We start from the raw sequence: 57,671 nt of genomic DNA on the forward strand, positions 1-57,671 counted from the left end.
CGTGAAATGATGAGATTGGTATTATACCTTTCGGAAGCCCGCGTAACCTTTGCAATAGTTTAGAACGAAGATATAGTCTTTTAATACATCCATGCCAATGGAAGCATGGTTATGCCAGGGCGAGTGGATGATGCCCGTACGCAGATGGGTCATCTCCAAGGTGTTGAGCAGGAGTTTTTCTGTAGTCGTTTCAAAGCCCTCAATATCACCATTGAGTCCACGACCAATTACTCTTTCCGAAGAATATACTTTGTAATCATTGAGGTCGGTAGTTTTTAATAAAAGCCCTAAGGTAGAGCCGGTATCAATCATGAGATCGCACACATGCGTTTGATTCTTATCTAATACAACGCGGCAATCAATTATAGGCCGTGCATCGGTTACGCGAATCGGTACGGAGATATAGTCTTCATTAAGACTTGCTGTTATAGCCGGACGAAATGTAATGAGTTGTATACTGGGATTGAGTTCAACTTCAAACTTTGTAAAGATATCATACCCAATCACGCCATGTACATTATTATAGACACTGAAAAGATTTTGATTTGGTATAATGATCACCGGTATATTTTCGCCGAGTACATCGTTGATTGATACTTTGTTTTTTAATGAGAGCGCTCCGTTTACGGCTCTGCCTGATCCCAGTCCGGAGAACTGTACTCTTTTGTCTGGCTCCAGCGTGAATAATTTCTGAAAGCGTTTCCCAAACAACACCAGGTTGCGACAGCCCGTATCGAGTATAAGATTGAGTTGAATTGAGTCATTGATAATGACAGGAAGTATAATAAGCTTATCTATACTTCTGTACCGGAACGATACTTCCTGAATGTGATCGGGTATATAGAAACCCGCGCGGGTAGGAGCGGAGAAGGTTATAGGTAAAGATGAAAACAGCAGCAGCGCTGTGGTCAGAACTTTTAGAAATGCATTCATACGAGGTAGCTTTTAGTATAGGAAAGCTACCCGATAGCGAATCGCTGGGGTACACGCGTAAAGGCGGATTTTCTACAAGCGATTAAAAATCGTTTGCACTGCAATTAGCGAGGGTTACACTATATATCGGTATGCATGTCGGTAATTATAGGGGAAAGCTATACCGCCAGGCGCGTGATTTTTATAGTGCGGACAATAAAAAAGTGCTGAAGTTTTTTTTCTTCAGCACTTTTTTACAGTTAACTGTTGCGTTATCGGACGATTTCTGTCCGCTTATTTTTCAACAGACTTACTTTTTAAGGATTGCGCGAGCTTCACAGCTTCATAAACATTTACTAAACCTCCTGTACTGCTCAATTCGCTGAAAGCAACCTGATCTTGTGTGCCAGGCTTCGTCACTTTCAAGCCATCGAACTTGCGTGTTGACTGACGGATAATATCTTTTACTTGTGTTGCGGTCAACTCGGGGAAATATGAAAAGAGAACTGCAGCAACACCGGCTGTTGCAGGGCTCGCCATACTGGTACCTTGCAGGTCTTCATATGTATTGTTCGGAGTTGTAGAGTATATCTGTACGCCTGGAGAGAAAAGATCAACAGATTTTTTTCCATAGTTCGAGAATGAACCAACAAAGTTAGCATCAGCACCCCATGAAGATGCGCCAATCTCTAACCAGTTTTTCGCTTCACCGCCTTTTATGAATTTACGATTCGGGAAATTTGATTCTACATCTGTATCGTCAGAGTCATTACCCGCAGCATGTACCAGCAATACTCCTTTTGATTCAGCATACTTCACGGCTTTATCTACCAGTTCTTTATTCGGAGAGAAAGCTTTACCGAAGCTCATGTTAATAACCTTCGCGCCATTATCAACAGCATATAGAATGGCATTCGCTATATCTTTATCACGCTCATCACCATTGGGCACAGCGCGTACTGACATAATGCGTACGTTATCTGCTATACCTTTAATGCCGACTGTGTTTTTACGATTCGCAGCAATGATACCTGCCACGTGTGTACCATGGCGGGCATCAGGACCTTCCACATCGTTGTTACCATAATTTTTCTCCGTTAGATTTTTAGGATCATCACCTATAACCGTTCTTGAATCGAACGTAAGGTTATAGCCGTACTCAACGGCCACACGATAATGATCAACGCCTTCCTTCAGTTGGCTAACATAGCCATTCAACTCATCAACGAATTCGGTTACCAGTATATCGCCATCAACATTTTCCAATACTTTCGAAAGTGTTTCTTTTGCAAAGCGTATGGTGTCATTCGTAGCATTTATACTCGGCAGTGTCGATTTAGATACTGGCTTGCCGGTATGGGCCTGCAACAGGCTATCACAAAATCTGATGGTAGCAGAGGCGTTTGTATATAGTTCGTACTGCTGATTGTATTGTTCGTACTGCGTTTTGTTGAATTCAAAATCACGATCATACTTCGCCTGTACTTTTTTCCAGAGCTCGTACTCAGCTTTGTTTTTCTTGGTGATTTTCTTTTCGTCTATATTTTCATATTTCGGTTTCAGACGCGCGTATTCACGTGTTACCTCATAGGTATCTTCGTTTACGTTTCCTTTTTTACCGCCAATAAAATTCCAGCCATTGATGTCATCTATATAACCATTTTTGTCATCGTCAATGCCGTTACCGGGAATCTCATCTTCATTTACCCACATGATATCTTTCAGATCTTCATGCTCAGCATCAATTCCGGAATCGATAACTGCTACTAAAACAGTTTTAGAAGGCTTGTCTTTTAGCAAAGTGTTGTATGTTTTTTCAACACTAAGTCCTTGAATATGATCAGTCTCGGGATCGCGTAAGAACCAATCCGAAGGCGCAGTAATTGTATCTTCTTGTGAAGTTTCTGTCTGGAAAGCATAGCTGCTAAAGCCTAACAGGCTCCCCGCTGCCAACAGCACGAGCCTCAAAGTTTGTTTTATCATAATACGTTGGTTTTCAAATAAACAAGGGTGCAATTTAAATAGTTAAGGTTTAATTAGAATCTCAATTACACAGGTGGTTTGTCGCGTCAAAAAATGCAAAAGCCTTGCCGAACTTACTTCCGTGACGGATGGGGAAAGAGCCGTAGGTGTGGCAAAAATAGTAAGAGCATCTTTGATATAGAATTAATCGAGGGGCTTATGGTGTACGTCTTTATCTCAATAATGATTTTTTTCGGATTCTTTTTCTGGCAAGCAAGCAAGTTTGCAAGCAAAAATGCTGAGTAATCCTTGATGAGGAAAATTTTCTTCATGCTCGCATTTTTTTAAAAAGAATTGGTGTTGATGCCTGGAATACGTGCGCTTGATTTTATTATTTCCAATCGCGCACAAGCCTTCCAAGTGTTTTAATTCCTTCCTCTATCTTTTCGTCCCACGGAGCGCCATAGCTCAAACGAAAACAATTTTCAAATCTACCTTGTGTTGAAAAAATTTGTCCCGGTGCAATGCCGATGTTATGCTTCAACGCGCGCTTGTGAAGTTTAAAAGCATTTATTTTTTTATTCATCTCGATCCATAACGTGAAGCCACCTTGTGGTCGTGTAACACGCGTATCATCCGGAAAATATTCTGATACCGCCTGAAGGTAACGAAGCGATTGTGTATGCAGTGCTTTACGCAAATGACGCAAGTGTAATTCATAACGTCCATTGCTTAAAAAATTGGCAACCGCTGCCTGTGTTAATGTATTAGTAGATACCGAGTGCATACGCTTCAGCCGAATCACACGCTCTTTAAATTTACCGGGTATAGTCCAGCCAATGCGATAACCTGGTGCCAGCGATTTTGAAAATGATGCGCAATGAAGTACCAATCCTTTTTTATCAAACGACTTGCAGGTCTTGGGGCGTGTCTTACCAAAATATAGCTCACCATATATATCATCTTCAATCAATGGTATCTCTTTCTTGGCTAGCATGTCCACGAGTTTTTTCTTGAGATCATCAGGCATGCAGCTCCCCAACGGGTTGTTGAAGTTATTTACAAACAAGCAAGCCTTTATATCAAAGCGAGGTATAGCTTGCTCCAGGTAATCAATGTCGATGCCCAACAGAGGGTCTGTTGGAATCTCTACAACTTTCAATCCATGGCTTTCCATCACCTGGAAGATCGCATAGTATGTCGGTGTTTCAATAGCCACCGTATCGCCAGGTTTTGTAACCGCCTTCATGCAAAGTGAAAGCGCTTCAACAGCGCCTGCCGTAACCACTATATCATCTTCACTGGGTGTACCTCCCCAGTTGAAAGCTTGCCGCGCAATTTGCTTTCGCAGATCAGCATTGCCCTGCACATTTTCATAATTGAGACAACTCGTAGGCGATTCACGTATAGCCTGCAGTGCTGCCTTGTTTAATTTAGCTGTAGGCAATAATTTAATAGAAGGTGTTGCCAGTGAAAAATTAGTTATACCCTTCGCATTCAGATCACGGTATACACTATTGATCATATCATCAACACTCACCGGCACAGCATCATCTGAAGGTTCGCATACCTGGGGTATATCTAGTGTATGCTCACGCGAATATTTTACATAGTATCCCGATTGAGGTCTGGCCTCTATCAAACCCTTACTCTCTAAAAAATAATACGCCTGAAATGCAGTGCTCAAACTTATACCCTGCTCTTTACTGAGTGCTCGTACCGACAGAAGTTTATCACCAACTTTTAAAAGTTTCTTTTCAATAAGCGACTCAATACGTTCGGCTACTTCCGTGTATTTGTGTTCCGTCTTTACATCCAGCATATCTTTCATGGTAGCACTTAAATAAGTTTTTGATACTTTATATTCTTCAGTATACACAGAAAAAACTTTTGCAGTTTGTCTGCGTTAATCTTCAAAATCTCCATGAAGACAATTTCAACTGATCTGGTCAAAAGTAGTAAAATTGAAACTGTTTATTTCATGTGCAAAACAATAAATATTTACATTTGAAACCCTTGACTATCCATATCATTTGAAGCAACTCCATAACGCAATCGAAAATTGTTTTGTACTTCATGGCGATGAAACCAGGTTTATTTCCTTCCTAAAACAATTTCTATTGTTTGGCTATCTACAGGCTATATCCTGTATATTCCCGGTATTGATTTTTATTTCGCTCGCACTTTCGTCTGCGTTGCATATAGGAATTCCGCGCTATGATCTTTTGTTGATCGTCTGTATTATTGCTCAGGTGATCATGTATAAAACCGGACTCGAAACACGTGATGAAGTATATGTGATCACACTTTTCCATTTACTGGGGCTGATCATGGAATTGCATAAAGTGAATCGCGGTTCATGGTCGTATCCGGATGAGGCATACACCAAAATCATGGGTGTGCCTTTATATGCAGGCTTTATGTATGCGAGTGTGGGGAGCTATATCTGCCAGGCATGGCGAAACCTCAAGCTTGACACAGTGCATTGGCCGAAAGATATATTTGCTATCGGTATAGGCGCAGCCATTTATCTGAACTTCTTTACGAATGCCTTCATCATAGACTTACGGCTATATATAACACTGGTGTTGGTCGTGATCTTTTGGAAAACAAAATTTTCATTCAAGCTTCATCAGAAGACATACTATATATCGGCTTTACTTTCATTTTTGATCATTGGCTTTTTTATATGGCTTGCAGAAAATATTGCCACTTTTTTCGGTGCGTGGAAATACGCTTATCAGCACAGGGGCTGGCAAATGGTAACGTGGCATAAAATTACTTCGTGGAGTTTATTAGTGATTGTAAGTATTATTATCGTAGGACAATTAAAGCGCCTGAAGGAAAGTCGAACCACGATAAGTTCTTCTTCCTCAGAGATCCCGCAAATGTAGTATCTGTCCCCAAGCAGTGTGAGACAGAAATGAGTTTATACTTTTCACGTTGCGGAGGCCGACCAACTAACGGATTGAGACGATGAGCAGCCAAAAGGGTCAATCTCAACTTCTGTAAGATGTGTTAACTTGCATTATCGAAATCGGCTCGTGACGATTTCTGTTTACGTATAGTTATGAGATACCCTACCGCTCGAAACCTTTTCTTTATAACGTTCCTTATTCTCTTCATAACTATATCGGGTTGTGATGACACTAAAACATTTAGCGTACAAACAGAAACCATAAAGGTAGAATCGCTCGACCAGATTGTGCTGGTAGCGGATGTCCTGGTGAAACCATTACTCTATACGCATGTTTCAGGACTTGAAAAACTCCCGGTTCGCAAAGCAAAAGCAAAATTTATATCAGCAGTGTTGCCATCCATCCTGGTAGCCAAGCACGAAATCGAACAACGCAGACAAAAGATAGTAGCCTTGCGGGGAAAAACGCGGTGGTCTGAAAAGGACAGTGCCCTATATATAGACCTGCGGAACCGCTATCGTGCTAAAGATATAGATGACCTGATCGTGCGTACAGGAACGTTACCTACAAGTCTCGTTCTCGCTCAAGCAGCTGTTGAAAGTGGTTGGGGCAAGTCGAGATTTTTCCTTCAGGCGAATAATCTTTTTGGAGTTTGGTCTTTCAATACAAATGAATCGCGCGTGGTGGCCAGACGTACGCGAAAAAATAAAAGGATATATGTTCGCGCCTATCCCGATATGTCCAAATCCATAATAGATTATTTTGAGATTCTGGCACGTTCACGCACCTATAAAAGTTTACGCGAAGCACGCGCGCAGACAGAAGATCCACTTCAGTTGTTGCCACATTTGAAAAACTATTCCGAGCGAAGAACAGCCTATACCAATCAGTTGAAGAAGATCATTCTGCGCAACAACCTCAAGCAGTTTGATGCATATACCATTGATCCACAGTATTTGGTTGAAGATTAAGTTATGTCGCGTTTATATATTCTATTTTTTCTTCTATCGGTTTTTTCATGCACTGGCAAGTCGGCATCTGTAGAGGATAGTGCTATACTGACTCAAGGTGATAAAGAAGTTGTTTGCTTTATATATCATCGTTTTGGTGATTCACGATATCCAACCACCAACACACCGGTAAAAGATTTTGAAGCACACCTGGCATATCTCGCCGATAATAATTTTCAGATACTAACTTTTTCTGAGGCTATAGATTATTTGCAATCTGATAAGCCAGCACGGAAAACTGCCGTTATTACCATTGATGATGCCTATAAAACTTTTTACGATCGCGGCCTTCCTTTACTCAAGAGATATAGCATGCCTGCTACATTATTTATCAACACCAAAACAGTTGGTGGTGGTGATTATATGAGTTGGGCGCAGTTGCAAGAAGCCTTAAAAAATAAAGTAGAGATTGGAAATCATACGCACTCCCACGACTTCTTTTTGAATGAGGCTGCCGCTACACGATATAAAACTTTTAAGGATGAGATCGAATTAAGCCAATCAATCATAGAAGAAAAACTGGGCAGCAAACCAATCATATTTTCATATCCTTATGGAGAATTTGATGGAAAGATGAAAGCCATCGTAAAAGAGTCAGGATTTAAAGCGGCAGCAGCGCAGAATTCAGGAGTCATGTATGCAGGGATGGATCTTTTTCAATGCCCTCGCTTTCCCATGTCAGAAGCATATTCTGAGAAAAGTAAATTTGTAGAGAAAGCAAAGATGAAAGCGCTACACGTGGTGAGCAGCAAGCCTGATAATTTCATTTTGCCTGCTGATAATCCGCCCGTCCTGACGTTGACATTTGATGGGACGGATTTGCGGATTGATCAGCTCCAGTGTTTTGTACAAGGTGGCGAATGCTCACTTAAAACTATAGATAAGCAGAAAGTTACCGTTACACTGCAAGCCACAAAGCGCATTGGTAAGAAACGCAGAACGTTGTACACTATAACTGTTCCCGATAAGCAAGGTATATGGCATTGGTATAGTCATGTATGGATAAATACAGCAGTAGAATGATCTATCGGTAAGCATGCTTTAAAGCACATAATATTTCCCCGCGCAACGCAAGCAGGAATAGTTGTATTGGACATCGCAACGTGTTGCATCGCAAGTGGTTTACTGTCAAAATATATTCGGATATATTCCTATCTTTTTGAACCTTTTTACGTTCAACTAAGTGTGTTCGGGATAAGAACAAACCAGTGGAAAATAAAAGTAAAAAACTGGTTTCTTATTAACGCTATCCCGGATATACACATCCATATGTAACGATCACATCCGTTGTTGTTCAGTAAATAGCCAAAAACAAGAGGCTCAAACATTCTTCTTTACATTCTTTCAAGTATATATTCAAACAAATAATATGATAAGACTAACACTTGCAGTCGGATTTCTGGCTGTGTTCGGCATAGTAGGCTACGCTGTAGTACTGCTCCTGACAAACTATTTTTCTAACCATAATAAACCTAACAACAAACCAAACAACAATTAAACATGAACCCTTTAATCTCAAAAAAAACCATCGTCATTGGAGTAGTAGCAATCCTCGGTATGGTTTTGTTTCTGACCATTAATCCATTTTCGTGGAATGATGCTGGTAACAGAACTGTAGTGGAAAGAACAACCGGAGAACAGATCGTACAGTTTGCGCCCGGAATTTTCTATGCAGGATTTTTTGCCAAGGAAAAAGAATGGCCTAACCAGATCTCGGTTACGTACCAGGACGAAAATCCTAAACTCGAAATCGAGGACAACGGAATTGAAGTCGGTCAGATTATGATCCGCTTTAGCGATGCCACTACTGCGAATGTGAAAGGTATAACACAGTTTATATTACCTTCTGATGAGAAGGAGATGATATTGATTCATAACACACACAGAACGCCACAGTCACTGGTGGTAAAAAGATTGGCTCCCTATACCAAAGAGTGTTTGCAGTCATCCGCTCAGTTAATGAGTAGCGAGAAACACTACGGTGGGGGTAGAGCACAAATGGCGCAGGACTTTATGGATCAGTTGAAGGATGGTGTATATCTTTTGAAGACGGAAGAAAATGTAGTATATGATTCACTGGAGAAAGAAAAGAAGAGAGTATACCAGACTGAAATTCAATACGACAAAAAGACTGCAGCACCGAAACGTAAATTGTCTTCTATAAAGGAATACGGTATTACGGTAGCAGATGCAGCGATAACCGATGTTGACTATGAAGATAAAGTCGATCAGAAGTTAACAAAGATTATTGATGCGGTAACGAAGTCATCTATATCTAAACAGGAATTGATGACCGCACAACAACAGACTTTAACAGCGAAAGCTAAAGGTGAGCAGGCCTTGGTTGAAATAGAGTATCAACAGAAGCAAGAGCAAACCAAACAGGTTGTTGAAGCTGAAACAAAAGTAAAAGTTGCCGAGCAAGACAAGATGCAGCAGAAGATCGCGTATGAGGGTGCTATATTAGAAGCCAAGAAAATAAAAGAGTTGGCAGATGCACAAGCATATGCTCGCGCTAAAATCATGCAAGCTGACGGTGCCTTGGAAATGAAATTGAAAGCCCAGGTAGAAGTACAGAAAGTTTGGGCAGATGCATTTAGTAAATATACTGGTGCTATTGTTCCACAATTCCAAACAGGAGGTTCGACTACTACCAATGGTGCATTGAACTTCATGGACATCATGACTGCTAAGACAGCGAAAGACTTCGCGCTGGACCTGAAGAACAAAAACTAAAAATTAGTTAGGTCTTATATTGAGAAGAGAGCGGAATATACTTCCGCTCTTTTTTTGTTTTATGATTCTGCGGAAGATATAGGCTAAAGTTGTTCACGTTATTATTTTCCTGTCACCACTCATTTGTCCCTACATAGCGCAGTTAAACGTTTGCGCCCCAACACAGATGCGTGGTACAGTTATATATGAATGCATGGCATTTGTGAACTTGTCTGCGCTTTCCCCGCTGTATCATCCGAGATCTTGAATCAGTTTTAAACTGATATGGTCAAAATAAACAAAACTGAAACTGTTTTTTTTACGTAATAACTTCAAGATTTGAGTTCTGTTTCACACACTATAACAAAACACGCCCTTGAAAAGAGAATTACTATTTGCGTACATCGCTTTGGTTGCGATTTGTATCATCTGGGGAACAACGTACCTCGTGATGCGAATGGCTGTTGTCGAGTTTCCTCCGTTCTTGTTTGTATCGGTTCGCCAGATTATTGCCGGATTGATCCTTGCAGGTTTCATGCTTACCATCGGTAAGATAAAATTACCCGGAAAGGCTTATATCATTCGCCAGGCGATTGCAGGATTCTTTATGATCACACTTGGCAACGGGTTGGTTGCATGGGCTGAAGTACATATACCCAGTGGTGTTGCTGCGGTTATCTGCTCATTGATGCCGGTCACGGTTATTATGATCAACCTTTCTATCAATAGAGAAGAACGTCCTACCGTTCCGATTATGCTCGGTGTAGCGATTGGTATGATTGGTATCATTCTCATCTTCAGTGAACACATCAGTGAATTTACAAGGATTGAATATATACTCGGTATCGTGATGACATTTGTTGCCGTATTGAGCTGGGCCAGCGCCAGTATATGGTTGAAGAAGCATAGCGAGAATTCAAATCCATTTCTAAACGCAGGACTTCAAATGTTCTTCGGTGGTGTATGGATGATTCCCTTGTCTTTAATGTTCGATGACTTGAGTGAAGCGCATTGGACACCTGCTATTATATATCCATTAATATACCTGATCGTAATGGGGTCCATTGTTGCGTATGCATGTTACTCCTATGTACTGCGCAAATTGCCTATGACAATCGTGTCCCTTTATGCTTACGTGAACCCTTTAGTGGCCGTGGTATTGGGATGGTTTGTACTTGGTGAAAAGCTTAACCTGAAGATATGGATGGCCATTCTTCTCACGGTGGCAGGTATATATATTGTCAACCGAGGCTACCAGCTCCGTGATGCATGGAAGGCTCAATTCAGCAGGTAGCAATGCAATCCATTTTATTTCAAACTACTGACTGGAGTGCTGTTCCCGTTACACAGCATAGCGGAGAACAAGGTATAGCTTTGTGGCGAACGAAGCAGCTTGGAGGTTTACGCATCAGGCTCGTGGAGTATTCTGCTAACTACCGGGCTGATCATTGGTGTAAGGCAGGTCACATTGTGTATTGTATCGAAGGTGAAATGATTTCAGAGCTGGCGGATGGCAGAACCTATACGCTATCAAAGGGAATGACATACGAGGTTTCTGATAATGTAAGTATACATCGTTCGTACTCCAAAGACGGTGTGAAGCTTCTGATCATTGACGGAGATTTTTTAAAACATGAATATAATAGAGTAGATAATCCATGGAGAATGTAACTGCTAAAGTTGTAACGTACCGACCGGAGCATCAGCCGTGGTTTGAAAAATTTAACCGCACCTGGATCGAACGATATTTTTGGATGGAGCCAATCGATTTTGAAGTGTTGCAGCATCCGGATAAGTATATCATTGAGAAAGGTGGTACCATACTAATGGTATATGCCGGTGATACAGTTGCAGGCACTGCAGCGTTGAAATATGTATCTCCTGGTATTTATGAGTTCACCAAAATGGCAGTGGACGAAAAATTTCAGGGATTGAAACTAGGCAGGTTGCTGGCAGAAACTTCGATCGCAGAAGCCAAAGCGCTGGGCGCCGTTAAAATTATACTATACTCACACACGAGTCTTACAACAGCCATTGGGTTGTATCGGAAATTAGGATTTATAGAGGTACCTGTGGATGGCCCCTATAAAAGGAGTGATATAAAAATGGAATTGGCATTATGAAATCGGATATCAGAATAAGAAGAGCAACCGTTGCTGACAAGACTACACTTTGTGCGCTGGGGAAAAAAACGTTTCATGAAACGTTTGATCCCTACAACACGCCTGAGGATATGGAGTCGTATGTAAGCGTAGCATTTACTGACGAACAATTAGAAAGTGAGTTGAAGGAAAAAGATACCGTTTTCTTTCTGGCTGAAGATGGAGCTATACCAGCAGGCTATATTAAACTTCGAAAGGGAAAAAAGCAGGAGGCATTGCCCGACGAACAAATTGAGCTTCATCGTATTTATGTAGACAAGGAATATTTCGGACAAGGTGTGGGTGAAGCTTTGTTTCAGGCTGGTCTTGAATATGCGAAGCAGGCTGACTGTAAGGTAATATGGCTGGGAGTATGGGAGGAAAATGAGCGGGCAATAGCGTTTTATAGAAAAAAAGGATTTGAAAAATTCAGTTCACATGTATTCCTGCTCGGTACTGATCCACAGACGGATTGGTTAATGAAGAAATATATATAGTATATATAACTATGCATTTTAGAATTGCCACCATACAAGATCTGCCTACAATTGTTGCGATCTATAACACTACGGTAGCCGGCAGAATGGTAACAGCTGACACGGAGCCTGTTTCTGTAGAGAGCAGAGTGAAGTGGTTTGATGCACATGCTACAGCCGACCGGCCATTGTGGATGGTAGAGGATGAAGACTCCGCTATAGTAGGCTGGGTAAGCATTCAGTCATTTTATGGACGACCAGCGTATCATGGTACAACGGAAATATCAATTTACCTCGATCCGGAATATCGCGGTAAAGGGTTAGGGAAAAAGATTTTGCAGCAGGCTATAGATGAGTGCCGGACACTCGGGATTAAAACACTGCTCGGTTTCATCTTTGCGCACAATGAGCCTAGTCTGAAGTTATTCAGACACGCAGGGTTTACCGATTGGGCATTGTTCCCGGATATAGCGGTGTTGGATGGTGTGGAACGAAGCCTTATAATTTTAGGAAAACGTATCGCGCAGTAAATATGAAAAAGCTCGCATGGTTTGAACGGCAATTTACATTTGGGCTTCCTGCTGGTATGCTCCCGTTTTACCTGGAGCGACTCAGTGGAACCGCTATTCGTATAGAGGCTAAAGTAAAAGATATAACCGAAGCTATACTTTCGGAAAGACGAAACGAAAAGTGGAGTATAAAACAGAATATAGGACACCTCGCGGAAGTCGATGAGGTTGCCAATCATCGGATAGATCAGATGTTGCAGGGCGTGCCTGTGATGCTGCCTGCCGTATTTGAGCCCAAAGACTATAATCAGCAACCTGTACAGGAAGTGCTTGAATACTTTCGTGAAAACAGGCTGAAGAACCTGGCGAAGTATAAAAGTATTCGTGAGGAAGATCTTGCTAAGTCATCGCTTCATCCGCGATTACAATTGCAGATGAACCCGGTTGATCTCGCATTCTTTGATGCTGAGCATGATGATCACCACCTGGTAATGATAGAAGAAATACTTACTGCCAGTACCCGGTAACCGGATTTCCAGGCAGCATACGTATATATAGCACGTGCTTAACAGGAATTTTGATTTGTATTTCCAACACCCTAATCCATACAATCAATGTCAAAGAAAATTACCATCGTAGCATTCGACAAGTTTACCGATGTAGATGTATACCTTGCATGGGATCTATTCAATCGAGTTAAGCTGATTGATGACTCCTGGTTGGTAAAAATAGTAGGCACTGAAAAAACACATACCTCGGTTACAGGTCTTCCGCTACATATACACGGTACGATTGAAGAATGCGCCACTGCTGATGTTGTATTTTTTTCAAGCGGTCCTGGCACACGGAAATTAATGCGTGATACAGATTACTTGAGTCGCTTTAACCTTGATCCAACGAGACAATTAATTTGCTCTATGTGTTCAGGTTCGTTAATTCTTGCGGGCTTGGGATTACTAAATGATATCACTGCCACCACTTATCCAACAGCGATTGAAGAATTAAAATCGTTTGGTGTTACGGTAGAGGAGAAACCACTAGTGATACATGGCAATATCGCTACCGCTGCAGGTTGCCTGGCGGCTATCGACCTTGTGGGATGGGCCATCGAACGCACGTTAAATACACTTGCAAAAGACGAAGTACTTGCCTCCGTTCAACCCGTAGGCAAAGGCCTGGAGTGTATATATTAATGTAACTCTATACATATATTTTATCGATCGCATATATCGAGGGATAAATTTCTCTAGACATCATATTCTCATATTAACGGATAATTTCATAGAAACTATGCTCACACAAGTTCTCAAAACAGTATTCAACAGAGATCTTTTAAAATTGAAACAGGAGATCGCGTCTTATAAACATGAACCTAACCTTTGGAAAATAGAAAAGAATATAGCCAACCCGGCCGGAAATCTCTGTCTCCATTTAGTAGGTAATCTCAATACCTATATAGGTGCAACCTTGGGTAACACAGGCTATATCCGCCATCGTGATTTGGAATTTTCATCACGAGATGTTCCACAGGAGGAATTGATTCGGAAGGTTGAGGAAACTATACAGGTGGTTGACCGTGTGCTCTCTACATTAACCGAATCACAACTTAATGAAGAGTACCCGTTACTGGTATTGGCCGAGAAAACTTCAACCGGTTTTTTTCTGGTGCATTTAGCAACGCACCTTACATATCACCTTGGACAGGTAAACTACCATCGCAGGTTGCTTGACAGCAATTGAAATACTATTCAATCTTAATACAAAAGAGATGTATACCCCAAAGCAATTCAAGAACGATAATGATGCAGAGATAAAGGAATTTGTCAGACACAATGGTTTTGGAATTCTGGTTAGTCAGAAGGAAGGAGCCATGTTGGCAACGCATATACCTTTGGAATTGTCGGAAGACGGCACGAAGCTGTCCGGGCATATATCCCGTGGTAATCCACAATGGAAAAGTTTTACAACGGATGATGTGCTGGTGATCTTCAACGGGCCACACACTTATATATCATCTTCCTGGTATAATCACGCGAATGTGCCCACCTGGAATTATATAGCGGTTCACGCATACGGCAAAATCAACATCATAGAAGACGAGGAACTGTTTAATTCATTGGCGAACCTGATGAACAAGTACGAAAAGAACTCACAGCATCCTGTTACAGTAGAAAAGCTCACACCTGAATATATAAAACGTGCCATGCAGGGAGTCGTTGGCTTTGAGGTCACCATAACAAAACTGGAAGCAACGTATAAGCTATCACAAAATCGTGATCACGAAAGCTATAATTCCATTGTTCACGAATTAGAGAAACGTAAAGATGAGAACTCCGAGCAAATCGCCCAGGCGATGGTAAAGAACCACGCTTCACTTTTCAACACTTAATATCCCAACAACCATGCATCCGCTTTTAGAAAACGATAAACAAGATCTGCGCCAAATACTGAGTAATACAGTGACGCTGGCAGAAGAATATTTAGCGCAGCAGGAGTCACTGCCGCCAGGTCGTTTTATCAAAGATATACCGCTGGAAGATATACCCGAGCGTGGCGAAAGTGCACTCCATGCACTGGAATATTTCAAGCAACACTACGCACCCTATATAACCAACAGTGCCGGTCCGCGGTATTTTGGTTTTGTTACCGGAGGGTCAACGCCTGCAGCGGTAGCCGGAGATTGGCTGGTAAGCGCTTACGATCAGAACGCTTGTGGCAGTAACGACTCCATAGCACCACAGGTAGAGCGCCAGACTATACATTTTTTTAAACAGCTTTTTGGATTAGACGATATATACTTCGGAAGCTTTGTAACCGGAGCAACGGTGTCCAACCAGGTAGGTCTCGCGTTGGGCCGTCAGTGGGTTGGTGAGCAATATGGCAAAGATTTTAGTGCTGAGGGAAGCTATAACGTTTTACCAGTGAAGGTGGTGAGCGCTACACCGCACTCGAGTATTCTGAAGTCCATGGCTATATTAGGCATGGGCAGAAATACGCTTGTTAAAATTGACACCTTGCCTGATCGTGAAGCTATAGATATAGTGGCATTGGAAAAATATCTGCAGACCGTAAATGAGCCGGTAATTGTTGTTGCCAATGCGGGCACTGTAAATACGGTAGACTTTGATGATCTGGAAGCTATTGGCAAACTGAAAGCGAAATATCCTTTCTGGTTACATATAGATGCAGCCTTTGGTGGATTCGCTGTACTGTCAAAAAAATACACTCATCTCGTACAAGGTATAAATCATGGCGACAGCATCACTATTGATGCTCATAAATGGCTGAATGTTCCCTACGATGCAGCGATGCAGTTTACGCGTCACAAGCGTATTCAATTAAAAGTATTCCAAAACAGTGCTGCGTACCTGGGTGATCCTGAGCAAAGTCCGGATTACTTTCACTATACACCTGAGAACTCGCGCAGATGGCGAGCACTTCCTTCCTGGTTTACACTGAAGGCTTATGGAAGAGAAGGTCATCGCGAAATTGTAGAACGTAATTGCGACACGGCATATAGTCTTGGTGAGAAGATCAAGCAATCATCTGAGTTCAGGTTGCTGGCTCCCGTTCGTATGAATGTAGTTTGCTTTACGTTGAATCAGGAGGGAGTGACCTTTGATGGTATACGCGCATATCTGAGCGCAATCCGTGATGATGGCCGGGCATTCTTTACCCCAACGCTTTATAAAGGCGTGCCTGCCATCCGTGCTGCTATTTCAAACTGGCAAACAACGGAGGCCGATATTCAACTCGCATTTGATGTGCTCACAGAAGTGTATCAAACACAAAAGCACACTTTGATACCTGCGTAAACATGTATCAGCAAAAACATAAATATGAAACTGCGATCTTTACAAAATTAAGTTTGCTCTTTTACAGGAATACAAAAGATTTAGGGCTTGCGATAGAAAATATACCCGCAGGCAGGGATATGTCAGCAATAATTAGGAAATTTCACCCTGTAACTCTTTAATATCATGACAACTTTAACGACTTCAATCCCAGTGCAGCGTATTGCGAAATCGAGAATCAAAGAAGTTGATTTCAATAACCTGGAATTCGGAAAATACATTGCTGACCACATGGTGGTCGCAGATTTTAAAGATGGTAAATGGCATGAGCCTGCAATTTTCCCATATGGTGATATGCTCATGAGTCCCGCGATGCTTTCACTTCATTATGGTCAGGCAGTATTCGAAGGGATGAAAGCCTTCTTCATGAATGATGGTAACATCAATATATTTCGTCCGCAGAAACACCATGCACGTTTCAACAGATCACTCGATCGTATGTGTATGCCGCAGATCAGCGAGGAAGCTTTTATTCAGTCACTACGCGCGTTGATTGAACTCGATAAAGATTGGATCCCTACCAGCGAAGGATCTTCATTCTATATTCGTCCATTCATGTTTGCTTACGAAGCAAGACTCGGTGTTAAAGTTGCCGATCATTTCAAATTTATAATTATCAATAGTCCTGTAGCTGCATACCAGGCTAAACCATACCGCCTGAAAGTAGAAGATACATACGTACGTACTGCTGAAGGAGGTACTGGCTTTGCTAAATGTGCGGGTAATTATGGCGGAGCATTTTATCCTACACAGATTGCACGTGAGGAGGGCTTCGATCAAATTCTTTGGACGGATCACAAAGAGCATAAGTATATAGATGAGGTTGGTATGATGAACGTGATGTTCGTGATCAACGGAAAACTCGTCACACCTAAATTGACAACAGCCATTCTCGATGGTATTACGCGTGACACAATTTTAACGCTTGCAAAAGATATGGGCGTTACGGTTGAAGAACGTAAAGTAAGCATCGATGAAATTGAAGCTGGCTTGAAAGATGGCTCTGTAACAGAAGCTTTCGGAACAGGTACCGCTGCCGTTGTGGCGCCGATTGCCGTAATCAAAATCAAAGGAAATGATTTAATTATACCAGAGGCCGGACCAGACAGCTTCCAGCTTCGCGTGAAGAAAAAATTAAATGATATCCGTATGGGTGTTGAACCCGACAAGCACGGATGGAATTATATCATTCACGTTTAAACCTTGCCTTACTGGACCATGTATTAAACATTTCCGGAAGAGCTTGTGGTGAGGTTGAAATATATACTTGCTAAATATAGTTAAAAATAAAATTAAGAATTGCCTAAACCTCATCCAGATACTTTCCTTTCAGGGAAGTTGCACGGATGAGGTTTCTTTTTGAAACTGATTTTATGTTCGCATCCAAAAAAAGAGCTGTCCTTTTTAAAGGCAAAGATTATCCGGTAGAAGTTCAGGAATTTAAAAAGCCACGACTGGTAAAAGATCAAGTGCTGATTCGCATGCATTATGCTGCGCTCAATCATCGCGATCTGTGGGTGATCAAAGAACAAGCACAGCATTTTCCGGATGGAATTGTATTGGGTTCGGATGGTTGTGGTGTAATTGAAGATGTAGGAGAGGATGCAGATCCAATGTTGGTAGGATTGGAAGTTGTGATCAATCCAAGTTTGGACTGGGGTGATAATCCGATCGTGCAAGGTGACAGGTTTAGAATTCTCGGTTTCCCGGATAACGGAACCTTCAGTGATTACCTGGCGATCTCGAAGAAATATATATTTGAAAAGCCGGAGCATCTCACCTTCGAAGAATCAGCTGCCGTACCGTTGTCTGGTCTTACTGCTTACCGCGCATTGTTCTCGAAAGCAAGATTGCGCTCTAAAGAAAAAGTATTGATCACAGGGATAGGAGGAGGAGCAGCGTTGTGGGCATTGCAATTTGCTGTTGCCTATCAGGCGCGGGTATATGTAACGTCCGGTTCAGACGAAAAAATAGAAAAGGCAAAGAGGCTTGGAGCGCTTGGTGGTTTTAACTATAAAGATCCGGAGTGGGCAACCAAGGCACAGAAGGAAACCGGAGGCTTCGATATTATTATTGACAGTGCAGGTGGTGATCAATTCAATAAACTCATTGAGCTTGCCTTGCCCGGTGGAAGAATTGTAAACTTCGGTCGCACGGCCGGCAACATTACCGAAGTAGCCACGCGATTGCTCTATTGGAAGCAACTTTCTGTTCTTGGTACAACCATGGGAACACGAGATGAATTCTTATCGATGCTGGATTTTATTGAAGGCAGGAAAATCAAACCTGTTATCGACCAGGTATATTCCATCGACCAGGTAAATGAAGCTTTCCAACGAATGGAAAACAGCGATCAGTTTGGCAAGATTGTATTAAAAATCGCCCGGTAATTTTATGGATATCGTGAAACAGCAAACCATCGATGGGTTTATATTCAGCTCCGATCGTACACGTATAGATATACCGTATGTTCATAAGGTTGCTTCAACGCAACTATACTGGGCAAAAGGAATTCCGCTTGAGACAGTAGAACGATCTATCGAAAACTCGTTATGCTTTGGAGTATATATAGCGGATCAGCAAATAGGTTTCGCTCGATTGGTGACAGATTATGCAACGTTTGGTTATCTGGCGGATGTTTTCATTGATGAACAGTATCGAGGAAAAGGCCTATCGAAACAACTGATGAAATTTATCTTTGACATAAAAGAGTTGCAGACCTTCAGACGTATGATATTGGTTACGCGCGATGCACACTCACTTTACGAGCGCTATGGGTTTACTCTACTAAAAACGCCCGAAACCTATATGGAATTGCATCGCCCGAATGTATATAGTTAGTTCAATTCAAACCCCATTACCATGCTCTCCATTCAGTACCACGACAACCGTACTATTTCTGCTGGTCAGTTTATAGATGTGCTAAAGCGATCTACACTTGCCGAACGAAGACCCGTAGACGATTTAGATCGTATCAACCTTATGTTGAAGCACGGTAATATACTCATCACAGCCTGGGATGGCGACAAACTCATTGGTATTTCAAGAGCGCTCAGCGATTTCTCATTTTGTTGTTATCTGTCCGATCTCGCAGTTGATGAAGCGTATCAGAAACAAGGTATAGGGAAAGAGTTAATAAAAAGAACGCATGATGTATCGGGTGCGAATACAACGCTCATCCTGTTGGCTGCTCCCAAGGCTGTAAATTACTATCCCAGAATTGGCATGGAGCGAAATACAGAATGCTTCATCATTCCCAGAGCACGCTGATCCTTATCTATAAATATATACTTCCATGGAAAAATTCTCTATCACTGATAAAACTGAAATCACACGTTTACCAAAGCGTGGCGTATACGATAAGGAAACTGTATATAGCATCCTTGATGAGGCGATGTTCTGTACACTTGCCTATGTACGCGATGGACAGCCGTTTCAAATTCCAACAGGCTTTTGTAGAATAGACAATAAACTATATATACACGGTTCGGTGGGGAGTTTCTACATGCGCGAACTTGCAGAAAAGAAATTACCGGTATGCATCAGTGTAACGTTTATGGATGGATTGGTGCTGGCGCGCTCGGCATTTCATCATTCTGTAAATTATCGTTCAGTGGTTGTTTTTAGTGAGGCTACCAAGGTGGAAGATCAGGGCGAGCTATATACCGTGCTCGAAGTTTTTACCAACAAGCTGCAGCCGGGCCGTTGGGATGATGTACGTAAACCCGATGCAGGTGAGTGGAAGGCTACCATGGTATTATCATTTGATATACAGGAGGCATCTGCCAAGGTTCGAACAGGCGGACCGAAAGATGATGACGATGATTATAATCTGGATATATGGGCTGGTGTAGTGCCTCTAAAAATAGAACGAAAAGAACCTATACCAGATGACGTGCTGAAACCGGGAATAGCGTTCCCTGATTATCTGAAATGAACAATAAATATATATTCGTAAAACCCTCCGGAGTTTCCAGCGATATACATTTCATTCGTTAAAAAAGATCTGCGCTTATCTGTGAAAGTCTGCGGGCAATAAAATACAAAACTGAAATATAGACTATGAGAATAGATCATCTCGCTATCTGGACACACGACCTTGAAAAAATGAGAGCTTTTTACGAAAAGTATTTCAACGTTACTGCCGGTGAGAAATACATCAATCCAAAAAAGAACTTTGAATCTTATTTTTTAAATTTTGAGAACGACTGCCGGTTAGAGATCATGAAGATGCCCAATATTCCGGCAAATGAAAATGATGTTTACAAGCAATTCACCGGACTCATTCACTTTGCTATATCTACCGGAAGCAAAGAACAAGTAGATACACTCACCGAACAACTCCGCGCAGATGGTTATGAAATAGTGGGTGAACCGCGCACAACAGGAGATGGTTATTATGAAAGCGTAGTGCTGGATCCCGAAGGAAATCGCATTGAGATAACTGAGTAGAAAATCAATACGCTGCTTTAAAGGCCTGTGGTACACCGCTGATCACAGATCGTTCAACGCATAGTTAATTTTTTGTATTTTCAACCCGTAAAATTGGATTTCAAATCTTACAGTATCAGCGTATGTCCCAAACCCGCAGAACATTCATCGCCAGCGCAGCTGTATTAACAGCCGGTGTGGCTTCAGGTATGTCATTAACATCTATGGAAACAAAAAGCAAAAAACAACTCGCACACCACGTATTCTTCTGGTTGAAGAACCGTGACTCCAAGGAAGATCTGAATAAGCTTCTGGAAGGTCTTAACACGCTAAGGAAAATTGAAACCGTACGCAGTATATATATAGGCGTACCGGCCAGCACAGAAAAGCGCGATGTAGTCGATAACAGCTATAGTGCTTCTGAACTAATTTTCTTTGACGATGTAGCTGGTCAGGATGTTTACCAAGTGCATCCTATCCACAAAAAGTTTGTAGAGAACTATTCGCATTTGTGGGAGAAGGTTATTGTATACGACGCTATAGATGTATAGTCAGTCACTGGCTTCAGGTTTCAGGATGTTGATCTATACTAGCATCCTGAAACCTCAGCCGGTACTTTATTATTTCTTTCTGATAGTACATCCCACAGGGCGTACTTCCGTTGTTTGAATGCCTTGATTGGCCAGCATAATATCAATTGCATCCTTCAGGTGATGGTGACGAACGTCTGCTTCCACCTGGGCATTGTCGTCAATCGCACCCTTATAGACTACCGAAAATTTTCCACCTTCATTCTTCAGTAAATATACTGCAGGACTTTTCGTGGCGCCCAGTGCAGTCATTAAGGTTTGATCTTTATCGGCTAGGTATGGCAAGGTAATGCCTGCCTGCTGTGCTTTCCGGGTCATGGCATCTGTAGATTCATTGGCATCAACATGTGAATTCACCAACAGCACAGGGACCTTGTCCGCATAGTCACGTGATAATTTATTGATACGCGCACGATAATATTCATCATACGGACAAGCGTTGCTGGTAAAGATGATTACAATACCGGAGCACGAAGGATATGTACCCAATGACACTGTATTTCCATTCAATACATTTACCAATTTAAAATCCTGGACAGGCTGTGCTTTTGCAATAAAACAGGCAACCAGTATGAACCATAGTCCGATGAGTTTTCTCATGACGCGTTACGTTTAGTATATACCACTACAAAGTTTGGATAAACCTTGTAGTATAAAGGTATTATCGTTTCTACATCTTTGACAATAATGCTGCCAAGAATGTTACCCTCAGATTCCCGTGAAAAAGGGCTTATAATCAGGTTTTCTGCCAAGGTAAGATCTTTTTTGCCGTATACTTTTATCAAGGCTTCCTTTGCACACCAGTAGATGCAGAGCTTCGTAATATCCCTGCCGGCATCTTTCAACTCATCGTGTCGAAATACCCGTGGGGCTATACGCAGAAGTTTTTCTTTAGGCTGTTCGAGGTCTATACCGGTTGGAGGTTCGCGATCTACAAGCGCAGTTACATACGGATACGAATGACTTAGCGAAAGCTGGTAGTCATAGGCCTTTGGAAAAGGTTTCCCAAATTCATCTTTCACAATACCTTTAAAGGTTAGCCCGAGTTGCTCAAGTATAGCCTTTACAACGACACGGCCTGCGAGCCACTCCATTCGTTTTTTAGGATTATGCACAGAGGCTGGTATGGGATCAACCGTTCCGATCATCTTCTGCAGTTCATCTTCATCCTCTTCAATTTTCCATAACGCCCTGCCGCGGTCTTTGGTAATCTCTATTTCTTCTAATGCCATTCAGGTATACCTTCTTTACAGTTCGGTGTTTTCGGATTTAAGCATTTTATTTTAAAAACATCCCTGAAAGTTAGAACTTTGCCGTTTAATTCAAGGATGTCGAAGATAGAAGTAATAAAACGTCATACACTCCGGGGGCATAACGACTGTGTCTATACCTTAGCACGTTCGGGCAACGACAATCTTTTTTTCTCGGGAGCAGGTGATGGCATGGTGGTGGCATGGAATTTAAGCGATCCTGAAAACGGTGAGCTGATTGCTAAACTTCCCAACTCAGTATATGCTTTACATCATCATGCCCCAAGTAACTTCCTGTTGGCAGGTCATAACTATGAAGGCATTCATGTACTGGACTGGAAGAATAAAACAGAAGCAGCATCGTTACAATTAACCAAGGCATCGATCTTTGATATACAGTCAAACCACGATGACGTGTTTGTGGCAACGGGTGACGGCACTGTAATAAAAATAGCGCTGTCGTCCATGAGTATATTGACAAAAGATCAGTCCTCTGAAAAAAGTGCGCGCACCATCGCGATCCATCCCACCAATGGAGACATCGTAGTGGGCTATAGCGATCACTATATCCGGGTATTTGATACTAACCTGCAATTGAAGCACGCCTGGCAGGCGCACGCTAACTCTATATTTACCATTCGCTATACTCCGGATGGACATTTTTTGATGAGTGGCTCACGCGATGCAAGGTTAAAAGTTTGGGATGTTAACAACCAGTATATCCAGGCAGCCGAAGTGGTAGCGCACCTATATGCGATAAATCACATCGATTTTAGCCCGGATAACAAACATTTCGTAACTTGTAGCATGGATAAGTCCTTAAAAGTGTGGAAGTTGGATGAGCTCAGGCTGCTCAAGGTCATAGACCGGGCGCGGCATGCAGGACATGGAACTTCCGTGAATAAAGTTTTATGGACCAACTATGAGAATCAACTGGTAAGTGCCAGTGATGATCGCACTATTTCCGTCTGGAATATCATTTTTTAAACTTTTTAGTAATTATGAGAGTAACACCACTAGACATTCGCCAGAAGACGTTCGAGAAGAACTTCCGCGGCTATCAGACAGATGAAGTTAATGCTTTTTTGCTCACGCTGTCGCAGGAATGGGAACGCACCATGGATGAGAACAAGGAGCTTCGTATAAAATTAGAAGCTACTGAACGTGAAGTGACTAAGCTTCGCGAAGTTGAAAGTTCTCTTTACAAAACTTTAAAGACAGCAGAAGATACCGGTGCTAATGTTATTGAGCAGGCACGTTATGCGGCAGACTTGCATTTGAAAGAATCGCAGATGAAAGCAGATGCTATACTGCATGAGGCTAAAACAAAAGCGAGAGATACTATAGAAGAATCTGATCAGCGCGCGAAAGAAATTGTAGAGCAAATGGAAGACCGCCTCAAAATGATGGTGGAGAACTACAAGAAGCTTGAGACAAACCGTGAAGATTTGTTGGCGGACCTGAAGCGTCTTGCCAATGATACTATAGATCGCGTAGAGCGCGCCAGAGTATATACAAAAGATTTCAATCCTGATCAGCATCTTGCTATGGCAAAACGTGAAGCCAAGAAGATTGCTTTTCCAAATCAATACCGCGCGGAAGAAAGACCTGAGCCCAAGCCAGCAGTAGCTGCTATTCAGGAAGAACCTGTTGCGCCAAAAGAACCCGTTGCTTACAAAGAGCCGGTAGCATATAAAGAACCCGTCATCCAAAAAGAAACTCCAAAAGAAGCAGCTAAAGAAACTCCTGTTGAACCTCCGCCTCCAGTATTTGAAGAGGTAATGATATCTGCACCTGCTCCCGTTCCGGCAAAAAAAGTAATGAAATCCTTCTTTGACGAAATTGCATGAGCGGACGTGTAGCGCTCGAAGGTCTTGAGTTTCATGCCTACCATGGTGTATATCCTCATGAACGTGAATCGGGCAATTGGTTTGAAGTAGATATAGCGGTAGATACAGATTTTGCAACGGCTGCCGAGCATGATGATCTGCTCGGCACCGTTAATTATGAAACGCTTTTCCGCATTGTAAAAGAAGAGATGGGTAAACCCTCGAAGCTCCTTGAAACAGTTGCCGGAAAAATCGCAGACGATGTTTTGAAAGCACTACCTGCAGCCAAAGCAGTAGAACTAAAAATCTCAAAACTCAATCCTCCTATCGGAGGCAAATGCAGACGCGCTTCGGTCAGTTTGACGTTGAGACGATAGTATATATCTGAGAGATCATAATTTTTCCTGCGGATTTCATGTCTAAAATGCATTTAAGAATCTGCGTCAATCTGTGAAATCTGCGGATAAAAATGCATTGAATTTTATAGCCTCCTTATCAGGAATTATGATCGCCATATTCATGATATACTATTCTTTTGATCCGGAATTTTTCCTGCAGAACTCGCAGAGTGACGCAGATAATGCAAAATGCAGTCTAACATAAGAATCAACAAAAAATAAAGTCTGCGTTAATCTGTGAAATCTGCGGGATAAAAATGCATTGAATTTTTGTAGCCTCCGTATTCATGATATATTGTTTTTCTGATCCAGAATAGCACTGATAATATTGTAGAGGATTTCGGAGTGCCACTCATTATAGTCTATCCAGATATGAAATTCAGGCTTGTCTCGTTTCGATAGAACAAAGAATCGCCTATAGGATTTGAAGTCCACTTCCTGCCATGTAAAACGTAAGCCGGTTCCGGATACAATAATGCCATCCTGCGTTAGCTTCAGTTTACCTAGTACTAAATCTTTCTTTTGTTCAAAGAACTCTTCCTCGTATCGATCCGCTATATCTTTTAGGAAGTACTCCCAAAGCAAGTCGGCAAGTTCTACATATATAGCACGATAATGTTTCCGAATGCCAAGGTAATTTTTAAAACGAATCGATAGTACTTTATTGTTTATGTCTTTGATTGATATACTATATCTATCGCCCAAATAAAAATGATAAAACCGAATAGGAGTAGTGTCAAACTTAATGTCAGCGATATCCTTCTTGTGTATAAGAGCAGGGGTACGGCTCTTTATATCGTTATTATCAAAAGCAATAGAATCAGGTGTTATAGTAAGTGTTCGTAATCTGTCTAATAACCCTGATTGAAGTAAGTATTGTTTCAAGCAACAGTTTTTTAAAAGTATAGATTAACATCAAATCTGTCCCGGAGCATACGCTATATCTTTGTTCAGCAGCCGGTATGCTGCTTTGAGTCGTGCTTCGCGATTGACAACGCTAGTAAATATATCTTGTTGCGGGAGTTTCTTTTCATATTTTTTCAAAAGTTCTTCCTCAAGCGCTGCGTTGGTCTTTAGTGTTTTATCTTTCAGAATGTGATTGATATCAAATCCTTGTTCTGTTAAAGCTGTAGATATCATGCCAAACCTATGACAGTCGAGCGGATCGCTTTCCGCGCACATTAATGCTATAGTATATCCCTTTGCAACACCTTGCTTCAAGCGGTCAACGCCATTTTTGAAATGCGTGGCGTTTCTTACCTTCTCAAAATCAAGTTGTCCGGCTTCATCCAGTAATTCGGGAGAGGTTTGTCGTGCACCGAACTCTTTATCGAAATGGAGATACTGAATGCTGTTCTCTTTCAGGAAGGAAGCGAGCGCTTTTTTGTTATACTGCGGATTATACCGACTGGCCGCCATGCTCCTGACATCCACCAGGCAATCTATTGAGTATAATTGAAGAAGCTCCAGGAAGTAGGCGCTTGTATGCGTGGAATGTCCTATAGTGTAAAGTATACTTTGTGAATTGCTCATGAACGAATGCCGGTTATCAAATGAATGAAAGCATTACGATGAACAGAATACGTGCGTTGATCAATTTAATTTTTCAACACTGTCGTATATTTCTGACTTCGGATCGAACCATACTCTGATCAATCTCTTTTTGGATTTCTTTCCTGGAGAAAAACGTCTTAATTGAACATTGAGCGGCAAGTAGAATAGATTTTTTGCAAATCGATCTGGTACTTTTGTGTCGATCATGATTTCCACAGGAGTACTCTTGGTGGTGTCAGGAAGAAAAATAACATTATAAAGTTGATGGTTCTCAAAACTTAACGTGTAGGCTATCCTATTTTCCTGTCTCCTCTTTATTTTAGGTTTAACTATTTTGATAGTATCGATGCCGGAAGTAATCTTCAACACGATTATTTTGAAATCCCCGGTATATTCTTTTTCAAGGACAACTTCCCCTGTTAATTTTAATTGCCCCTTGGTTTCCCGGATCTGTGCTTGGGAAATGTAGCATGTGAAAAGAAGTAATAGTATAGAGAGGAGGCATGTTGCTATAGGCAATCTATTGGCAGTATACGTATTGAATTTTTTCTCTCTGACCATATCCGAATATCATTTCAATAAGTCAAATTAGAAAAAAGAAGTTATTGAAGAAAAATAAACTTCACGAAGAATTTTATTTAGAGTTTCTTCGATGACCCGGAACTTGGGGGCTGAGAGTATAAATAGACGGCTGTTGAGACGATGAGGTGTTAAATATCACGATTCACTGTTGGGAACAGATGCCTTGGGATCAACAAACATAAATCCGCGCGTATCCTCGCCTTCATAAAAATCAACCTCTTTACCAATAATATACATGGTATGCTTTTTATCAACGAACACCGGAATGTTTGCGATCGTGTACGCGAGATCGGTTTCTTTTTGTTTGTCGAAGCCGATGATCAGGGAAACGCCCCCGCAGCCACCACCTTTTATGCCGATGCGCAATCCATAGCCGGCAGGGATATTCTTGGTCTGCATAATCTTCAAGATTTCTTCGGCCGCGCGCGTTGAAATAGTTACAGGTTGAATATTGTCAAACATGGAATAGCTGTTCTAAAGCAAACTAAACACCTCTTAACTTTTTAGGGTTCATAGAAGTATGAAACAATCGCGAAATAACGACTTTGTTGGAAGATAGGAAAATAGAGCTGAGTCAGAAAGTCCGAAAGGGTGAAGACAAAAGATTGAAGTAAACACAATGATTGTAAAGTTCTTCATCCATCTTTTCAGGTTTTCCCAATCCCCGGATTTTTAATCTCTCCTATTTTCAAGCATTTTTAAGATATTTGATTTTTAAACCAACACTTCGCATCAACATCGTATGAACGCCTTTATAGAATTCAGTAAAATTTTAATTCCTGCTTCCGTTGTTTTGTATGCCGCTTACCTGCTGGTGCGCACTTTTGTTCAAAAGGAAATAGAGATAAAAAAACTTGAGGTGCGCGGCAGAAGCATTGAGACCGTTCTTCCAAGTCGTTTGCAGGCCTATGAGCGAATGACGCTTTTTCTGGAACGCATTTCTCCGCAAAATTTACTCGTACGACTGAATGCATCGGGTATGGCCGCACGTGAATTCCATCAACTCTTGTTGAGCGAAATCAGGAATGAATATAATCACAACGCTTCGCAGCAAGTATATATGAGCGAAGAGGTATGGAGCCTTATTAAAAATGCAAAGGAAGACCTGATCGTAACCATCAACGATGCATCCAGTGAAATGCCGGTTGAAGCAACAAGTCTTGATTTGTCTAAGAAAATTTTTGAGAAATCAGTAACAAAAACAGTCGATCCTATAGCACACGCACTCACAGAGCTCAAAAAAGAAATTCAACGAACTTTCTAGGCATACTTTTTTGTTTGTCTGGGAGTAAAAACTTTGCCCAATGGCTAAAAATGTATTCTTTGACATTGCAATAAAAAAGGCATCGGGAGTCCTGGGTAAGAAAGGACGCCTCGTAATGCTCCTATCCAAACTTGCCATGAAACTCCGTACCGTAAACTGGAAGGATATAAAGACGGGTGAAGTAAAAGAAAACTTCTTTACACTGGGGCGTCTCTTGAAAGCGTATGCGTTAGGACACTATCGTGAAATTCCCTGGAAACCATTATTGCTGCTAACAGCGGCTGTTATATACTTTGTAAATCCCATTGATTTTTTACCCGATTGGATTCCAGGCATAGGTCTAACCGATGATATAGGTATACTCATGTCTGTCTTCACATCTTTTAGCAGCGAGATCAATAAATTTATAGCATGGGAGAAATCCCGGATCTTCACCTCATGAAGACAGCGCTTATTGCCGGGAGCACCGGTTTAATTGGTAGTCAGTTGCTCCAACGTTTATTGGAAAGCGATCGCTATACTCAGGTGATTGCCCTTACACGGCAAGATCTTCCCCACCAACATCCCAAACTCACACAACTAAAAATAGATTTTTCAAAACTTGGCGAAAGTCTCGATGACTTTAAAGCCGATGATGTGTTCTGTTGTTTAGGAACCACCATGGCAAAAGCAGGTACAAAAGAGAATTTTTACCAGGTGGATTTTTACTTCCCTTTTCTATTGGCGAAAGCAAGCAAGCAACGTGGTGCTAAACAATATATGCTTGTATCTGCGTTGGGTGCAGACAAGGAATCATCTATATACTATAACCAGGTAAAGGGCGAAATTGAAGAAGCGATCTCGCGCGAAAATTTTCAGGCTGTACATATCTTCAGGCCATCTCTTTTGTTGGGGCCACGATCGGAGCAACGCTCCGGTGAAGATGCAGCAAAAATAATTTATAAGATCTTCGGATTTCTGATCCCTAAGAAATACAAAGCTATAGATTCAGCAAAAGTAGCGGCAGCCATGCTGCACTTTGCTTCGCAGGAACACCCCGGAATTCATATACATGAATCCAAAGACCTTCAGCAATTCTGATGGTATAATTTTCTTATCTTAGGCAGTCAATTTTCAGTCTATATCTTTTGAGAGATATAGGTGCATGACTTTATTTTCGTCAATTAAAAAAATATAAAGAATGCTGGCAGTCATTCAACGTGTTACTTCTTCTTCGGTTACGATCAACAACCAGGTGAAGGCTTCCATTGATAAGGGCCTATTGATACTAGTAGGCATTGAAGATGCCGATACACAAGATGATATAGACTGGCTTTCCTCCAAGATCGTTAACCTGCGCATCTTTAATGATGCTGAAGGTGTAATGAATGTAAGTGTCAAAGAAGACGGTGGTGATATTATTATCGTGAGTCAGTTTACCTTGCACGCCAGTACAAAGAAAGGAAATCGTCCTTCGTATCTAAAAGCATCCAAACCTGATATAGCTATACCTATTTATGAGAAATTTATAAAAGCAGTAGAGCTCGCGTTGGGAAAGCAGGTACAGACCGGAACATTCGGAGCCGATATGAAAGTAAGTTTACTGAATGACGGACCGGTCACCATTGTTATCGATACAAAAAATAAAGTATGAACCGCATCGCTATACTTCAGGGAGATATAACAAAGCAGGATGTCGATGCAATTGTGAATGCTGCCAATAGTAGTTTGTTGGGAGGCGGCGGTGTCGATGGAGCCATTCATCGGGCTGGTGGTTCGCAGATACTTGAAGAGTGTGGGCAGATTCGAAATAAACAAGGCGGATGTAAAACGGGTGAAGCTGTTATCACGAGTGGTGGTCGGCTAAAGGCAAAGTATGTTATCCATACCGTTGGCCCGGTATGGAATGGTGGTAACAAAGATGAAGAGCAGCTGCTTGCCAATGCCTACTGGAATTCGTTACAGTTGGCAGTTGCCAACAATATTGATACCATTGCTTTCCCTAATATCAGCACGGGTATTTATGGCTTCCCGAAAGGGCGTGCCGCTGAAATTGCAATTGATACCGTTCATCGTTTTCTGCAACAGAATGAGTCAATTAAAGAAGTTATCTTTTGTTGCTTTGATGAAGAGAACACCACACTATATAAAAAGCTTTTAAAATAATATGAAGAAGCACTGGATTATAATCATGTTACTGACGGCATCAATAGCTACGAATGCTCAGTATAAATATGGGTTGAAGGTGACCAATCTTCAGGAGTATAAAGCGAGTATAAAACAGAATCCAAAGAAAGAGTTGATCGACCTGGAGAAATTTATTTCTGGTATAGTACTCGATATCCGCTATGCAACAACGAATAATTTTACAGGTGAAAAGATCTATAACATGTCGAAAGCTTATGCGCGTAAACCCGTTGCAGAGGCTGTAAAAAGAGCACAAGCTGAACTACAGAAGCAAGGGCTTGGTATAAAGATCTTCGATGCTTACAGGCCCTATAAAGCAACGGTAAGATTTTATGAAGTCTATAAAGACACCACGTATGTTGCTTCACCCTATAGAGGTTCGCGGCACAATCGCGGCTGTGCTATTGATATGACAATAATAAATCTGAAAACAGGTGAAGAACTAAAGATGCCTACCGGATACGACTCTTTCCAAAAAGAGGCGTGGCCTTCAACGCCTGTTAAAGATCCGGAGGCACGTAAGAACCGTGCACTTATTATAAGCGTCATGGAGAAGCAAGGGTTTAAGGTAAACGGTTCTGAGTGGTGGCACTTCGATTTTATTGGCTGGCGAAATTATGAAGTACTGGATATAGACTTTGAGGAATTGGCAAAGTAGAACGTTGCGCAGTATAGTGGGTGTAAAGTGCGATAGAATTTGTTTTCTATCTTGTGTTAAAATTATTCAGACTGCATCATGACTATCGAAGAAGCCCAGCAACAGGTTGACCAGTGGATCAATACTACCGGAGTGCGTTATTTTAATGAGCTTACTAACATGGCTATTCTTACAGAAGAGGTAGGCGAAGTGGCGCGCATTATGGCGAGACGCTACGGTGAGCAATCCGAGAAGGAATCTGATAAGAATAAAGATCTTGGTGATGAACTGGCAGATGTACTCTGGGTTGTTATATGTTTAGCGAATCAGACAGGCGTCAACCTTACAGAAGCCTTCCATAAAAATCTTGAAAAGAAAACACTCCGCGATAAAGACCGCCATCAACAAAATGAAAAGCTGAAGTAAGGGTAAAGGGCTTGTTAATGGTATAGATGGCCGGATCTCTCCCATGCTATATCTCTTGGCAAGTATCTTTATAAAATGTGTTCGTGTGTACTTGCAGCTCTCGAAAAATAAATTGAGTTTAGCATAGGCCTAATCCTTACTTCGCTATGGCAGAAAATCAACGTTTCCTTGCACTCGATGTTTTCAGGGGCATGACTGTGTGCTTCATGATCATCGTAAATTCTCCAGGCGACTGGACTATTTCTTATGCTCCGCTATTGCATGCGCGATGGCACGGATTTACACCAACAGATTTAGTGTTCCCTTCATTTTTATTTGCCGTTGGCAATGCCATGGCATTTGTAATGTATAAGTATGAATCCCTGGGCGACAATATTTTCTGGCGAAAGACGCTAAAGCGATTCCTGATTATTTTTCTCTTAGGATATTTACTTTACTGGTTCCCGTTTTATGATTTCGAAGCAGGCGCATTTAAACCTATAAGCGGTACACGGATTTTAGGAGTATTGCAGCGAATAGCTTTGTGTTACCTCATCGCCTCCGTAGTACTTCATTACGGCTCAAAAAAGGTAGCCGCTATATTTAGCATCTTTATATTGTTAGGATACTGGTTGTTGCTGTATATATATGGTGATCCGAATGATCCGTATAGTCTTGCAGGGTACGGTGGCAACTCGTTAGACTTTTTTGTGCTCGGTGAAAAGCATTTATACCATGGCGAAGGGATAGCCTTTGATCCCGAAGGTATATTAAGCACGCTGCCAGCGATCGTGAATGTAATCTTTGGTTACCTCGCAGGAGATTTCATTCGCAAGCGTGGCAACTCCTATGAGACTATCGCTAAATTACTCATGACCGGTGCTGTGCTCATTTTAATAGCACTTACGTGGAATATGGTGTTCCCAATCAACAAGAAAATCTGGACAAGTTCTTTTGTGTTGCTAACCGTAGGGCTCGACCTTCTGATCTTACCAATACTGATGTTTGTTATCGAGATAGAAAAGAAACAGAAGTGGACTTATTTCTTTGTCGTATTTGGTAGGAACCCTTTGTTCATTTACCTGCTCTCTGAGTTATTGCTGATTACCCTATATATGATTCCTGCCGGAGATGCCAGTTTGCAACGCTGGTTCTATAAAGATTTCTTTGGAAGCTTTGCCAATCCTGTGAACGCTTCATTCCTGTTTGCATTCTTCTTTATGCTAACATGCTGGGCTGTTGGATATATCTTGGATAAAAAGAAGATATATATCAGGGTTTGATTAATTGCCCAGGACTTAGCAATTTTACAGTTACGTCAGGGAGTAAAATATATACTGTTGATCAGCGAGCGTTCAATATCACTGATCAACAGTATTCACAAATGTTACTGGATTTTTGGGTTGGAGAGTGTCCCACAAACATTCATTTGCGAACGCATCTGGGGCTTTTTAATAGATAAGTATTATACCGCCAGCACGCCATCCTTTAGCACTGGCACCACGGTATATTGATCAGCCGTAAGGCAAAACTGAATGTCTTTGTATATATTTAGTTTGGCTAAGCGCCTTACGTGGCTGGAGTCTTTGAGGAAATCAACCATGTCGTGTTTCGCTTGATTATATAAATGTTGCGCAGCAACAGGTGCATCACAATCCGGTTGGGTATGTTCTTTGAGTAGTTCAACGAGCGCTCCTGCAAACAAAGTGTCTTCAAGGTTTACACGGCCTTTCCATCCTGCACAAACCACCAATACATTGTTCGCATCCGTTAAAAGATAATCTGCAACAGCAGAGAGATTCAGAAACGATCCTATAATAATTTCCTGAGCACCGATTGATTTAGCGATTGCCTGCGTGCCATTCGTAGTAGTGAAGGCGATCTTCTGTCCTTTTAGTTTTTCATCCATATATTCAAATGGAGAATTGCCAAGGTCGAAGCCTTCCACTTTTTTGCCATCACGTTCGCCTGCTGTGAAGTATCCTTTGTCTTTAAGTGCAAGGCAATCTTCCATTTTTGCGAAAGGTGTGATGCTTGCTATACCATGCGCAAAAGCGGTAGTCATGCAAGATGTTGCACGGAGTATATCCACAACGACAACGGTACGGTCGTGAACAGTATATAAATGCATCAACTCTGGACTGAGGCATACATCGATCGTCTTCATAAAACTTTGTATTGTAATGGAGGGGAAACCGGTGAAAGAACACACAGTATACCTGCAGTATGCGAGAATGCAAGGCAGATATACTGTGTTCTAATGAAACTATATCAAAGGCATTTTACTTACTTCTGCTTTTAAAGCGCGGCCACGGATATCGATAAATATTTCGGAGCCAGGGGTTGCAAGTGAAGGAGTCACGTATCCCAAGCCAATACCAATGCCCAGTACAGGCGACATCGTTCCTGATGTTACTTTCCCGATAACATTTCCGGCAGCATCTTTAATGCTATAGTCATGGCGCGGTATACCTTTATCGATCATCTTGAAGCCTACTAATTTTTTGCTAACGCCTTCTTCCTTTTGCTTCTTGATAGCAGCGGAGTTTGTAAACTCTTTTGTGAATTTTGTGATCCAGCCAAGGCCACCTTCAAGTGGAGACGTTGTGTCATCAATATCATTACCATACAGGCAGAATCCCATTTCAAGGCGCAGTGTATCACGCGCACCTAAACCAATCGGTTTGATACCTTCTTCTTTGCCAGCTTCAAAAATATCGTTCCATACTTTTTCAGCGTGTTGCTTATTTACATATATCTCGAAGCCGCCTGCACCGGTATATCCCGTGTTGGAGATCACCACATCTTTTACTCCTGCAAATTCACCAATTGCAAAATGATAATATTTTATAGTGCTAAGATCGACAGCTGTTAGCTTCTGAAGTACACCGGCAGCTTTAGGACCTTGCACAGCAAACAAACAGATGTCATCGGAAATGTTTTTCATCTCCGCACCTTTCGTATTGAATTTGCTGATCCAATTCCAGTCTTTCTCAATGTTGCTGGCGTTTACAACAATCAGGTAATCGTTGTCCTTTATTTTATATACGATAAGATCATCAACAATACCACCGGTTTCATTTGGCAAGCAAGAATACTGTGCCTGGCCATCTGTTAATTTGGATGCATCGTTGGTTGTAACGCGTTGAATTAGATCAAGCGCTTGCGGACCCTTCACCGTAAATTCACCCATGTGCGATACATCGAACACGCCTACGCCCTTGCGTACCGTCATGTGCTCTTCTATATCGGATGAATAACGAACCGGCATATTATATCCGGCAAAGGGAACCATCTTGCCTCCCAGTTTTGCATGAAGGTCGTTAAGGGGAATGTACTTTAAATCCATAATGCTCGTTTAGGTGCGCGAATGTAGCGCTATCTATAATTCGTTACAAACCGTTATTTGTTAATCATTATCAGTTTATCCAATAACAAAATAACAGCAACAGCTAAAGTGATTTTGCCTGCTCGATTGCGGAGAGCATATCTTCCTTTACCTTTTTTATTCTCTCCATTTCATTCTTCAGATACTCCTGCGTTTTCTCTTCACCTTCGAGCTTCACACTATCAAGTTTAGTGTTGAACTCGCGCATCCACACACGCATCGCATCATCAGCAGCATCAAGTTTTACAATTGCACCTTCAATCTCTTTTTTCTTGCCGGCCTCTGTTCCGGGTGTATCAAGTTTCTTTTGCAGGCTTTCTTTCAGAGTATAGATGTCGCCCATCTTTGGCATCACTTCATCATGTATCTTCATCACTTCAGTATATAAAGCATCGTCAGGAGAAGCATTCGCTGAATCATGAGCATGGTGATCATGATCGTGTCCTTCATGATCATGAGACTTCTGTCCACAGGCGCCAAGCAACAACACCAATGATATTGCCGACAATTTTAATATAGCTTTCATAATTTGGATTGATATAGTAGTCTTCAAAAGTAGTGGTAATCATTCTATAATAATCGTGATCACCTTCACGATTTATCTTTTTGATAGCCTTGGCTCCGTTATCGAGGCGCTATAATCGATGACGAACTAGCAACGCCTGCAACGCTAACTAGCTGACTAACAATCATTAGTTCTATTAAATTTTCAAAAAAGATTCAACTGATGTTTGGAACTCCCCACAAAATGATTTTATCTTTGGATCACAACGCGAAAGCAATGAAAGCTAATAATTCCTTCTTTTACTTTTACTACTACTTTTTTGGACCCCAGACGGGACTCTAAGAGCGGTATGTTGTTAAGAAAGGAATAACAGATAAACTCAGAAAAGTCCCGGCAAAACCGGGACTTTTTGCTTATAGGGACTTTTAGAAAATGGCGAAGAAGAAAAAATTAAAGATTGCAATTCAGGGTATCGCTACCAGCTTTCACGAAGTGGCGGCTCTTACATATTTCAATGAACCCATTGAAACTGTAGAGTGCCTTTCATTTCATCAACTATGTGAAAGCCTTAAGAATGGAACCAGCGATTACGCTGTAATGGCGATCGAGAATTCTATAGCAGGAAGCATATTGCCTAACTACTTCCTGTTACAGGATTATCACTTCAATATCATCGGTGAGCTATACCTTCCGATTCACATGAATCTGCTGGTGTTACCAGGGACTAAACTATCGGATATAAAAACGATTGAGTCGCACCCGATGGCTATACGCCAGTGCACAGAATTTTTGCATGCTTTAAATGGTGTTGAAATCCGCGAAAGCGATGACACAGCACTTTCTGCCAAGCGTGTAAAAGAACTGAAGTTGAAAAATACAGCGGCTATAGCAAATGAGTTTGCAGCCAAGAAATACGGACTGCAGATCCTGGAGAAACGCATCGAAACGCATAAGAAAAACTTTACGCGTTTCCTGGTACTGGCAAAACGCAGTAACGGAAAAATAGAAAGCAACAAAGCATCGTTGTGTTTTGAGGTGGCAAATGAAGTGGGGAGCCTTGCAGATGCATTGACAACGTTTAAGAATAACAGCATCAACTTAACCAAGATCCAATCTATACCGATCATCGGGCGGCCAAGCGAATATTCTATTCATATAGATGTTGAATGGAAAAGACGCAAGAGCTACGACACCGCCATGCATGAGATTATGAGACAGGTAAAGAATCTGAATGTGTTGGGAGAGTATAAGAAAGCGAAGGTAGAGTATAAATAAGTAGGGAAAGTCGGGAAGTCCGGAAGACGGAAAAGTCTGAAAGATTGGTTAAGGGAACAGTGCTAAGTATAGGTATATAGATAGTTGAAATATAGGGACAGAAAAGGGTAAGGACACGAAACAAAAACTTTCCGACTTCCGGACTCCCGACTTTCTGACTTAGATTCATTAAATGCAGAAGAGAAATGATAAAGACAGCGAATAGAATTGCCAACGTAGAAGAGTATTACTTCAGCAGAAAACTTGCTGAGGTGAGAGGGCTGGATACACCGGAATTACGCGTGATCAATCTCGGGATTGGTAGTCCTGATCAGGCGCCATCCTCCAATGCTATAGATGCATTGATCGCTTCCGCGAAAAATCCCGCGAACCATGGCTACCAGAATTACAAAGGTATACCGGCTTTCAGAAAGGCGATTGCTGATTTTTACCAGACTACATATCAAACTACTATAGATCCTGAAACAATGATCCTTCCCCTGATGGGATCGAAGGAAGGGATCATGCATATAGCCATGGCGTTTGTGAACGAAGGTGAAGAAGTGTTGATACCAAACCCGGGTTATCCAACATACTCTTCCGTTGCAAACCTGGTAGGAGCAAAGCTGAGACCGTACGATTTGAAGGAAGACCTTAACTGGGGCATCGATATAGCAGCATTAAAGAAAAGCGATTTATCAAAAGTAAAGATCATGTGGGTAAATTTCCCGCACATGCCTACAGGTCGCGTTGCTTCAAGAGCCGAGTTGAAAGAACTGGTTGATCTTGCACGCGAACATCAGTTCCTTATTGTGAATGATAATCCCTATAGTCTGGTGTTGAATGATAACCCGATGAGCATTCTCTCCATAGAAGGCGCAGAAGATGTAGCGCTGGAGTTGAACTCATTGAGTAAATCGCATAACATGGCGGGCTGGCGATTGGGTTGGGTAGCTGGTAAGAAAGAACTTATCGAAGCGGTGCTGAAAGTAAAAAGTAATATGGACTCCGGAATGTTTTTGGGCTTGCAACACGCGGCCACCGAGGCATTGAAGAACGGAAAAGAATGGTTCACTTCCCTCAATAAAGTATATGCCGAGCGCAAAGCTGTAGCACAACAGTTGTTGGATATACTGGGATGTACGTATTCAAATGATCAATCCGGATTATTTGTATGGGCAAAAGCACCGGCACACATTACAGATGTTGAAAAGTGGATCGATGAAATACTATACGGAACAAAAGTATTTATAACGCCAGGTTTCATTTTCGGTGAAGCAGGAAGAAGATATATACGTATTTCACTCTGCTGTACAGTAGAATCTCTGAACCAGGCATTGACCAGAGTTGATGCTTTTTTGAAGAAATCGGCCGTGAGTGATCTGTCTACAGCAAAAGCATAGTATACATGAAAGTTACAGTAATAGGTCTCGGATTAATAGGCGGCTCTATCGCCATCGACTTGCGCAAAGCAGGTCTTGCAACGGAGCTTGTGGGGGTTGATTTAAACGCTGAGCACGCACGCAAAGCTGTAGAACTTGGATTGGTAGATAAGATTCAGACAGAAGACAAAGCTTTACATCAGGCAGATATAGTGATACTGGCTATACCGGTTAACGCGATGTGTCAGTTGTTACCTGCTGTGTTGGATGCTGTGAAGTCCACGGCAGTGGTGATTGATGCTGGTTCTACGAAGAGTTTGATTTGCCGCGCGGTGGCGAACCATCCGAAACGCGAACAGCTGGTTGCAGCACACCCTATCGCGGGAACGGAAAACTCCGGACCTGAAGCTGCCTTCAGCGGACTGTTTAAAAACAAGACGAACATCATTTGCGAGAAGGAGAAATCGTCCGATCATTCGCTGGAAGTAAGCATGCGTGTATTCAATGCGTTGGGACTGCATACCATTTTCATGGAGGCAGAAGAACATGATAAGCATGTAGCGTATGTATCACATCTTTCGCACGTGAGCTCTTTCTTATTAGGACAAACCGTATTGGACATAGAGAAGGATGAAAAAAATATATTCGCGTTAGCAGGCAGCGGTTTTGCTTCTACAGTTCGTCTTGCGAAAAGCTCTCCTGAAATGTGGGCCCCTATATTTGAGCAAAACCTCGAGTATCTGAGCCAGGCGTTGCTGGAATATATCATGCACTTGCAACGCTTCCATTACCACCTGATGAAGCGCGATACAAAGGAACTGAACCGCATTATGTCAAGCGCCAACGAAATACGAAGAGTACTCGATGGTATCGAACTGAAAACAAAAAGTCAGAGCGAAGAACAATCTGTTGAAAAACAAAAATAAGTATATATATAGTCAATTTATAAAAGTCTAACACTGCTCCAAATATTATGAAACACGCTTTAAAACTCGAATCAATCTCTTCCTGGCTGCCAACTGCCAGCAAGCCCGTTATCATCAGCGGTCCTTGTAGTGCCGAAACAGAAGAGCAAACAGTAGCTACTGCAAAACAATTAGCAGCTACCGGTAAAGTACACGCATTGCGCGCGGGTATATGGAAACCGCGTACACGTCCCGGACAATACGAAGGTTCTGGTGAAGAAGGATTGAAATGGCTTGCATTGGCCAAGAAAGAGACAGGCTTACCGATTACAACGGAGGTGGCCAACGCAGCACACGTAGAAGCTGCATTGAAAGCAGGTGTAGATATACTTTGGATTGGTGCCCGCACAACGGTGAACCCGTTCTCTGTTCAGGAAGTTGCTGATTCATTGAAAGGTGTAGATATACCGGTAATGGTGAAGAACCCGATCAATCCTGATCTTGAACTTTGGATCGGAGCACTCGAGCGTTTGAACAAAGCCGGCATCACGAAGATGGCCGCTATACATCGTGGATTCTCTTCATTTGAAAAAGGTCCGTTCCGTAATGCTCCGATGTGGGATATGGGAATTGAGCTAAAGACCCGCATTCCTGAATTGGACATCATCTGCGACCCAAGCCACATTGCTGGTAACCGCGAACTTATTGCATTAATCTCTCAAAAAGCACTTGACCTTGATATGGCTGGTTTGATGATTGAAAGTCATATCAACCCGGATGCAGCGTGGAGTGATGCCAAGCAACAGGTAACACCTGCTGTATTGGGTAAAATTGTAGAAGGACTTGTTGTTCGTACATCTTCTTCAGACAATAAAACCTTTAAAGACACACTTAGCATTTTGCGTGAACAGATCGACCAGTTGGATGACGAGATCATGTCCAAACTTGCTTCACGTATGAAAATCTCTGAAAAGATCGGTCAGTATAAAAGAGATAATAACGTAACGATCCTGCAGGTAAATCGCTGGGAAGAGATCATGCAGACCCGCATTACTCTAGGCAAAGCCATGGGCCTGACAGAAGAATTTACGAACGAATTGTTGAAACTTATTCACAATGAATCTATCCAGATTCAAACCAAAGTGATGAATAAAGTAGAGGAACGCGTTTAAGGTAAATACGGATATACATGTATAGGAAGCGGGCAACGAATAGTTACCCGCTTTTTTTTATGATAATTTTTTTCTTTTCAATAAAATATTACACCCCGCCCTGTCTTAGCATCTCTTTTTATTATTTTGAACATTAAATCTACCGCTAGAATTTACCTCTATGATCCGCTACCTGTTGCTGGCAATGAGCATAGTGCTCACGACTGCCGCTGCTGCTCAAAAAATTCCGTTGATACATTCTGGAGAAGTAATCACGCAAGCCACAGCGCTATATGATTCCGGGAAATATGAAGACGCTATAGCGAAATTTCTGACTGTCCCAAAGCGTGATACAAACTATGTATACATGCTTTCGGAACTTGCCATGGCGTACAATGCGAACAAGCAATTCGATAAAGCAATAGCAACGTGTGAAGAAGCGCTTGCTGTTCCATCTATATATAAGGCACATTTGCTCCGCTCACAAGCGGTGGCACTTGATAAAAGAGGCGATTTCGAGAAATCCGTAGCCTTGTTCAAAAAAGCTATAGCACTATATCCGTTTGATCATTCGCTACAGTATAACCTGGGCATCACGTACTATAATCATAAAGATTACGAGAAGGCCATTGATTGCTTTTTTAACGTGTTAGCGATTAATCCATTCCATCCCGGTAGTCATTTGAATTTAGGGAAGATTGCTGTAGGCCAGGGAAGAAAGACGCATGCTATACTTTCGTTCGGAATGTACCTCGGTATAAACAATGACGACAACTCGGTGCTGGTATATGCCGACAAAGTATTATCGAACCAGGTAGAAGATGAAGGAACGTTACCCGTTATAGGTTCAAATGGATGTGAAAAACTCGATCAGATCCTTCGTGCAAAGCTTGCACTCGATAAAAACTTCAAATCAAAAATAGATGTTGACGCAGCGGTTGTAAAACAGTACGAAATGTTCTTTGAACAACTCAGCATCATTAATACTTCTGGTGATGACCGCTGGGTAAATTACTATTTGCCAATCTATAAAACGATCAAGGAGAATAATATCGTTGAGCCCTATATGTTTCATATACTCGCCTCTGCTAACAATGATGTAGTACGGAAATGGCGCAAGAAGAATGAGAAGTCGCTAAGCACGTTCTACGCAGCTGTAAACGAACAGCTGCGCAACAAACGCGCTATAGCAGATGGATCGCAGGTTGGCTTTGATAAACCTATACCGGCTTGGTTTGATGATAACTATAAGCTTGATGCATTGGGAGTAGAGCAAGGTGAAAAACGAATTGGACGATGGATATACTTTCACAACAACCTGGAGCGGTCGGCAGAAGGGACTTATGACGATAAAGGTGAAAAGATAGGGGTATGGAAATACTATCTGAATACAAGCGAGTTAAAAACGGTCGAAAATTATGCTACCGGTGAAGTCACAGCATTTTATCCAGACGGTTCCAAGCGACAGCATTTCTTTTTAAAGAATGATGTTATTGAAGGTGAGGTAGAGTTATATCACCCTTGTGGTGGCTTGCGTGAAAAACTGATCTATAAAGCCGGTAAGCGAAATGGTAAAGGTGAATCGTTCTACCCGAACGGGAAAACCGATATGGTATATGAATATACAGACGACAAAGCTACCGGTGTATTTATAGGATATTATTCAAATGGACAGATCTATAACAAGAGTCCTTATAAAAATGATTTACTGGATGGCACATACGAGGAGTACTATGCCAATGGAAAGCTAAAAACAAAAGGTACCTATATAAATAATAAATCAGATGGCGTCTGGAATTATTACTATATCAACGGACGCCTTGAAAAATCGGGAACATTTAAGGCTGGCAATGCGGTTGGTGAGTGGACGTTTTACGATACACACGGAAATATATCTGAGAAGCGAAATCTGAATGCGGAAGGAGTATACCGCGGGGACAATACATTTTATAGCGATGGCAAAATAGCTTCCATCCAAACCTATAAAAATGATCTGCTTGTGAAATTGGTATACCTCAATAAGGATGGAAAAGAGCTCACTAAAGCAGAAAGTGGAAGCGGTACATTCACGGCAAAAACATTTTATCCTACCGGACATTTAAATGGCGAAGGCAGCTATAAAAAAGGAAAAGCCGAAGGTGTCTGGAGATACTATCAGCCGGAAGGGAGAAAACTGAGCGAGTATACCTATGTGAATGGGCTTATCCAGGGCGAAGGAACTGAGTACCATAGAAACGGCCAAAAGAAATTCAGCTTCCAGTATAAAGACGGTAACTACCATGGATACTATCAGGAATTTTATCCAAATGGGAAAGTAAAAGAAGAGGGCTGGATGCAAGACGGCCAGCGTCAGCAACAGTGGCTTAGCTATTATGCAGATGGTGTGTTGGAGTCAGACGCATACTATTTGAATGACGAGTTGACGGGAGAATATTATGAATATAATAATGATGGAAACCTTGGCGCGGTAACTGTATTTGAGGGTGGTCGTGTGGAGGATATGAAAGTCTATGACCTGAAGGGCAACCTGAAAACAAAGCAGCGTGCTGACGGGAACAAAAAAATCGTTGAGACATTTCACACTACGAAAAAATTACAGTCACAATTCGTTTTACTATGTGGTAACTATATAGACAATCAGACGAAGTGGTTCCCGGATGGAAATATTCTCCTCACCTATAACATGATGTCGGGTAAACGACATGGTACATATCAATACAAATACATGAATGACCAGCTGGAAATTGATGGACAGTATGTCAACGGTTCGCCTGAAGGTCAGTGGAAAGGATACTATAGTAACGGACAGCTGGACTATATGGGAAAATATGTACAGGGTAATCATGATAGTACCTGGACCTTCTATTACATGCATGGAAAGATTTCATCTACCATTTCTTTCCTGAAAGATGAACGTCATGGTATAGCACGCTTTAATTCTCCGGAAGGGATTCCGGTTCTTGAGAAATTATACCATGAAGGTGACCTGGTTGCTTTCCGCGCAGCAAATACAAAAAGTGAATTTGGTGAGTGGGTGCCGTTCACAGGAAACGAAGTGATCAAAGCTATACATCCGAATGGAACAACGGCCATTGAAGAACCGTATAAGAATGGCACGATGAATGGTGCAAAACGAATCTATTTCAGTAATGGTAAACTTTATAGCGAGTATAATTACAAGGATGGTGACTATGAAGGTGCTTTCAAGGTATTTTACCCCAGTGGACAGTTACGCGAGAAAGGTGAATATAAAGATGACGGGCTGGACGGTATCAATGAAGAATACTACGAAGACGGCAAGCTGCTGAAGCAGGAAACGTACACAAGGGGTGCTCGCAACGGAAGGGCTGTAGTAAATAAAAAAGATGGTAAATCTAAAGTGATGAATTTCTGGTGGGGCATTCCTGAGTAAATAAAGCATTTGAGCCGTGAAGCTATAAATGTACTCAGGCATGACTTGATGCTAATAGCTGACCGTTCATGCATGCGACTTATAAAATATATATGAAAAAAATCCTCTTTTGTTTGATTCTGTTGCCCGGAAGTTTTTTGGTCAGCAAAGCACAGTCAAGTGATGTGTGGCAGCAGTTCAAGGATAAATTTCCAGACGAACCTGCTGTTTTTGTGGAGCGTTCGGAAGTGCTGAATATTATACCGACTGGTGATTCACTTCGCGCCTATCTTGATGTTACTGAAGATGTACTTCACCTGAAGGAACAAACCGATATGTTTTCAGGGAAGCGGGTATACGGTTCACACTTTAATCAGGTGGCAAACATTAAAGCCAAAACACTGGTGTGGGACAAGAATCGGTATAAAGAAATGAACGTATCCAATTTTAAAAAGAATAGCGATCGGAGTGCTGGTATATTTTATGATGACTCCTATTACTATTCATTCGACTTTCCTTCGGTAGCATCACGGAACAGAACGCAACTGGAGTATCGTGAAAACTTAAAAGATGTACGCTTTATTCCCGGGTATGTATTTACAAGCTATCTGCCGCATGGCAAATCCAGCTATACGATAAAGACAACAAAAGATGTTGAGCTGATGTATCAGGTTCTGCACGATGATAAAAAACAAATTGAATTCAAGAAGACCGAGAAGGGAAATATAGTAACATACGAATGGACAGGCCAGTTTTTGCCCGCATTAAAAACAGAAGAGAGCAGTCCTTCCATTCGGTACTTTGTTCCGCACGTAGTGTGTTATGTTAAGTCCTATAAAACAAAAAAAGGACAGGTAAATGTACTGTCCAATCTCAACGACCTATATCATTGGTACTATACTTTCGTGGAGAAACTGAATACGGAGAATTCTCCGGAGCTTGTAGCGGCAGTCGAGAAGATCAAGACAGAAAGTAAATCTGAGTTGGAGACCGTGAAGAAAGTTTATTATTGGGTGCAGGATAATATTCAATATATAGCTTTTGAACAAGGCATGCGCGGGCTAATTCCGCACAACGGCTCGTATGTGTGTGAGAAGCGTTATGGTGATTGCAAGGACATGGCAAACCTGATTGTAAACATGCTACAGATTGCAGGTATAAAGGCATATCATACATGGATTGGAACACGCGATCTCCCGTATCGTTATTCGGAAGTACCCACGCCACTGGTCGATAATCACATGATTGCAACCTATATATCTAAGGACGGCCAATATTATTTTCTGGACGGTACCAGCGATCATACTGCTTTTGGATATCCTTCCTCTATGATACAAGGTAAAGAAGCGTTGATTGGTTTAGATGCTAACCGGTACGAAGTAAAGGAAGTGCCCGTAATTGCAAAAGAAAAGAATGTGATGACCGACTCCATGCAGGTGAAGCTGGAAGGCAATCAATTGAGCGGTACAGGCAGCAGTACATTGAGCGGATATCCGAAAGTGTTTGGTGGATATGAGCTCGATCGTTCCGAACAAGACGATGTAAAGCGGTATGTTACCAAGTTAGTAGGGAAAGGCAGTAACAAGTTCTTTCTGGATAAATATACCCTCACCTCTTTAGAAGATCGTGATCGGGCAACACGTATTGACTATAGCTTTCGCCTCGCGGATTATTTTCAGAAGCTTGGCGATGAACTCTATATAAACCTTAATCTTAACAAAGATTACTATAACGACTTTATCAATATAGCTTCGCGCAAGTCTCCGCGGGAATCCGAGTATAAATATGTGAAGTACGAAGTAATCGAGATGACTATTCCCGAAGGATATATAGTGGAGTATTTGCCACCTAATGTAAAGAACGATGGAGCCGTTCTCGGATGTGACATTACCTATGAGCAAGTTCGTGGTAAGATCATTGTCTCTAAGAAGTTCTATCTGGACTATATCCTGTTGGCGCCAGATCAGTTTGCTCGTTGGAATGAATCCATCAAACAGATTAGCGAAAGCTATAAAGAATCTATAATACTTAAGAAGAAATAAAAATATGAATAAGAAGTTTTGGGCTATCGCTGGGTTTGTACTCTTAGCAGTCACGACCTTGGCCGCTGAAATAAAACCGTATGAATGGGAGAAGAACCGCAGCCGGTATACGCTTTCAGCAAGTGAAAAAGATTTAACCGAAATTATCCTCAAGCAGCACTCGCAGTACGAGTATGTATTGGAAGATAACCAGTTCCTGATGTATGCCACCACGCATCGCATCATCTTTGTCAATAATACGGAAGCTATTCAAAAGCACAATCGAATTGTTATTTCGATGAATAGCACGATAGACCTGATTGATCTGAAAGCACGCGCTATCAATAAAGACGGGAAAGCGAGCTACTTCGACAAGAGCAACCTGAAAGAATTAAAAGAGGAAGAGAGCGGCAACGCCTACCGGATCTTTGCTATTGAAGGTATAGAGCTTGGTAGTGAAATCGAATATTACTTTACTAGAAAAATGCGCGCCAACCTTTTTGACAGGGTATATATGCAGTTCGATGCTCCGGTGAAGGCGAGTTCTTTTCTGCTCACATGTCCGAGCCACCTTAAATTTGACTTCAAGGCATACCAGGGATTCCCGGAGGTAAAGCAAGAACAAAATGACAACAAAGAGTTGAATCAATATATAGCAGTGATGAAAGATGTGCCTGCTATGAAGAAGGAAGCCTTCTCGTATTTTGATGCTAACCGTAAACGGATTGAATTCAAACTGGCGTATAATACTGCGCGTTCACAATCACGTTTATATACTTGGGATGAAGCTGCCAAAACGTTTTATTCTCTTTTGTTCACAACCTCCAAAGACGATGATAAGGCGTTGGAGAAATTTTTTAAAACGCTGGGTGATGATGCGTCCAAGGCAACGGAGTTGCGCATCAAAAATATAGAGCAGAAAGTGAAGACAACGGTAAATGTAAACCGCGAACGGAGTGAAGAGTCGTTGTCGCAGGTATCGTCTGTTATCAAAAATAAAATTGCATCGCGTGATGGCATGGCGAAGTTGTTCATTAAAACTTTTGAAAAGGCAGGTATTAAATGTTATCCGGTAATAACCTGTAGTCGCGAGCAACTTAAGTTCGATGGAAGTTTTGATTCATGGTCGTACCTGGATGATTATATACTATATTTTCCTGACACCAAGGGATTTCTGGCGCCGTATGTTTTTGAGACGCGTTATCCGTTGATCCCTGCAGAATTTACTGCGACTCGTGGATTATTTATAGAGCCCTTTGCTGTAGGTGAAATGAAATCCGCGCTCGCATCTGTGGAAGATATACCGGCCGCAGATTATCAGTTAAGCAGCGACAACCTGGATATGGACGTTTCCTTTGCCAATGATCTTTCCTCTACGACTATCAAGCAGAAAAGAGAATTCGGAGGTTATAACGCAATGTTTTTTGCACCGTATTACGACATCATGACGGAAGAGCAACGCACACGCATGATCGAGGAACTAACCAAGCAGACCGCTCCCGATGCATCTATTGTTAAATGGAGTGGTAAATCTTTCCCCGAAAAACAAGCTGGTAATTTCCTGATTGATGTTGATTTCAATTCATCACACTTTTTGGAAAAGGCAGGACCGCGAATTTTATTCAAAGCTGGTGAGCTAATCGGACCGCAGGTAGAAATGTACCGCGATGATCAACGTGTAACGGAAGTGGAGAACGAGTTCAACAGGGGTTACGACCGTAAGATAAAAATACACATCCCATCAGGGTATACTGTAAAAAATCCACAGGATTTAAAGATGGATATAACTTACAAGGACAAGGATAAGACTCCTTTCCTCTTTCAGTCGGATTATACTTTGAGTGATAATGTACTTGAGATCACCATTAAGGAATATTATAAAGAGATTTTTGCACCCCTGGCGCGTTATGAGGATTTCAGAAAAGTGATCAACGCTTCTGCCGACTTTAACAAAGTGACGTTGGTGTTGGAGAAAAATAAATAGGACACTACAATGCAATATATCACGGTCATGCTATATCTATAGTATGACCGTATTTTTTTTATGATACTATTCTAAAGATAATATTCACCACGTGCATTGACATGCACGGTGTTAATCTTCCTGGTCTTCTCGAAATCAAGATAAACCTTTTGCAGGTTGCTCCAGAAAGTCAGCAATGCAGGAGCACTGCTAAACTCATGCGTTAACTGAGTATATCCTGCGGCATCAAGTCTGGCCGGAAAAATGTGAACTGGTATACCGATCTGCCCGTTGTTTTTGGCTTCTACAGCAAGTATATAGAGCTCTTTGATTTTGTCATCGGTAACTGGAATACATCCGACAGTAACACAATTGCCGTGAATATAAATAGATCCGCCAGGGCGTTTTGCATCGCTTAATATTTTATCAGAGGCATTCGGATAATTTATACCAAGTGATAAATGAAAATTGCTTAGTGGATTAAAATGATTGATTTGGTATACGCCTTCCGGAATCTGCAAGTCACCTTCTTTCCGTTTCGGTCCTAAAATCCCCGATGAAGCACAAAAATCGTACGTGTTGAGAAGCGTATATTCTGATTTTGTTTTCTCCCGGATCCATACTTCCAGTTTTCTTTCTTTTTTAAAAGTGCGTATAAAAATATGAGCTCCGGTAATATTCAGATGCTGCCGGTTGAAGTACTGTTTAACGGTTTCTTCCTTTTCGTCATAAGCATTTTTTACCCGTTCAAATTTTTGTTGTTGTTGCTTAAATGAGCCAGTTTGAACTAAAATTGTGGCCATAATGAAAAGCAGGTTCATTCTTCTGAATGTTTGAATAATCATTTAAATTACAAATGTTTTAGAAAGATAAAAGCAGGCATTTTGGGCGAGATAGGATAGTGCCTCGAAAAGTTAAGGTTGAATGTTCTATACAGATATATCTGAAATCAACGACTAATAAGGTTAGCAATATGATTGCGATTTACATTTTAGTGGCGTTAGCCAGTTCAATTGTAACGGCTTTGGTTTTTTATTGGCTTGACAAAAGAAAGGAAACAAGACGTGCCGCTCAAGTTAATGACCCCACCGTTGAACATATACCATGGTCGCGTGTGAATGAATTTATTGAGCACGACCGCCAAAGAATTTCCAGTGACTTGCATGATGACCTTGGAACAGTACTGAGTCTTATACACCTCGACCTTGATCTGGTGATGCGTGAAGCAGACTCACTCCCCCCGCACATTGAGGCGAAGCTTATTGTGGTAAAGCGCAATCTCAATCGCACGATAGAAAGCATTCGCAATATCATCTGGAATCTTTCGCCCGATTTTATAGAGGGCATGAGTTTAAATTTTGCCATTCGCGAATTGTGTCATAAACTCGATGCGCTCAAAGGAACGCACATGCATTTTGTGCAGAGCGGTAACCCGGTGCCCATCAATCAGCGACAGAAGTTAAATTTATTCAGGATGGTGCAGGAATTGTTTTCCAATGCGATCAAACATTCTAACGCCTGGAATATATCTGTACACTTGCATTGGGATGAAGAGTTGCTTACGATAACCGTTGAAGACGATGGCTCCGACTACAGACGGAAAGAGAATGAAGAGAAAACTTCGGGCATGGGAACGATCAACCTTGCAAAACGCGCCAAGAGTATAGGAGCAACTTTCCGCAGAGAGCCTATAGCACCAAGAGGTCTTCGCGTAATTATTGAATTCAATCCTCGGCAAAAAGATAATGCAGATAAATTTCCAGTAATGCCTTTGAGTGCGTCAGCCTAGCACTCCGTTTTTATAGGCGTATGATATCAACTCCGCTACATTGCTGGTCTGCGTTTTACGAAGCATGTCTTCGCGATAGCTGTTGATTGTATTTTCTTTCAACGATAAACGTTCTGCAATTTCCTTACTTGATTTCCCTAACTTCAGGTACATCAGGATATCTGCTTCACGCTTACTGAAGCGAACCGATGGCGCATTGGAAACCTTCTCTTCTTTAAGTATAGAAGGGTGTATCATAGTCGTGATATACTGTTGGCCTGCCAGTACAGTCTCCACTGCTTTTTTTATTTCCTGCGATTCACTATTCTTCAAAAGAAAACCATGTACACCAGCTTGCACCAGGTGTGTGATCATAGCCTCTCCGTTGTATTGCGTAAGAATAATAATACGTGTATCAGGATGGTCTAGCATAACCTGCTTTGCCACCTCCATGCCATTCATACCCGGCATACCAATATCCAGTAAAAGCAGATCGAATCGATGATGACGCATCTGATCGAATGCTTCAACACCACTACTCGCCTGGCGTACTTTAGCATTTGGATATAGTTTATTTAATACGAGAGTTAGTCCTTCGCGAAAAAGCGCTTGATCGTCAACGGTAAGGATGGATAACGGCTTCATGAATAGATTTATTTTGAAAAGCTTTCCTCCAATATTCCTCAAAAATAAGATGAAATTGACACCGGATTTTTAAGGTTTGCTGTAAAATATTTTTACAGTACAAAGGTAAATAAATTCCAACACAAGGAATTATATAATTTATAGCTGCGGGAACGGTATCATTTTTTCAAGAGAATTAGCGATGTTGTGATATATAGTTATTGTATCGGTAATTATTCTGCCTTCTCCTCTGAATCTGTTATTTTCTTCTCTGTATCCGTTTTGTCTTGTATATCTTCTTTCTTCGGATTCTCTGCCGGAGGTGGAGGCGGTGCAAGCGAAACGTGAAATCCGGTTACAAAGTAAATTTCCTTTTTTAGCAGCTCTTCGTAGATTTTCAAATTTATATTCTGTTGAATATCCATGAACTTATTAAAATCCGGATTCAACACAAAATATACTACTTCAAAACGCAAACTCCAGTCACCATACGTTGCAAAATGAGCACGATCAAATCGTGTAAGCTCTTGCTGCTCCACCACCGTTTTTATAATACCCGGAACCATCGCTATTTTTTCAAGTGGTGTGCGGTAATCTATATTTAGGGTAAACACAATTCTTCGATCGGACAGTCGCTTATAGTTATGGATGCGCGCACCTGTAAGGTTCGCGTTACCGATCACAACTTGTTCACCAGAAAGACTTCGGAGGCGTGTTGTTTTCAACCCGATGTATTCGATCGATCCCATCTTATCATCCACTACAATGAAATCACCAACTTCAAACGGCCGGTCAAAAAATATTACAAAGTAGTTGAATAAATCGCCCAGTATATTTTGTGCCGCCAACGCAACGGCAACACCTCCTATACCAAGTCCCGTAATGATAGTCGTTACATTATATCCCAGGTTGTCAATCAGAAATACAATCCCCAGAATCCAGATCACCAAATTGACAAGCAGCATAACACCCGCCAGTTGCTTTATCTTCTCTTCACCGTTCTCTTGCCTCCGTATATAGTTTTGAAGCAGCATTAATATAGTCGAAGAGAGGAGTCTCAACACAAAGAATGTAATAACAACCGCTGTAGCAATGCGAAGTACCTGTTGTGTTTTGACGGAAAGCTCCAGGTAATTTAATCCGGCATAAATAATGAAATAATACATGGCCGGAATCCCAAAGCGTTCAATGCTTTCCACAATGAAATTGTCGCCTGTGTTCGAAGTTTTCTCCGATAGTTTCTTTAGCTGCTTTAGGATGGATCCTTTAAATAGGCGCAATAATGCAAGTCCGAAAACGATAATGGAAGCGGCAATGATGTACTCCAGAACGGTGTTGTTAAAATATTCCTTCTCAAGAATTTCATTCATAATCCACGTGTAAACCCTTACGTTGTAAAAACAGATGCCAACCCGTTACGCGTAAAAATTTAAAAGGATATTTTTCATAAAGTAAATGCAGTTTTTTGCTTACCGTTCTCCAAAAAATCTCAATCTTTAGGGCTCTAACCTGACTCTCAACATGAACAGTTTGCCCTGGAAAAAAATTGCCATCGGAGCGGTGGCCGTTACCATCGTTATTGCCGGAATATTCTATTACACAACCAGTAAAGGAACCAAGCCAGCACCCAGTTACATCAACCCTGCCTTCGGAGAATATATAACCTCCTATAGCGCAGGCGTGTTGCCGTCCGGCACAACCGTGCGCATCATCTTAGCAAAAGATGCCGTTGACTCTGCTATGATCGGACAGGAAAGTTCAGTGAAATTATTTTCGCTGAGTCCATCGGTAAGTGGTAAAACTGTTTGGTTAGATAGACGTACCGTTGAATTCAAACCGGAAGCCCGTCTTGTTTCTGGTCAGATATATGAGGTGAAGTTCGATCTCTCAAAATTGCTTGAGGTTCCCGATGAACTGCGCACCTTCGAATATACCTTCCAGGTAATCCCACAAAATTTTGAAGTGTCAGTTGATAACATCAAGCCCTATATAAAGACGGAATTGAAACGTCAGAAAATTGAAGGGACACTTTCGACAGCCGATTTTGCTGAGAGCACTTCCGTGGAACAAATGCTGCTGCCGGAACAAGAAGGAAAAAGCCTGAAGGTTTCCTGGACGCATAACCCTGATGGTAAACAACATGCTTTCATTGTTGAAGATGTAACGCGAAAAGAGCAAGCCAGTAAAGTAAAGCTTGCCGTAACCGGTAATCCTTTAGGCGTTAACCGGAATGAAGATGAAGAAGTAGAGATTCCTTCGCTGAGCGATTTTAAATTGATGAATGCGAAAGTCGTTCAGAATCCAAATCAATATGTAGTGCTTCAGTTTTCAGATCCTCTGAAAGAGAAGCAAACACTGGAAGGCCTCATTACTATAGCGGACTTAAACGATCTTGATTTTGATATACATGATAATGAGATCTGGGTATATCCTCCGGTAAGGCAAACAGGATCGAAGACAGTACGCATTGATGCCGGTATACGAAATATACTCGACTATAAAATGAAAGCTGCCACTACTGCCGAAATTGTTTTTGAGCAGCTGGCGCCTTCTGTACGCTTTACAGGTAAAGGTTCTATACTTCCAAGCACCGATGGACTTGTGCTTCCATTCGAAGCGGTTAACCTCAATGCTGTAGACGTTACGATTGTAAAGATTTTTGAAAATAACATTCTTCAATTCTTCCAGGTGAACAACCTTGAAGGAAACCAGGAGTTACGAAGAGTTGGAAAAAAAGTACTGACCAAAACAATCCAGCTTGATAATGCCGGTGTTACTGATCTTGGTAAATGGAATCGCTTTACACTTGACCTTTCTAAATTGATCAATACCGAACCCGGTGCTATATACCAGGTGAAGATGAGTTTTAAGAAAGCGTACTCAACCTATAACTGCGATGGTGAAGAAGACACCGGTGAAGAAAGCGAAGGACAATTCGATGAGTATGAAAGTGATTATGGCTATGATTATGATGGCGGGTATTACGAGTCGTACGATGAGTATTATTACGAAGGAGATTATGATTGGGAGGAACGCGATAATCCGTGCCACTCATCTTACTATACGTCGAGTCGCGCGATCAAGCGTAATGTTCTCGCTTCCGATTTAGGACTTACTGCCAAAAGTGGTGACGATGGTAATACATTGATTTTTATTAACGACCTGAAAACAACTCAACCTATGTCCGGTGTGCAAGTGGAGTTGTATGACTTTCAGCAACAGCTTATCGGTACAGCCACAACGGATTCAGAAGGTAAAGCAGGTATAAGTTCTAAAGAGCAACCCTTTGCTATTATAGCTAAGAATGGTTTGCAACGAGGCTATCTTAAAGTAACAAATGGAGATGCACTTTCCGTGAGCAACTTCGATGTATCCGGCGAAGTAGTGCAGCGTGGTATAAAAGGATTCCTGTATGGCGACCGTGGCGTGTGGCGCCCAGGGGACTCGTTGTATCTTACATTTATACTCGAAGACAAGAATAAATTATTGCCGCCATCGCACCCGGTAGTATTTGAGATGTCTAATCCACAAGGACAAATGGTAAACCGATTGGTGCGATCATCTTCTGAAAATGGGTTCTATAAATTTGCTACCGCGACCAGTGCCGATGCCCCTACCGGAAATTGGACAGGCCGCATAAAAGTTGGTGGCACTGAATTCACGCAGACCTTGAAGATCGAAACTGTAAAGCCAAATCGCTTAAAGATAAACCTGGACTTTGGGACTGATAAATTCACGTCATCGAACGTAACAGGTAAGCTGGATGTGAAATGGCTCCACGGAGCTCCAGGCCGAAACCTCAAGGCAGAATTTGAAATGCTATTGGTAAAGGTGCCGACAGAGTTCCCTAAGTATCCGGAGTATATATTTGAAGATCCGGCCCGCGAGTTCTATAGTGAAGCAACACCTGTATTTGAGGGGCTCACGGACGATGAAGGAAAGGCTACCGTGAATGTAAGTCTTGAATCGAGCTATGCAGCTCCCGGATTTTTGAATGCCATCTTCCGCGGAAAAGTATTTGAAGAGAGCGGTAATTTCAGCATCGACCGGTTTAATGTACCATACTCACCGTACGATAGCTATGTAGGAGTGAAAGTTCCGGAGGGCGAACAATATAGTGGTATACTATATTTCGACAAACCACATCAGATAGATTTCGTAACACTCGACCCTGCCGGGAATCCTATATCACGCAACGACATCGAGATCAGCATGTATAAACTTGGCTGGCGCTGGTGGTGGGATAACTCCGAGGAGAATCTCGCGAACTACGTGGAAGATTCATACTCCAAACTCATCAAGAGCGGTAAAACAAAGACGGTAAATGGAAAAGGTAACTGGACCTTTGAAATGAAAACCGGTGAGCACGAATACGGAAGATATTTTGTGAGAGCCTGCGACCCCGTCTCAGGTCACTGTACCGGGCAAATTATATATATCGATGAGCCTGGCTGGTATAGCCGTAACCGTGGTGACGATTCCAAAGGTGGAGCAACTATGCTTTCGTTTACAACGGATAAAACATCTTATAATATAGGAGAGAAGGTAAGTGTTACAATCCCGAGCGGAGCTGAGGGTGGCCGCGCCCTGGTAAGTATCGAGAATGGAAGTAAAGTATTGAAAACGTATTGGGTAGAGACACAACAAGGTGAAACGAAATTCAACTTTGATGTATCCAGCGAAATGGCGCCCAATGTATATATACATGTAGCGTTGCTGCAGCCTCACGCGCAAACGATCAACGATTTACCGATTCGCCTGTATGGTGTTTCATCCATCCGGGTAGAAGATCCGAATACACATCTTGAACCGATCATCTCCATGCCCGATGTATTGGAGCCTGGTCAGGAAGTCACAATTAAAATTTCGGAGAAGTCCAAACGAAAAATGACATATACCATTGCCGTTGTTGACGAAGGCTTACTGGACATTACCCGGTTTAAAACGCCCGATGCATGGAATCGTTTTTATGCACGCGAAGCGCTGGGGGTTCATACCTGGGATATGTATGATGATGTAATGGGAGCGTTTGGTGCTCGCATTGAACGATTGCTGGCCGTAGGTGGTGATGCCGAAGGTGCTGCAAAAGAAGATGATGTACGCGCAAATCGTTTTAAACCAGTAGTAAAATTCTTCGGTCCATTTACACTGGATGGAAGTTCGGATTCACATACGTTCATCATGCCTCAATATATAGGCTCGGTGAAAACGATGGTCGTTGCCGGATATGAAGGTGCATATGGAAAAGCTGAAAAGGCAGTGCCGGTACGTAAGCCATTAATGGTACTCGCTACTTTACCACGTGTTCTCGGACCTGAAGAAACACTGAAACTTCCGATCACATTATTTACACAGGAAAAAAGTATCAAGAATGTAAAGATCGATGTAAAGGTATCAGGCCCGGTTACCATTACAGGTGGAGCAAGTAAATCTATAACAATGCCGGCAAGTGGTGATATCACTGTTGATTTTGATGTTGCTGTAAAATCAGAAGCTGGTATAGCAAAGGTTGAAGTAACAGCAAGCTCTGGTAAATTCACTTCGACTGATGTTATAGAGATCGAAGTACGGAATCCAAATCTTCCGGTAACGAAAGTAACGGAGTCGCTACTGGACGCAGGTAAGACATGGGCAGCAGACGCTATACCGTTTGGTATTGCCGGAACGAACACCGCTATACTAGAGGTGTCCAATATGCCTCCGATTAATCTCGGCTCACGATTACGTTATCTCATTCAGTATCCACACGGTTGTATCGAGCAAACTACATCCTCGGTATTACCACAGCTATACCTTGACCAGGTAAAAGTCCTCACGGAGATCGAACAGAAAAATGTACAGCGAAATATTACTGCGGGCATTGAACGTCTCAAGTCATTCATACAACGCGATGGAGGATTCGGGTATTGGCCGGGTGCCGAAAGTTCGGATCCCTGGGGAACAACCTATGCCGGGCACTTCCTCATCGAGGCTGAGGCGAAAGGATACTACGTTCCGGTAGATATGCTGAAGCGCTGGAAGAAGTATCAGAAAAATAAAGCATTGGAATGGAGACGTAATGACGTATACTATAACAGTGATCTGGTCCAGGCCTATCGCTTATATACACTTGCACTTGCCGGCTCCCCTGAAATAGGTGCGATGAACCGTCTGCGTGAGCAGGGCAACTTAACACCGACAGCGGCCTGGATGCTTGCCGCTTCCTATGCGAAGGCCGGACAACCGGAAGCTGCTAAAAAACTGGTGGCAAGTCTCTCTACGAAAGTTAAACCATACCGTGAGCTGAGCTATAGCTATGGATCGGATGTGCGCGATAAAGCATTGATCCTCGAAACACTTGTATTGCTGAATGATAAAACGAAAGCTTTTGAATTGTTGAAAGAGATTTCCAAATACCTCAGCGATTATGGTTATTGGATGAGTACACAAGAGACAGCATTCTGCCTGAAAGCTATAGGTTCATTTGCAGGTCTTGAAAAACGTGGCGACCTTAAATTCTCCTATACATTAAATGGTAAAACGATTAATGCCAGTACAGAGCTTCCGATTGCTCAGGTACAGATTCCGATTACAGGATTGAAGAAGGCAGGTATAAAAATCGTGAATGAAAGCACCGGTATGTTATTCACGCGATTAATACAAGAAGGCACACCAGCTCGTGGACAAGAGGAGGATGCGCAAAGTAATTTAACCTTGAGTGTTCGCTATACCGATGCTGACGGAAAAGAAATTGATCCTGCTAAGCTTGAGCAAGGAACAGAGTTTCTCGCAGAGGTAACTGTAGTACATGCGGGCACACGCTCGTCTTATGAAAATCTTGCTTTAGGACAAGTCTTCCCTTCGGGATGGGAGATTAACAACCTGCGTTTACAAGGTGATGAAGAGTTTATTAAGTCATCTGCGTTTGATTATCAGGATATTCGTGATGATCGGGTATATACATACTTTACATTATATACCAACGAACGCAGAACCTTCCGCGTAATGTTGACGGCAAGTTATGCCGGTACATATTATCGGCCAGCCGTGAGCTGCGAAGCGATGTATGATAAAAGTATATATGCCCGTAAAAAAGGACAAACTGTAGAAGTTGTGAAAGCTTCATCGGTTCAGTAGTTCCCATTTGTCTGCGTCAATCTGTGAGCTAGCGGGAAAAAATCTCCCGCAGATTTCACAGATTAACGCAGACTTTATTTTTCATTTGATCTATAGTCTAGATGCTTTTTTGCATTATCTGCGCCCATTTGCGAGTTCAGCGGGAAAATATCTCCCGCAGATTTCGCAGATTAACGCAGACTTTATTTTTCATTTGATCTATAGCGTAGATGTATTTTGCATGTGTCTGCGTCAACCTGTGAGCTAGCGGGAAAAAATCTCCCGCAGATTTCACAGATTAACGCAGACTTTATTTTTCGTTTGATCTATAGCGTAGATGTATTTTGCATTATCTGCGTCAATCTGCGAGTTCAGCGGGAAAAAATCTCCCGCAGATTTCACAGATCAGCGCAGACTTTATTTTTCGTTTGATCTATAGTCTAGATGCTTTTTTGCATTATCTGCGCCCATTTGCGAGTTCAGCGGGAAACAAAACCACTCGAGTTCTGCCGGAGACATCAGGAGAAAATCGCGGTATAGTTTAATTGCAATTTTTAGCATTGCTTTGCTCCTATACTTAATACCCGTTGTATGACAGAAAATGATATATCTTTCAAGATA

The 57,671-nt window shown here is 41.9% G+C and carries 57 protein-coding genes (1 of these 57 only partly in view); 42 read left to right on the plus strand and 15 right to left on the minus strand.

The genetic code is table 11. The annotated features are described in order from the left end of the window. Positions 1 to 21: 21 nt before the first annotated feature. The 3 genes from B5Y40_RS18040 to B5Y40_RS18055 all read right to left on the minus strand — a co-directional run bounded on the left by B5Y40_RS18040 (position 22) and on the right by B5Y40_RS18055 (position 4,753). Positions 22 to 933 (minus strand): aspartyl protease family protein, encoded by a 912-nt coding sequence (locus tag B5Y40_RS18040; RefSeq protein ID WP_079688175.1) that lies wholly within the window; start codon positions 931 to 933, stop codon positions 22 to 24. A 273-nt stretch (positions 934 to 1,206) separates the two neighbouring features. Continuing rightward, positions 1,207 to 2,895, minus strand: a complete 1,689-nt coding sequence (locus tag B5Y40_RS18045; protein WP_079688176.1) for a S8 family peptidase — start codon at positions 2,893 to 2,895, stop codon at positions 1,207 to 1,209. A 370-nt stretch (positions 2,896 to 3,265) separates the two neighbouring features. Then, positions 3,266 to 4,753 (minus strand): aminotransferase-like domain-containing protein, encoded by a 1,488-nt coding sequence (locus B5Y40_RS18055; protein WP_245840615.1) that lies wholly within the window; start codon positions 4,751 to 4,753, stop codon positions 3,266 to 3,268. Positions 4,754 to 4,994: 241 nt separating this feature from the next. On the opposite strand from B5Y40_RS18055, the gene B5Y40_RS18060 reads away from it, so the two are divergent. The 21 genes from B5Y40_RS18060 (at position 4,995) to B5Y40_RS18160 (ending at position 21,479) form a co-directional block, all read left to right on the plus strand. Next, positions 4,995 to 5,768, plus strand: coding sequence for a DUF817 domain-containing protein (locus tag B5Y40_RS18060; RefSeq protein ID WP_221408959.1), 774 nt, complete (start codon positions 4,995 to 4,997; stop codon positions 5,766 to 5,768). Between the two features lie 176 nt (positions 5,769 to 5,944). Beyond that, positions 5,945 to 6,763: a glucosaminidase domain-containing protein gene (locus tag B5Y40_RS18065; protein WP_079688178.1), complete on the plus strand. Its 819-nt coding sequence runs from the start codon at positions 5,945 to 5,947 to the stop codon at positions 6,761 to 6,763. A 3-nt stretch (positions 6,764 to 6,766) separates the two neighbouring features. Further along, positions 6,767 to 7,825: a polysaccharide deacetylase family protein gene (locus tag B5Y40_RS18070; protein ID WP_079688179.1), complete on the plus strand. Its 1,059-nt coding sequence runs from the start codon at positions 6,767 to 6,769 to the stop codon at positions 7,823 to 7,825. Between the two features lie 477 nt (positions 7,826 to 8,302). After that, positions 8,303 to 9,538, plus strand: a complete 1,236-nt coding sequence (locus tag B5Y40_RS18075; RefSeq protein ID WP_079688180.1) for an SPFH domain-containing protein — start codon at positions 8,303 to 8,305, stop codon at positions 9,536 to 9,538. Between the two features lie 355 nt (positions 9,539 to 9,893). Next, positions 9,894 to 10,811: a DMT family transporter gene (locus B5Y40_RS18080; protein WP_079688181.1), complete on the plus strand. Its 918-nt coding sequence runs from the start codon at positions 9,894 to 9,896 to the stop codon at positions 10,809 to 10,811. After that, complete coding sequence (locus tag B5Y40_RS18085; RefSeq protein ID WP_221408960.1) at positions 10,787 to 11,188, plus strand: DHCW motif cupin fold protein; 402 nt, start codon at positions 10,787 to 10,789, stop codon at positions 11,186 to 11,188. Before B5Y40_RS18080 ends, B5Y40_RS18085 begins: the two co-directional genes overlap by 25 nt. Then, positions 11,176 to 11,640 (plus strand): GNAT family N-acetyltransferase, encoded by a 465-nt coding sequence (locus tag B5Y40_RS18090; protein WP_079688183.1) that lies wholly within the window; start codon positions 11,176 to 11,178, stop codon positions 11,638 to 11,640. Before B5Y40_RS18085 ends, B5Y40_RS18090 begins: the two co-directional genes overlap by 13 nt. Further along, positions 11,637 to 12,155 (plus strand): GNAT family N-acetyltransferase, encoded by a 519-nt coding sequence (locus B5Y40_RS18095; protein WP_079688184.1) that lies wholly within the window; start codon positions 11,637 to 11,639, stop codon positions 12,153 to 12,155. The genes B5Y40_RS18090 and B5Y40_RS18095 overlap by 4 nt, the downstream gene beginning before the upstream one ends. An 11-nt stretch (positions 12,156 to 12,166) precedes the next feature. After that, complete coding sequence (locus B5Y40_RS18100; RefSeq protein WP_079688185.1) at positions 12,167 to 12,664, plus strand: GNAT family N-acetyltransferase; 498 nt, start codon at positions 12,167 to 12,169, stop codon at positions 12,662 to 12,664. A 2-nt stretch (positions 12,665 to 12,666) separates the two neighbouring features. After that, a complete protein-coding gene (locus B5Y40_RS18105; protein ID WP_079688186.1) occupies positions 12,667 to 13,170 on the plus strand; it encodes a DinB family protein in 504 nt (167 codons plus the stop codon). 87 nt (positions 13,171 to 13,257) lie between these two features. Next, positions 13,258 to 13,836 carry a DJ-1/PfpI family protein gene (locus tag B5Y40_RS18110; RefSeq protein ID WP_079688187.1) on the plus strand — a complete coding sequence of 193 codons (579 nt, stop codon included), beginning with the start codon at positions 13,258 to 13,260 and terminating at the stop codon, positions 13,834 to 13,836. A 97-nt stretch (positions 13,837 to 13,933) separates the two neighbouring features. Next, the gene (locus B5Y40_RS18115) at positions 13,934 to 14,383 is read left to right on the plus strand and encodes a DinB family protein (RefSeq protein WP_079688188.1); all 450 of its coding nucleotides are present in this window, start codon (positions 13,934 to 13,936) and stop codon (positions 14,381 to 14,383) included. 28 nt (positions 14,384 to 14,411) lie between these two features. After that, complete coding sequence (locus B5Y40_RS18120; RefSeq protein ID WP_079688189.1) at positions 14,412 to 15,032, plus strand: FMN-binding negative transcriptional regulator; 621 nt, start codon at positions 14,412 to 14,414, stop codon at positions 15,030 to 15,032. 13 nt (positions 15,033 to 15,045) lie between these two features. Continuing rightward, a complete protein-coding gene (locus B5Y40_RS18125) occupies positions 15,046 to 16,458 on the plus strand; it encodes a pyridoxal phosphate-dependent decarboxylase family protein (protein ID WP_079688190.1) in 1,413 nt (470 codons plus the stop codon). Between the two features lie 165 nt (positions 16,459 to 16,623). After that, a complete protein-coding gene (locus B5Y40_RS18130; RefSeq protein WP_079688191.1) occupies positions 16,624 to 17,697 on the plus strand; it encodes a branched-chain amino acid aminotransferase in 1,074 nt (357 codons plus the stop codon). 173 nt (positions 17,698 to 17,870) lie between these two features. Then, positions 17,871 to 18,887: a zinc-binding dehydrogenase gene (locus B5Y40_RS18135; RefSeq protein ID WP_079688192.1), complete on the plus strand. Its 1,017-nt coding sequence runs from the start codon at positions 17,871 to 17,873 to the stop codon at positions 18,885 to 18,887. A 4-nt stretch (positions 18,888 to 18,891) separates the two neighbouring features. Next, positions 18,892 to 19,338 carry a GNAT family N-acetyltransferase gene (locus B5Y40_RS18140; protein WP_079688193.1) on the plus strand — a complete coding sequence of 149 codons (447 nt, stop codon included), beginning with the start codon at positions 18,892 to 18,894 and terminating at the stop codon, positions 19,336 to 19,338. A 21-nt stretch (positions 19,339 to 19,359) separates the two neighbouring features. Continuing rightward, a complete protein-coding gene (locus tag B5Y40_RS18145; protein ID WP_079688194.1) occupies positions 19,360 to 19,767 on the plus strand; it encodes a GNAT family N-acetyltransferase in 408 nt (135 codons plus the stop codon). A gap of 25 nt (positions 19,768 to 19,792) precedes the next feature. Then, the gene (locus B5Y40_RS18150) at positions 19,793 to 20,434 is read left to right on the plus strand and encodes a pyridoxamine 5'-phosphate oxidase family protein (RefSeq protein ID WP_079688195.1); all 642 of its coding nucleotides are present in this window, start codon (positions 19,793 to 19,795) and stop codon (positions 20,432 to 20,434) included. Between the two features lie 125 nt (positions 20,435 to 20,559). Continuing rightward, positions 20,560 to 20,949 (plus strand): VOC family protein, encoded by a 390-nt coding sequence (locus B5Y40_RS18155; protein WP_079688196.1) that lies wholly within the window; start codon positions 20,560 to 20,562, stop codon positions 20,947 to 20,949. Between the two features lie 122 nt (positions 20,950 to 21,071). Continuing rightward, on the plus strand, positions 21,072 to 21,479 hold the full coding sequence (locus B5Y40_RS18160) for a Dabb family protein (RefSeq protein WP_079688197.1): 408 nt from the start codon (positions 21,072 to 21,074) through the stop codon (positions 21,477 to 21,479). Between the two features lie 69 nt (positions 21,480 to 21,548). Here the strand turns inward: B5Y40_RS18160 and B5Y40_RS18165 are convergent, their stop codons facing one another. Both B5Y40_RS18165 and B5Y40_RS18170 read right to left on the minus strand, forming a co-directional pair. Then, positions 21,549 to 22,118, minus strand: coding sequence for a redoxin domain-containing protein (locus B5Y40_RS18165; RefSeq protein ID WP_079688198.1), 570 nt, complete (start codon positions 22,116 to 22,118; stop codon positions 21,549 to 21,551). After that, positions 22,115 to 22,750: a 4'-phosphopantetheinyl transferase family protein gene (locus B5Y40_RS18170; RefSeq protein ID WP_079688199.1), complete on the minus strand. Its 636-nt coding sequence runs from the start codon at positions 22,748 to 22,750 to the stop codon at positions 22,115 to 22,117. Before B5Y40_RS18170 ends, B5Y40_RS18165 begins: the two co-directional genes overlap by 4 nt. Before the next feature lie 96 nt (positions 22,751 to 22,846). On the opposite strand from B5Y40_RS18170, the gene B5Y40_RS18175 reads away from it, so the two are divergent. Genes B5Y40_RS18175 through folB form a run of 3 tightly spaced genes read left to right on the plus strand, consistent with a single transcriptional unit; the run spans position 22,847 to position 24,974 of the window. Further along, positions 22,847 to 23,755 carry a WD40 repeat domain-containing protein gene (locus B5Y40_RS18175; RefSeq protein ID WP_079688200.1) on the plus strand — a complete coding sequence of 303 codons (909 nt, stop codon included), beginning with the start codon at positions 22,847 to 22,849 and terminating at the stop codon, positions 23,753 to 23,755. Between the two features lie 14 nt (positions 23,756 to 23,769). Beyond that, positions 23,770 to 24,618, plus strand: a complete 849-nt coding sequence (locus tag B5Y40_RS18180; RefSeq protein WP_079688202.1) for a DivIVA domain-containing protein — start codon at positions 23,770 to 23,772, stop codon at positions 24,616 to 24,618. Further along, complete coding sequence (gene folB / locus B5Y40_RS18185; protein WP_079688203.1) at positions 24,615 to 24,974, plus strand: dihydroneopterin aldolase; 360 nt, start codon at positions 24,615 to 24,617, stop codon at positions 24,972 to 24,974. The genes B5Y40_RS18180 and folB overlap by 4 nt, the downstream gene beginning before the upstream one ends. A 306-nt stretch (positions 24,975 to 25,280) precedes the next feature. On the opposite strand, the gene B5Y40_RS18190 is transcribed toward folB, so the two are convergent. The 4 genes from B5Y40_RS18190 to B5Y40_RS18205 form a co-directional block, all read right to left on the minus strand. Beyond that, the gene (locus B5Y40_RS18190) at positions 25,281 to 25,880 is read right to left on the minus strand and encodes a hypothetical protein (RefSeq protein WP_079688204.1); all 600 of its coding nucleotides are present in this window, start codon (positions 25,878 to 25,880) and stop codon (positions 25,281 to 25,283) included. A 30-nt stretch (positions 25,881 to 25,910) separates the two neighbouring features. Continuing rightward, positions 25,911 to 26,528, minus strand: coding sequence for a DUF488 domain-containing protein (locus B5Y40_RS18195; protein ID WP_079688206.1), 618 nt, complete (start codon positions 26,526 to 26,528; stop codon positions 25,911 to 25,913). Positions 26,529 to 26,588: 60 nt separating this feature from the next. After that, positions 26,589 to 27,110: a hypothetical protein gene (locus tag B5Y40_RS18200; protein WP_079688208.1), complete on the minus strand. Its 522-nt coding sequence runs from the start codon at positions 27,108 to 27,110 to the stop codon at positions 26,589 to 26,591. Between the two features lie 156 nt (positions 27,111 to 27,266). Next, on the minus strand, positions 27,267 to 27,593 hold the full coding sequence (locus B5Y40_RS18205) for a HesB/IscA family protein (RefSeq protein ID WP_079688209.1): 327 nt from the start codon (positions 27,591 to 27,593) through the stop codon (positions 27,267 to 27,269). A 280-nt stretch (positions 27,594 to 27,873) separates the two neighbouring features. Here B5Y40_RS18205 and B5Y40_RS18210 point away from each other — a divergent pair, with 280 nt between their 5' ends. From B5Y40_RS18210 to B5Y40_RS18245, 8 genes are all read left to right on the plus strand, one after another. Next, positions 27,874 to 28,395 (plus strand): DUF7935 family protein, encoded by a 522-nt coding sequence (locus tag B5Y40_RS18210; RefSeq protein WP_079688211.1) that lies wholly within the window; start codon positions 27,874 to 27,876, stop codon positions 28,393 to 28,395. Positions 28,396 to 28,435: 40 nt separating this feature from the next. Next, on the plus strand, positions 28,436 to 28,837 hold the full coding sequence (locus B5Y40_RS18215; protein ID WP_079688212.1) for a YkvA family protein: 402 nt from the start codon (positions 28,436 to 28,438) through the stop codon (positions 28,835 to 28,837). Beyond that, the gene (locus tag B5Y40_RS18220) at positions 28,807 to 29,475 is read left to right on the plus strand and encodes an oxidoreductase (protein ID WP_079688213.1); all 669 of its coding nucleotides are present in this window, start codon (positions 28,807 to 28,809) and stop codon (positions 29,473 to 29,475) included. The genes B5Y40_RS18215 and B5Y40_RS18220 overlap by 31 nt, the downstream gene beginning before the upstream one ends. A gap of 100 nt (positions 29,476 to 29,575) precedes the next feature. Beyond that, complete coding sequence (dtd, locus tag B5Y40_RS18225; RefSeq protein ID WP_079688214.1) at positions 29,576 to 30,028, plus strand: D-aminoacyl-tRNA deacylase; 453 nt, start codon at positions 29,576 to 29,578, stop codon at positions 30,026 to 30,028. After that, the gene (locus tag B5Y40_RS18230; protein ID WP_079688216.1) at positions 30,025 to 30,540 is read left to right on the plus strand and encodes an O-acetyl-ADP-ribose deacetylase; all 516 of its coding nucleotides are present in this window, start codon (positions 30,025 to 30,027) and stop codon (positions 30,538 to 30,540) included. The genes dtd and B5Y40_RS18230 overlap by 4 nt, the downstream gene beginning before the upstream one ends. 1 nt (position 30,541) lies before the next feature. Then, positions 30,542 to 31,219: a M15 family metallopeptidase gene (locus B5Y40_RS18235; protein ID WP_079688217.1), complete on the plus strand. Its 678-nt coding sequence runs from the start codon at positions 30,542 to 30,544 to the stop codon at positions 31,217 to 31,219. Positions 31,220 to 31,297: 78 nt separating this feature from the next. Beyond that, on the plus strand, positions 31,298 to 31,624 hold the full coding sequence (locus tag B5Y40_RS18240) for a nucleotide pyrophosphohydrolase (RefSeq protein WP_079688219.1): 327 nt from the start codon (positions 31,298 to 31,300) through the stop codon (positions 31,622 to 31,624). A 146-nt stretch (positions 31,625 to 31,770) separates the two neighbouring features. After that, complete coding sequence (locus B5Y40_RS18245; protein ID WP_079688221.1) at positions 31,771 to 32,886, plus strand: acyltransferase family protein; 1,116 nt, start codon at positions 31,771 to 31,773, stop codon at positions 32,884 to 32,886. 182 nt (positions 32,887 to 33,068) lie between these two features. On the opposite strand, the gene B5Y40_RS18250 is transcribed toward B5Y40_RS18245, so the two are convergent. From B5Y40_RS18250 to B5Y40_RS18260, 3 genes are all read right to left on the minus strand, one after another. Beyond that, on the minus strand, positions 33,069 to 33,770 hold the full coding sequence (locus B5Y40_RS18250; RefSeq protein ID WP_079688222.1) for a 2-phosphosulfolactate phosphatase: 702 nt from the start codon (positions 33,768 to 33,770) through the stop codon (positions 33,069 to 33,071). Positions 33,771 to 33,869: 99 nt separating this feature from the next. Next, a complete protein-coding gene (gene gcvT, locus B5Y40_RS18255) occupies positions 33,870 to 34,952 on the minus strand; it encodes a glycine cleavage system aminomethyltransferase GcvT (RefSeq protein WP_079688223.1) in 1,083 nt (360 codons plus the stop codon). A gap of 103 nt (positions 34,953 to 35,055) precedes the next feature. Further along, positions 35,056 to 35,517, minus strand: a complete 462-nt coding sequence (locus B5Y40_RS18260) for a hypothetical protein (protein WP_079688224.1) — start codon at positions 35,515 to 35,517, stop codon at positions 35,056 to 35,058. Between the two features lie 411 nt (positions 35,518 to 35,928). Here B5Y40_RS18260 and B5Y40_RS18265 point away from each other — a divergent pair, with 411 nt between their 5' ends. The 7 genes from B5Y40_RS18265 (at position 35,929) to B5Y40_RS18295 (ending at position 47,584) form a co-directional block, all read left to right on the plus strand. Beyond that, positions 35,929 to 36,771, plus strand: a complete 843-nt coding sequence (locus tag B5Y40_RS18265; protein WP_079688225.1) for a prephenate dehydratase — start codon at positions 35,929 to 35,931, stop codon at positions 36,769 to 36,771. A 185-nt stretch (positions 36,772 to 36,956) separates the two neighbouring features. Further along, complete coding sequence (locus tag B5Y40_RS18270; RefSeq protein ID WP_079688227.1) at positions 36,957 to 38,153, plus strand: pyridoxal phosphate-dependent aminotransferase; 1,197 nt, start codon at positions 36,957 to 36,959, stop codon at positions 38,151 to 38,153. 5 nt (positions 38,154 to 38,158) lie between these two features. Then, entirely contained in the window at positions 38,159 to 39,058 is a 900-nt protein-coding gene (locus B5Y40_RS18275; RefSeq protein WP_079688229.1) for a prephenate dehydrogenase, read from the plus strand. Between the two features lie 47 nt (positions 39,059 to 39,105). Then, a complete protein-coding gene (locus B5Y40_RS18280) occupies positions 39,106 to 40,209 on the plus strand; it encodes a chorismate mutase (RefSeq protein ID WP_079688230.1) in 1,104 nt (367 codons plus the stop codon). A 160-nt stretch (positions 40,210 to 40,369) separates the two neighbouring features. Then, on the plus strand, positions 40,370 to 43,600 hold the full coding sequence (locus tag B5Y40_RS18285; protein ID WP_079688232.1) for a tetratricopeptide repeat protein: 3,231 nt from the start codon (positions 40,370 to 40,372) through the stop codon (positions 43,598 to 43,600). 92 nt (positions 43,601 to 43,692) lie between these two features. After that, positions 43,693 to 45,621, plus strand: coding sequence for a transglutaminase-like domain-containing protein (locus tag B5Y40_RS18290; protein ID WP_159453731.1), 1,929 nt, complete (start codon positions 43,693 to 43,695; stop codon positions 45,619 to 45,621). Positions 45,622 to 45,625: 4 nt separating this feature from the next. Next, entirely contained in the window at positions 45,626 to 47,584 is a 1,959-nt protein-coding gene (locus tag B5Y40_RS18295; RefSeq protein ID WP_079688234.1) for a DUF3857 domain-containing protein, read from the plus strand. A 71-nt stretch (positions 47,585 to 47,655) separates the two neighbouring features. Here the strand turns inward: B5Y40_RS18295 and B5Y40_RS18300 are convergent, their stop codons facing one another. Continuing rightward, entirely contained in the window at positions 47,656 to 48,366 is a 711-nt protein-coding gene (locus B5Y40_RS18300) for a L,D-transpeptidase family protein (protein WP_159453732.1), read from the minus strand. Positions 48,367 to 48,536: 170 nt separating this feature from the next. On the opposite strand from B5Y40_RS18300, the gene B5Y40_RS18305 reads away from it, so the two are divergent. Beyond that, entirely contained in the window at positions 48,537 to 49,352 is an 816-nt protein-coding gene (locus tag B5Y40_RS18305; RefSeq protein WP_079688236.1) for a sensor histidine kinase, read from the plus strand. Here B5Y40_RS18305 and B5Y40_RS18310 read toward each other — a convergent pair. Continuing rightward, the gene (locus B5Y40_RS18310) at positions 49,344 to 49,976 is read right to left on the minus strand and encodes a response regulator transcription factor (RefSeq protein WP_079688237.1); all 633 of its coding nucleotides are present in this window, start codon (positions 49,974 to 49,976) and stop codon (positions 49,344 to 49,346) included. The genes B5Y40_RS18305 and B5Y40_RS18310 overlap by 9 nt on opposite strands. A gap of 212 nt (positions 49,977 to 50,188) precedes the next feature. Further along, on the minus strand, positions 50,189 to 51,325 hold the full coding sequence (locus B5Y40_RS18315) for a mechanosensitive ion channel family protein (protein ID WP_245840619.1): 1,137 nt from the start codon (positions 51,323 to 51,325) through the stop codon (positions 50,189 to 50,191). A 151-nt stretch (positions 51,326 to 51,476) separates the two neighbouring features. Here B5Y40_RS18315 and B5Y40_RS18320 point away from each other — a divergent pair, with 151 nt between their 5' ends. Together B5Y40_RS18320 and B5Y40_RS18325 are read left to right on the plus strand one after the other, a co-directional pair. Continuing rightward, complete coding sequence (locus B5Y40_RS18320; protein ID WP_079688239.1) at positions 51,477 to 57,071, plus strand: alpha-2-macroglobulin family protein; 5,595 nt, start codon at positions 51,477 to 51,479, stop codon at positions 57,069 to 57,071. A 570-nt stretch (positions 57,072 to 57,641) separates the two neighbouring features. Beyond that, positions 57,642 to 57,671 carry the start of a GxxExxY protein gene (locus B5Y40_RS18325; RefSeq protein WP_079688240.1) on the plus strand. Its footprint extends 351 nt past the window's final position, so 30 of the gene's 381 nt are visible here — the first part of the coding sequence; the start codon lies at positions 57,642 to 57,644; its stop codon lies beyond the right edge, outside the window.

Source organism: Ohtaekwangia koreensis, assembly GCF_900167975.1.
GTDB lineage: Bacteria > Bacteroidota > Bacteroidia > Cytophagales > Cyclobacteriaceae > Ohtaekwangia > Ohtaekwangia koreensis.

Coding starts and splice junctions, on each gene's coding strand:
- B5Y40_RS18040 (WP_079688175.1), bottom strand. CDS start 933: ATGAATGCATTTCTAAAAGTTCTGACCACAGCGCTGCTGCTGTTTTCA.
- B5Y40_RS18045 (WP_079688176.1), bottom strand. CDS start 2,895: ATGATAAAACAAACTTTGAGGCTCGTGCTGTTGGCAGCGGGGAGCCTG.
- B5Y40_RS18065 (WP_079688178.1), top strand. CDS start 5,945: ATGAGATACCCTACCGCTCGAAACCTTTTCTTTATAACGTTCCTTATT.
- B5Y40_RS18070 (WP_079688179.1), top strand. CDS start 6,767: ATGTCGCGTTTATATATTCTATTTTTTCTTCTATCGGTTTTTTCATGC.
- B5Y40_RS18075 (WP_079688180.1), top strand. CDS start 8,303: ATGAACCCTTTAATCTCAAAAAAAACCATCGTCATTGGAGTAGTAGCA.
- B5Y40_RS18085 (WP_221408960.1), top strand. CDS start 10,787: ATGGAAGGCTCAATTCAGCAGGTAGCAATGCAATCCATTTTATTTCAA.
- B5Y40_RS18090 (WP_079688183.1), top strand. CDS start 11,176: ATGGAGAATGTAACTGCTAAAGTTGTAACGTACCGACCGGAGCATCAG.
- B5Y40_RS18095 (WP_079688184.1), top strand. CDS start 11,637: ATGAAATCGGATATCAGAATAAGAAGAGCAACCGTTGCTGACAAGACT.
- B5Y40_RS18100 (WP_079688185.1), top strand. CDS start 12,167: ATGCATTTTAGAATTGCCACCATACAAGATCTGCCTACAATTGTTGCG.
- B5Y40_RS18105 (WP_079688186.1), top strand. CDS start 12,667: ATGAAAAAGCTCGCATGGTTTGAACGGCAATTTACATTTGGGCTTCCT.
- B5Y40_RS18110 (WP_079688187.1), top strand. CDS start 13,258: ATGTCAAAGAAAATTACCATCGTAGCATTCGACAAGTTTACCGATGTA.
- B5Y40_RS18115 (WP_079688188.1), top strand. CDS start 13,934: ATGCTCACACAAGTTCTCAAAACAGTATTCAACAGAGATCTTTTAAAA.
- B5Y40_RS18120 (WP_079688189.1), top strand. CDS start 14,412: ATGTATACCCCAAAGCAATTCAAGAACGATAATGATGCAGAGATAAAG.
- B5Y40_RS18125 (WP_079688190.1), top strand. CDS start 15,046: ATGCATCCGCTTTTAGAAAACGATAAACAAGATCTGCGCCAAATACTG.
- B5Y40_RS18130 (WP_079688191.1), top strand. CDS start 16,624: ATGACAACTTTAACGACTTCAATCCCAGTGCAGCGTATTGCGAAATCG.
- B5Y40_RS18135 (WP_079688192.1), top strand. CDS start 17,871: ATGTTCGCATCCAAAAAAAGAGCTGTCCTTTTTAAAGGCAAAGATTAT.
- B5Y40_RS18140 (WP_079688193.1), top strand. CDS start 18,892: ATGGATATCGTGAAACAGCAAACCATCGATGGGTTTATATTCAGCTCC.
- B5Y40_RS18145 (WP_079688194.1), top strand. CDS start 19,360: ATGCTCTCCATTCAGTACCACGACAACCGTACTATTTCTGCTGGTCAG.
- B5Y40_RS18150 (WP_079688195.1), top strand. CDS start 19,793: ATGGAAAAATTCTCTATCACTGATAAAACTGAAATCACACGTTTACCA.
- B5Y40_RS18155 (WP_079688196.1), top strand. CDS start 20,560: ATGAGAATAGATCATCTCGCTATCTGGACACACGACCTTGAAAAAATG.
- B5Y40_RS18160 (WP_079688197.1), top strand. CDS start 21,072: ATGTCCCAAACCCGCAGAACATTCATCGCCAGCGCAGCTGTATTAACA.
- B5Y40_RS18165 (WP_079688198.1), bottom strand. CDS start 22,118: ATGAGAAAACTCATCGGACTATGGTTCATACTGGTTGCCTGTTTTATT.
- B5Y40_RS18170 (WP_079688199.1), bottom strand. CDS start 22,750: ATGGCATTAGAAGAAATAGAGATTACCAAAGACCGCGGCAGGGCGTTA.
- B5Y40_RS18175 (WP_079688200.1), top strand. CDS start 22,847: ATGTCGAAGATAGAAGTAATAAAACGTCATACACTCCGGGGGCATAAC.
- B5Y40_RS18180 (WP_079688202.1), top strand. CDS start 23,770: ATGAGAGTAACACCACTAGACATTCGCCAGAAGACGTTCGAGAAGAAC.
- folB (WP_079688203.1), top strand. CDS start 24,615: ATGAGCGGACGTGTAGCGCTCGAAGGTCTTGAGTTTCATGCCTACCAT.
- B5Y40_RS18195 (WP_079688206.1), bottom strand. CDS start 26,528: ATGAGCAATTCACAAAGTATACTTTACACTATAGGACATTCCACGCAT.
- B5Y40_RS18200 (WP_079688208.1), bottom strand. CDS start 27,110: ATGGTCAGAGAGAAAAAATTCAATACGTATACTGCCAATAGATTGCCT.
- B5Y40_RS18205 (WP_079688209.1), bottom strand. CDS start 27,593: ATGTTTGACAATATTCAACCTGTAACTATTTCAACGCGCGCGGCCGAA.
- B5Y40_RS18210 (WP_079688211.1), top strand. CDS start 27,874: ATGAACGCCTTTATAGAATTCAGTAAAATTTTAATTCCTGCTTCCGTT.
- B5Y40_RS18215 (WP_079688212.1), top strand. CDS start 28,436: ATGGCTAAAAATGTATTCTTTGACATTGCAATAAAAAAGGCATCGGGA.
- B5Y40_RS18220 (WP_079688213.1), top strand. CDS start 28,807: ATGGGAGAAATCCCGGATCTTCACCTCATGAAGACAGCGCTTATTGCC.
- dtd (WP_079688214.1), top strand. CDS start 29,576: ATGCTGGCAGTCATTCAACGTGTTACTTCTTCTTCGGTTACGATCAAC.
- B5Y40_RS18230 (WP_079688216.1), top strand. CDS start 30,025: ATGAACCGCATCGCTATACTTCAGGGAGATATAACAAAGCAGGATGTC.
- B5Y40_RS18235 (WP_079688217.1), top strand. CDS start 30,542: ATGAAGAAGCACTGGATTATAATCATGTTACTGACGGCATCAATAGCT.
- B5Y40_RS18240 (WP_079688219.1), top strand. CDS start 31,298: ATGACTATCGAAGAAGCCCAGCAACAGGTTGACCAGTGGATCAATACT.
- B5Y40_RS18245 (WP_079688221.1), top strand. CDS start 31,771: ATGGCAGAAAATCAACGTTTCCTTGCACTCGATGTTTTCAGGGGCATG.
- B5Y40_RS18250 (WP_079688222.1), bottom strand. CDS start 33,770: ATGAAGACGATCGATGTATGCCTCAGTCCAGAGTTGATGCATTTATAT.
- gcvT (WP_079688223.1), bottom strand. CDS start 34,952: ATGGATTTAAAGTACATTCCCCTTAACGACCTTCATGCAAAACTGGGA.
- B5Y40_RS18260 (WP_079688224.1), bottom strand. CDS start 35,517: ATGAAAGCTATATTAAAATTGTCGGCAATATCATTGGTGTTGTTGCTT.
- B5Y40_RS18265 (WP_079688225.1), top strand. CDS start 35,929: ATGGCGAAGAAGAAAAAATTAAAGATTGCAATTCAGGGTATCGCTACC.
- B5Y40_RS18270 (WP_079688227.1), top strand. CDS start 36,957: ATGATAAAGACAGCGAATAGAATTGCCAACGTAGAAGAGTATTACTTC.
- B5Y40_RS18275 (WP_079688229.1), top strand. CDS start 38,159: ATGAAAGTTACAGTAATAGGTCTCGGATTAATAGGCGGCTCTATCGCC.
- B5Y40_RS18280 (WP_079688230.1), top strand. CDS start 39,106: ATGAAACACGCTTTAAAACTCGAATCAATCTCTTCCTGGCTGCCAACT.
- B5Y40_RS18285 (WP_079688232.1), top strand. CDS start 40,370: ATGATCCGCTACCTGTTGCTGGCAATGAGCATAGTGCTCACGACTGCC.
- B5Y40_RS18290 (WP_159453731.1), top strand. CDS start 43,693: ATGAAAAAAATCCTCTTTTGTTTGATTCTGTTGCCCGGAAGTTTTTTG.
- B5Y40_RS18295 (WP_079688234.1), top strand. CDS start 45,626: ATGAATAAGAAGTTTTGGGCTATCGCTGGGTTTGTACTCTTAGCAGTC.
- B5Y40_RS18300 (WP_159453732.1), bottom strand. CDS start 48,366: ATGGCCACAATTTTAGTTCAAACTGGCTCATTTAAGCAACAACAACAA.
- B5Y40_RS18305 (WP_079688236.1), top strand. CDS start 48,537: ATGATTGCGATTTACATTTTAGTGGCGTTAGCCAGTTCAATTGTAACG.
- B5Y40_RS18310 (WP_079688237.1), bottom strand. CDS start 49,976: ATGAAGCCGTTATCCATCCTTACCGTTGACGATCAAGCGCTTTTTCGC.
- B5Y40_RS18315 (WP_245840619.1), bottom strand. CDS start 51,325: ATGAATGAAATTCTTGAGAAGGAATATTTTAACAACACCGTTCTGGAG.
- B5Y40_RS18320 (WP_079688239.1), top strand. CDS start 51,477: ATGAACAGTTTGCCCTGGAAAAAAATTGCCATCGGAGCGGTGGCCGTT.